The sequence below is a fragment of the Rhodococcus sp. NPDC076796 genome (assembly GCF_040702765.1).
Lineage (GTDB): Bacteria > Actinomycetota > Actinomycetes > Mycobacteriales > Mycobacteriaceae > Rhodococcoides.
In genome coordinates this window covers 1-57026 of record NZ_JBFBMS010000014.1, presented here as the reverse complement: position 1 = coordinate 57026, position 57026 = coordinate 1, and the positions used below count along the sequence as shown (strand labels likewise).

The 57026-nt window shown below is 64.1% G+C and carries 56 protein-coding genes and 2 pseudogenes; 27 read left to right on the top strand and 31 right to left on the bottom strand.

From position 1 onward, the window contains the following. The first annotated feature begins 40 nt into the window (after window positions 1-40). The 4 genes from AB0366_RS25150 (at window position 41) to AB0366_RS25135 (ending at window position 2654) form a co-directional block, all read left to right on the top strand. A complete protein-coding gene (locus AB0366_RS25150; protein ID WP_366246399.1) occupies window positions 41-205 on the top strand; it encodes a hypothetical protein in 165 nt (54 codons plus the stop codon). A 555-nt stretch (window positions 206-760) separates the two neighbouring features. Then, on the top strand, window positions 761-931 hold the full coding sequence (locus AB0366_RS25145) for a hypothetical protein (RefSeq protein WP_366246397.1): 171 nt from the start codon (window positions 761-763) through the stop codon (window positions 929-931). 512 nt (window positions 932-1443) lie between these two features. Continuing rightward, on the top strand, window positions 1444-1584 hold the full coding sequence (locus AB0366_RS25140; protein WP_366246396.1) for a hypothetical protein: 141 nt from the start codon (window positions 1444-1446) through the stop codon (window positions 1582-1584). 50 nt (window positions 1585-1634) lie between these two features. Further along, entirely contained in the window at window positions 1635-2654 is a 1020-nt protein-coding gene (locus AB0366_RS25135) for a DUF4192 domain-containing protein (protein ID WP_366246395.1), read from the top strand. A gap of 182 nt (window positions 2655-2836) precedes the next feature. Here the strand turns inward: AB0366_RS25135 and AB0366_RS25130 are convergent, their stop codons facing one another. Next, window positions 2837-3007, bottom strand: coding sequence for a hypothetical protein (locus tag AB0366_RS25130; protein WP_366246393.1), 171 nt, complete (start codon window positions 3005-3007; stop codon window positions 2837-2839). Window positions 3008-3492: 485 nt separating this feature from the next. Here AB0366_RS25130 and AB0366_RS25125 point away from each other — a divergent pair, with 485 nt between their 5' ends. The 3 genes from AB0366_RS25125 to AB0366_RS25115 all read left to right on the top strand — a co-directional run bounded on the left by AB0366_RS25125 (window position 3493) and on the right by AB0366_RS25115 (window position 4602). Then, entirely contained in the window at window positions 3493-3726 is a 234-nt protein-coding gene (locus AB0366_RS25125; protein ID WP_366246392.1) for a glutaredoxin family protein, read from the top strand. Between the two features lie 29 nt (window positions 3727-3755). After that, window positions 3756-3887 (top strand): hypothetical protein, encoded by a 132-nt coding sequence (locus AB0366_RS25120; protein WP_366246391.1) that lies wholly within the window; start codon window positions 3756-3758, stop codon window positions 3885-3887. Window positions 3888-3996: 109 nt separating this feature from the next. Then, window positions 3997-4602 (top strand): DnaB-like helicase N-terminal domain-containing protein, encoded by a 606-nt coding sequence (locus AB0366_RS25115; protein WP_366246390.1) that lies wholly within the window; start codon window positions 3997-3999, stop codon window positions 4600-4602. Between the two features lie 30 nt (window positions 4603-4632). On the opposite strand, the gene AB0366_RS25110 is transcribed toward AB0366_RS25115, so the two are convergent. From AB0366_RS25110 to AB0366_RS25080, 7 genes are all read right to left on the bottom strand, one after another. Further along, window positions 4633-4839, bottom strand: coding sequence for a hypothetical protein (locus tag AB0366_RS25110; protein ID WP_366246388.1), 207 nt, complete (start codon window positions 4837-4839; stop codon window positions 4633-4635). A 193-nt stretch (window positions 4840-5032) separates the two neighbouring features. Next, window positions 5033-5494, bottom strand: a complete 462-nt coding sequence (locus AB0366_RS25105) for a hypothetical protein (RefSeq protein WP_366246387.1) — start codon at window positions 5492-5494, stop codon at window positions 5033-5035. 23 nt (window positions 5495-5517) lie between these two features. Continuing rightward, a complete protein-coding gene (locus tag AB0366_RS25100; RefSeq protein ID WP_032391709.1) occupies window positions 5518-5913 on the bottom strand; it encodes a hypothetical protein in 396 nt (131 codons plus the stop codon). Continuing rightward, window positions 5910-6245 carry a hypothetical protein gene (locus AB0366_RS25095; RefSeq protein ID WP_366246385.1) on the bottom strand — a complete coding sequence of 112 codons (336 nt, stop codon included), beginning with the start codon at window positions 6243-6245 and terminating at the stop codon, window positions 5910-5912. The genes AB0366_RS25100 and AB0366_RS25095 overlap by 4 nt, the downstream gene beginning before the upstream one ends. Continuing rightward, window positions 6242-6760 (bottom strand): hypothetical protein, encoded by a 519-nt coding sequence (locus tag AB0366_RS25090; protein WP_366246383.1) that lies wholly within the window; start codon window positions 6758-6760, stop codon window positions 6242-6244. The genes AB0366_RS25095 and AB0366_RS25090 overlap by 4 nt, the downstream gene beginning before the upstream one ends. 122 nt (window positions 6761-6882) lie before the next feature. After that, window positions 6883-7581 carry a hypothetical protein gene (locus AB0366_RS25085; protein WP_366246382.1) on the bottom strand — a complete coding sequence of 233 codons (699 nt, stop codon included), beginning with the start codon at window positions 7579-7581 and terminating at the stop codon, window positions 6883-6885. Window positions 7582-7860: 279 nt separating this feature from the next. Then, complete coding sequence (locus AB0366_RS25080) at window positions 7861-8163, bottom strand: hypothetical protein (RefSeq protein ID WP_032391705.1); 303 nt, start codon at window positions 8161-8163, stop codon at window positions 7861-7863. A 213-nt stretch (window positions 8164-8376) separates the two neighbouring features. On the opposite strand from AB0366_RS25080, the gene mobF reads away from it, so the two are divergent. Continuing rightward, window positions 8377-12924 carry a MobF family relaxase gene (mobF, locus tag AB0366_RS25075; RefSeq protein WP_366246380.1) on the top strand — a complete coding sequence of 1516 codons (4548 nt, stop codon included), beginning with the start codon at window positions 8377-8379 and terminating at the stop codon, window positions 12922-12924. A gap of 57 nt (window positions 12925-12981) precedes the next feature. Then, a complete protein-coding gene (locus AB0366_RS25070) occupies window positions 12982-13953 on the top strand; it encodes a hypothetical protein (RefSeq protein WP_366246378.1) in 972 nt (323 codons plus the stop codon). Between the two features lie 31 nt (window positions 13954-13984). On the opposite strand, the gene AB0366_RS25065 is transcribed toward AB0366_RS25070, so the two are convergent. Then, on the bottom strand, window positions 13985-14605 hold the full coding sequence (locus AB0366_RS25065; RefSeq protein ID WP_366246376.1) for a M48 family metalloprotease: 621 nt from the start codon (window positions 14603-14605) through the stop codon (window positions 13985-13987). 148 nt (window positions 14606-14753) lie between these two features. Here AB0366_RS25065 and AB0366_RS25060 point away from each other — a divergent pair, with 148 nt between their 5' ends. Next, a complete protein-coding gene (locus tag AB0366_RS25060) occupies window positions 14754-15353 on the top strand; it encodes a hypothetical protein (RefSeq protein WP_366246375.1) in 600 nt (199 codons plus the stop codon). Between the two features lies 1 nt (window position 15354). Here the strand turns inward: AB0366_RS25060 and AB0366_RS25055 are convergent, their stop codons facing one another. The 3 genes and pseudogenes from AB0366_RS25055 to AB0366_RS25045 form a co-directional block, all read right to left on the bottom strand. Next, window positions 15355-16191, bottom strand: coding sequence for a hypothetical protein (locus AB0366_RS25055; protein WP_366246374.1), 837 nt, complete (start codon window positions 16189-16191; stop codon window positions 15355-15357). A gap of 369 nt (window positions 16192-16560) precedes the next feature. Then, complete coding sequence (locus AB0366_RS25050; protein ID WP_366246429.1) at window positions 16561-17502, bottom strand: hypothetical protein; 942 nt, start codon at window positions 17500-17502, stop codon at window positions 16561-16563. 93 nt (window positions 17503-17595) lie between these two features. Continuing rightward, window positions 17596-17748 (bottom strand): annotated as a pseudogene (locus AB0366_RS25045) (LacI family transcriptional regulator); the annotation flags it as partial. 164 nt (window positions 17749-17912) lie between these two features. Between AB0366_RS25045 and AB0366_RS25040 the strand changes: the two are divergent. After that, window positions 17913-18347, top strand: a complete 435-nt coding sequence (locus tag AB0366_RS25040; protein WP_366246372.1) for a hypothetical protein — start codon at window positions 17913-17915, stop codon at window positions 18345-18347. Window positions 18348-18475: 128 nt separating this feature from the next. On the opposite strand, the gene AB0366_RS25035 is transcribed toward AB0366_RS25040, so the two are convergent. From AB0366_RS25035 to AB0366_RS24955, 17 genes are all read right to left on the bottom strand, one after another. Further along, the gene (locus AB0366_RS25035) at window positions 18476-19096 is read right to left on the bottom strand and encodes a hypothetical protein (protein WP_366246370.1); all 621 of its coding nucleotides are present in this window, start codon (window positions 19094-19096) and stop codon (window positions 18476-18478) included. A 37-nt stretch (window positions 19097-19133) separates the two neighbouring features. Then, window positions 19134-20906: a TraM recognition domain-containing protein gene (locus tag AB0366_RS25030; RefSeq protein ID WP_366246369.1), complete on the bottom strand. Its 1773-nt coding sequence runs from the start codon at window positions 20904-20906 to the stop codon at window positions 19134-19136. Next, window positions 20903-21190, bottom strand: coding sequence for a hypothetical protein (locus tag AB0366_RS25025; RefSeq protein WP_366246368.1), 288 nt, complete (start codon window positions 21188-21190; stop codon window positions 20903-20905). The genes AB0366_RS25030 and AB0366_RS25025 overlap by 4 nt, the downstream gene beginning before the upstream one ends. 6 nt (window positions 21191-21196) lie before the next feature. Further along, a complete protein-coding gene (locus tag AB0366_RS25020) occupies window positions 21197-22030 on the bottom strand; it encodes a hypothetical protein (protein ID WP_366246366.1) in 834 nt (277 codons plus the stop codon). Continuing rightward, complete coding sequence (locus AB0366_RS25015; RefSeq protein WP_366246365.1) at window positions 22027-22266, bottom strand: hypothetical protein; 240 nt, start codon at window positions 22264-22266, stop codon at window positions 22027-22029. The genes AB0366_RS25020 and AB0366_RS25015 overlap by 4 nt, the downstream gene beginning before the upstream one ends. Next, a complete protein-coding gene (locus tag AB0366_RS25010; RefSeq protein WP_094653611.1) occupies window positions 22263-23777 on the bottom strand; it encodes an ATP/GTP-binding protein in 1515 nt (504 codons plus the stop codon). Before AB0366_RS25010 ends, AB0366_RS25015 begins: the two co-directional genes overlap by 4 nt. A gap of 31 nt (window positions 23778-23808) precedes the next feature. Next, entirely contained in the window at window positions 23809-25383 is a 1575-nt protein-coding gene (locus AB0366_RS25005; protein ID WP_032391689.1) for an SCO6880 family protein, read from the bottom strand. Between the two features lie 28 nt (window positions 25384-25411). After that, window positions 25412-27688, bottom strand: a complete 2277-nt coding sequence (locus AB0366_RS25000) for a hypothetical protein (protein ID WP_366246362.1) — start codon at window positions 27686-27688, stop codon at window positions 25412-25414. Window positions 27689-27705: 17 nt separating this feature from the next. After that, window positions 27706-28446 (bottom strand): hypothetical protein, encoded by a 741-nt coding sequence (locus AB0366_RS24995; RefSeq protein ID WP_032391687.1) that lies wholly within the window; start codon window positions 28444-28446, stop codon window positions 27706-27708. A 66-nt stretch (window positions 28447-28512) separates the two neighbouring features. Continuing rightward, the gene (locus tag AB0366_RS24990) at window positions 28513-28926 is read right to left on the bottom strand and encodes a hypothetical protein (RefSeq protein ID WP_052053388.1); all 414 of its coding nucleotides are present in this window, start codon (window positions 28924-28926) and stop codon (window positions 28513-28515) included. 46 nt (window positions 28927-28972) lie between these two features. Then, window positions 28973-30370 carry a ParA family protein gene (locus AB0366_RS24985; RefSeq protein WP_366246361.1) on the bottom strand — a complete coding sequence of 466 codons (1398 nt, stop codon included), beginning with the start codon at window positions 30368-30370 and terminating at the stop codon, window positions 28973-28975. A gap of 50 nt (window positions 30371-30420) precedes the next feature. Next, window positions 30421-31095, bottom strand: coding sequence for a hypothetical protein (locus AB0366_RS24980; protein ID WP_366246360.1), 675 nt, complete (start codon window positions 31093-31095; stop codon window positions 30421-30423). A 55-nt stretch (window positions 31096-31150) separates the two neighbouring features. After that, the gene (locus tag AB0366_RS24975) at window positions 31151-31816 is read right to left on the bottom strand and encodes a hypothetical protein (protein ID WP_052053386.1); all 666 of its coding nucleotides are present in this window, start codon (window positions 31814-31816) and stop codon (window positions 31151-31153) included. Beyond that, window positions 31813-33444: a M23 family metallopeptidase gene (locus tag AB0366_RS24970; RefSeq protein ID WP_155291220.1), complete on the bottom strand. Its 1632-nt coding sequence runs from the start codon at window positions 33442-33444 to the stop codon at window positions 31813-31815. The genes AB0366_RS24975 and AB0366_RS24970 overlap by 4 nt, the downstream gene beginning before the upstream one ends. A gap of 93 nt (window positions 33445-33537) precedes the next feature. Then, window positions 33538-35661 carry a cutinase family protein gene (locus AB0366_RS24965; RefSeq protein WP_366246359.1) on the bottom strand — a complete coding sequence of 708 codons (2124 nt, stop codon included), beginning with the start codon at window positions 35659-35661 and terminating at the stop codon, window positions 33538-33540. A gap of 3 nt (window positions 35662-35664) precedes the next feature. Continuing rightward, entirely contained in the window at window positions 35665-36333 is a 669-nt protein-coding gene (locus AB0366_RS24960) for a hypothetical protein (protein WP_230598239.1), read from the bottom strand. Window positions 36334-36380: 47 nt separating this feature from the next. Then, window positions 36381-37562, bottom strand: a complete 1182-nt coding sequence (locus AB0366_RS24955) for a hypothetical protein (RefSeq protein WP_206497647.1) — start codon at window positions 37560-37562, stop codon at window positions 36381-36383. 1026 nt (window positions 37563-38588) lie between these two features. Between AB0366_RS24955 and AB0366_RS24950 the strand changes: the two genes are divergently transcribed. The 5 genes from AB0366_RS24950 to AB0366_RS24930 all read left to right on the top strand — a co-directional run bounded on the left by AB0366_RS24950 (window position 38589) and on the right by AB0366_RS24930 (window position 42195). After that, entirely contained in the window at window positions 38589-39032 is a 444-nt protein-coding gene (locus AB0366_RS24950) for a helix-turn-helix transcriptional regulator (RefSeq protein ID WP_080729902.1), read from the top strand. A gap of 453 nt (window positions 39033-39485) precedes the next feature. After that, entirely contained in the window at window positions 39486-40013 is a 528-nt protein-coding gene (locus AB0366_RS24945) for a hypothetical protein (protein WP_094653620.1), read from the top strand. Between the two features lie 17 nt (window positions 40014-40030). Next, window positions 40031-40474: a hypothetical protein gene (locus tag AB0366_RS24940; RefSeq protein WP_363799345.1), complete on the top strand. Its 444-nt coding sequence runs from the start codon at window positions 40031-40033 to the stop codon at window positions 40472-40474. A 48-nt stretch (window positions 40475-40522) separates the two neighbouring features. Further along, entirely contained in the window at window positions 40523-41038 is a 516-nt protein-coding gene (locus AB0366_RS24935) for a hypothetical protein (protein ID WP_141216890.1), read from the top strand. After that, window positions 41035-42195: an MAB_1171c family putative transporter gene (locus tag AB0366_RS24930; protein ID WP_366246358.1), complete on the top strand. Its 1161-nt coding sequence runs from the start codon at window positions 41035-41037 to the stop codon at window positions 42193-42195. The genes AB0366_RS24935 and AB0366_RS24930 overlap by 4 nt, the downstream gene beginning before the upstream one ends. Before the next feature lie 10 nt (window positions 42196-42205). Here AB0366_RS24930 and AB0366_RS24925 read toward each other — a convergent pair whose 3' ends face one another. Next, complete coding sequence (locus tag AB0366_RS24925) at window positions 42206-42934, bottom strand: class I SAM-dependent methyltransferase (protein WP_052053383.1); 729 nt, start codon at window positions 42932-42934, stop codon at window positions 42206-42208. 795 nt (window positions 42935-43729) lie between these two features. Here AB0366_RS24925 and AB0366_RS24920 point away from each other — a divergent pair. From AB0366_RS24920 to AB0366_RS24895, 6 genes are all read left to right on the top strand, one after another. Continuing rightward, window positions 43730-45592, top strand: a complete 1863-nt coding sequence (locus AB0366_RS24920) for a hypothetical protein (RefSeq protein WP_366246357.1) — start codon at window positions 43730-43732, stop codon at window positions 45590-45592. A gap of 428 nt (window positions 45593-46020) precedes the next feature. After that, window positions 46021-46791: a ParA family protein gene (locus tag AB0366_RS24915; protein WP_366246356.1), complete on the top strand. Its 771-nt coding sequence runs from the start codon at window positions 46021-46023 to the stop codon at window positions 46789-46791. A 463-nt stretch (window positions 46792-47254) separates the two neighbouring features. Beyond that, window positions 47255-48145 carry a DUF2637 domain-containing protein gene (locus AB0366_RS24910; protein ID WP_366246354.1) on the top strand — a complete coding sequence of 297 codons (891 nt, stop codon included), beginning with the start codon at window positions 47255-47257 and terminating at the stop codon, window positions 48143-48145. A 307-nt stretch (window positions 48146-48452) separates the two neighbouring features. Further along, window positions 48453-48986, top strand: a complete 534-nt coding sequence (locus tag AB0366_RS24905; RefSeq protein WP_366246353.1) for a hypothetical protein — start codon at window positions 48453-48455, stop codon at window positions 48984-48986. Window positions 48987-49246: 260 nt separating this feature from the next. Then, complete coding sequence (locus tag AB0366_RS24900; protein WP_366246351.1) at window positions 49247-50413, top strand: site-specific integrase; 1167 nt, start codon at window positions 49247-49249, stop codon at window positions 50411-50413. Window positions 50414-50769: 356 nt separating this feature from the next. Further along, window positions 50770-51516, top strand: a complete 747-nt coding sequence (locus AB0366_RS24895; RefSeq protein WP_366246350.1) for a recombinase — start codon at window positions 50770-50772, stop codon at window positions 51514-51516. Window positions 51517-51651: 135 nt separating this feature from the next. Here AB0366_RS24895 and AB0366_RS24890 read toward each other — a convergent pair whose 3' ends face one another. Then, the gene (locus AB0366_RS24890; RefSeq protein ID WP_366246349.1) at window positions 51652-52680 is read right to left on the bottom strand and encodes a helix-turn-helix domain-containing protein; all 1029 of its coding nucleotides are present in this window, start codon (window positions 52678-52680) and stop codon (window positions 51652-51654) included. A 109-nt stretch (window positions 52681-52789) separates the two neighbouring features. Here AB0366_RS24890 and AB0366_RS24885 point away from each other — a divergent pair, with 109 nt between their 5' ends. From AB0366_RS24885 to AB0366_RS24865, 5 genes and pseudogenes are all read left to right on the top strand, one after another. Then, entirely contained in the window at window positions 52790-53110 is a 321-nt protein-coding gene (locus AB0366_RS24885; protein ID WP_149406695.1) for a 2Fe-2S iron-sulfur cluster-binding protein, read from the top strand. Between the two features lie 24 nt (window positions 53111-53134). Continuing rightward, on the top strand, window positions 53135-54523 hold the full coding sequence (locus tag AB0366_RS24880) for a cytochrome P450 (protein WP_366246348.1): 1389 nt from the start codon (window positions 53135-53137) through the stop codon (window positions 54521-54523). After that, entirely contained in the window at window positions 54520-55728 is a 1209-nt protein-coding gene (locus tag AB0366_RS24875) for an FAD-dependent oxidoreductase (RefSeq protein ID WP_149406696.1), read from the top strand. Before AB0366_RS24880 ends, AB0366_RS24875 begins: the two co-directional genes overlap by 4 nt. A 69-nt stretch (window positions 55729-55797) precedes the next feature. Next, window positions 55798-56538 carry a transglutaminase family protein gene (locus AB0366_RS24870; protein WP_149406747.1) on the top strand — a complete coding sequence of 247 codons (741 nt, stop codon included), beginning with the start codon at window positions 55798-55800 and terminating at the stop codon, window positions 56536-56538. Window positions 56539-56926: 388 nt separating this feature from the next. After that, window positions 56927-57026: pseudogene (locus AB0366_RS24865) on the top strand (short-chain dehydrogenase); the annotation flags it as partial.

Below are 57026 nucleotides of genomic sequence, written 5' to 3'. Positions count from 1 at the left end.
GACAATCAACACACACCACCACAGCAGCACAGGAGAAACCGTGAACATCGGCGACCGCTACCACCTCGCACCCGGCGCACCCGGCATCGTCGTCATCCGCGAAATCCAAGACGGAGGCCTCGTCCTCGTCGAAAACGACACACCAGGCCCCGGCGTCTACCCCTACCTCGTCAAACCCGACACCCTCGTACCCGCCACCACCTGACCGCTCAGCAGACCTCACCTGGTGGTTCTTCGGCCGCGTCAACTAGGCCACACTCAAAGCTCCGTCGAACCGGACTCACGCTTGAGGGCACGCCTCGCAGCCGCAACACCTCGCTTCTGCAGAAACGCACTCAACGCAACGCCCTCGGCCGCCGCCGCGCGCGACACCTCTCCGTGCTCGGACTCGGTAAAACGCACCGGCACAACCCGATCCCGAATCGGATCCGCCGACTTCGGCCTACCGCGCAGTCCCATACAACCGATATTACCAACTACGCAAAAAGGTTGCCCCAGCACAATTAACCGACTACGTTAAATCTGTACGGAAGATGCTCGACGTCACCACGTCGGACGAAGAATGTCAGACGCATCTGAAAGCATCGAGGCAGTACGAAACGACAATCGGGGGAGAACAACAGTGAACAGAACCAAGCGAATCCAGTTCGTCGCGCTATCAACCATCGGGTTCGTAGCAGTACTCGGACTACTTATCCTGCTCATATGGCCCGGCTCCTCAAGTGATGACAACCCCGCCGGGCCCGGAATCGAACCCCAGATGCCCGTCAGTCTCACCACCTTCCTGCTCGCGATCGCAGCAATAGTCGTCGTCGGCGGCACCGCAGTCCTTGTCTGGGTCGAGGTCATCTCACCCCGACGCGCGCTGGCAGCCATGGACAAACGCAGAGACAACCGCGACGAGGGCACACCCAACAACACCGACCGATGAGCGCCGAAAGCAACCACTGACCCACCATCAACACCAGCGCTACCGCGACACCGAGCCCGGTCACCCTCCGTCGCTCCCGCACAATCACCTTCACAGCCGTACCCCACATGACGCCGCCGTAGAGCAAACGCTCCGGCGGCGTCGTGCGTCCCACCACCAGAAACCGGGCCGACTCCCAAGCAGGCCCTGGCGGGCCACACGCACCCCTACGGGCCGCACCGAATCGAACTCCGCTGCGCTCCGCACTCAAAAGAGCCAAAAGAATCAATTTCTTTGTGACGTAGGTGGCTTCTCCGAGCATTCATCACCCGTGACCTCCGCATCAACCGCCGGCGTCGCAGGCTCCGGCCCACGGGCTCCGAAAACTTTTCAACGACGCCTTCGGCTGAAAACTTTCCGGCCCGACCCTTGACACTCCGGCCTCGTGCGTTGACTTCTCTCCCCAGCCACCACGGCACAAAGAAGTTGGCAGGGCAGCAGGTCCGGCCGCAAGTCGAGAGGAACAGGTCACCATGCGAGCAAAACACGCAACCACCGCCGACGAGATCGACATCATCGTCCACCGCCAGGGCAAGCCGAAGATGCGCCGGGTCGTCAAACGTGCCAGCGCACGCCGCGACCGACGCACCGCCCGCCGCCAGCTCCGCCACTGAAAACCGCTCCACCCCAACCCAACCCGAACACACTCCCGGAAGGCATCACCATGACCCAACGCAGCGTCTCCCTCACCACCGCCGCCGACACCCTCGCCGCGATCCCCGCCATGCTCGGCCACACCCCCGACAGCTCCGTCGTCGTCATTGCCCTGGCCGACAACGGGCAAGGCGCACACCTCATCGCCGCCATCGGCCGCGTCGACGCCGACCAGGCCGAGGCAGCCGCCGTGCAGACCGCGGACGGCCTCGCGCGCCAGAGCGTCGACGGCGCACCCGTCACCGCCGTCATCCTCGCCGCTATCGCAGACGCCACCCATGCAGGAGCAGCCCTGATCGGCCTCGACGCCATCCGCGACGCGTTCACCGCACACGGCATCACCACCACCCGCGCACTGCACACCTACAGCCTCACCGCTGGAACGGCTTTCACCGACCTCGACAACTTCACAGACGGCACCGTGCCCGATCCCGCGTCCACCACCCTCGCGACCGCCCGCACCGTAAACGGCCGCGTCATCGCCGGATCACGCGCCGACATCGAAGCCCGATTCACCCCCACCGCAGAGATCCCCGAATCCCTCGCGCTCGCCGCTGCAACCACGATGGCCACCGACTTCCTGCCCGTCACGTTCGACGAGCTCGCAGCCGTCATCCACGCCCGCGAGATCCCCAGCGCAGACCTCACCGCCCGTATCGGGCTGGTACTGGCGACCGGCCACGCCGAAGTCCGAGACGCCTTCCTCTCGATGGCCGTGCACGGCGACGCAGACGCCGCCGACGCCTTCACCCGAATCGCCGCCCCGCTACGCGGCACAGCCCGCGCTCAGGCCCTCACGATCGCCGCGTACTTCCTGTACTGCACCGGCGACGGCGCAGCCGCCAACATCGCACTCGACGCAGCCGAGCGCACCGCAGAACGCGCCAACATCACCCTCCCCAGCTTCACCACACTGCTCAGGCGTGCAGTACGAGCCGGCATGCCCCCAGCCGAGGTCAAGGGGATCAGCCACGCCATCACGCCCGACTACGTCGCAACCCACATCGGCAGGGTGCAGAGCTACATCTGAGACGCCGCCGAGCGTGGCCACCGGATCGAGGTGGCCACGCCCGGCAGCTCGGCTCGCGGGCGCGGGGCCGGTGCTTCGGGCATCGAGCCCTCACACCGACGAACGCCCAGCACCCACACCGGTGGCAGAGCAGCGGGCGGCCGGCAGTGAGGGCAGGGGAGTGGCAGAGAGCGAAACAGCGCTCAGAGGGACGTCGTCTCGGCCGGCCACACCACATCGACGTCGTTGGCCGGCGGGCGCGTGTCGTCGACCGCAATGCCCGACACGATCGCATCGAGCGCCATATCCGAGGGTGCAGGCGATCCCTTCACCACAGCTTTGGACAAGGCATGTTCGACCCGCGAGCGCTCCATACCTAAGAACACTACCGACCAGCATGAACAGCCAAACCCACACGTGAACGCAGTCCCGAAAGAGAGAACGGGGTTCTTTGTCGGTCCGTCTGGCTGCGCAACGAGAATGCGTCACCCGGGCTCTCCCGGATCAACCCCTGACTCCGGCCCACAGGGCCCCGCACGACTGTTCGCCCAACCCGCACTCGCTGCGCTCCCCGGCGAACACTCGCACCGGCCAGGCATTGACCGTCGAACACCGTCCACCGCCGTCTCTTCTTCGCGCCAACCGGAAGCGAAAAGAACGCAGGGTAAGGAAAGTACATAAAGGGGTCGATAACTATGACAATAGCCCGATTCGATGGAATTAAGATGCGCCAATAAACTGCGAAAAAGCAACTGCAACAACACAAATAACGGATATTGTGCGTCGAATAAGTCTGGCATAAGCGTCGCTATTGCCGTAGAATAGAAGCCAACAGAACAATTCTCGAAAGGAGATAGATATGTCCATCACCGTCTACACGAAACCGGAATGCGACCCCTGCAGCGCAACCAAAACAATGCTCGACAACAAGAAGGTGAACTATCGAACCGTCGACGTCACCGAGGATCTCGCCGCGTACCGCTTCATCACCGAAGAGCTCGGCTATCGACAGACTCCCGTCGTGTACGTCGACGAAGACACCCACTGGAGCGGGTTCCGGATCGACGCCCTGAAAAAGCTCACCGCAGCCTGACACCCACCGACACAGGAGAGAGACCACCCATGCACCTCGTACCCGTCTATACACCGGACCCCGACTACATCGACCGTCAGATCGACGCCGAACTCGCCGCAGAGTACGACTCCACGCACCCGGACCCCGAGCAGCGTGACGTCGAGCGGGCCGCGTCGTGACCGCAGCCGACGACACCCCAGCACCATCGAAGCGATACGCCACGTACTGGCGTTCACCCTCAGCCAGTACGACCTCTGACCCGACACCACACGAACCGAGGCATCCGCGATGAACGCACTCCGAGCAGTCCCCGCACCCGGCGACGACGCCACGCAGGCACGCGCGGACCTCGCGCCCGTCGAGGACCTCGAGGCCACCGTCGAACCTGGTTACGACCCGGCCACCGACCCCGAAGCGATGCTCCTGTGCGCCCTGATGGACGTGCGCAACCAGTCCACGGACGGAACGGACGTCGAGCGGATCACCAGCACGCTCACCCCGGCGGACTTCGAGGATCCCGCACACGCACGCATGTACGCCCACATCGTCGACCTCATTACCGCCCGGCAACCTCACGACTTCGCATCCGTCACCGGCGCACTGATCCGATCCGGAGCAGATGGAGCCAAAGACGCCCCCCTACGCAAACGCCTCATGGGCATTGTCACCGCGGGCGCACACTCCGTCGCGGCCGTGCACTACGCCGACAACGTCCTGTCCCAGTCCTACCGGCGCAGCTTCCACATCGCGGGCCAGCGGCTTACTCAGGCGGCCGAAGAGGCACCCGAAGCGGACCTGTTCGACTACATGGTTGAACTCGGTATCGCGCAACGCGCAGCGTTCGGCCGGCTCAACACCTTCCGTCGCGGCGCGACCGGAACCGAACACGCGTGACTACAGCCTGAGCAATGTGCCGCGCGATTCTCAGAACGTACTTCGAGCAGTGCTGAACAACGCACCGAGCGTGATCGCGAATACGAATACCGCCACGAATACCGCGATCCGGAATACACCGCCGGCGAGCATGCCCGTCGCGCGCAGCGGCGCGAACTTCCACGTGCCGTCCGCCCGCTGACCCGAACGCAACACCACATACGCCAGCACCGCAGCGGCCATGAGATACACAACCATCGAACCCACCCCCTCTTCTTATCGTGTCGTCCACTCGCGCAGGCGCTTCGGCATGTGCGACCAGTTGCCAGCCAGTACACACCCACCCACCGACACAGTCGGTGGTGCAACGGCCGCGCACCGTCCACGTGCGGGGTCAGAACAGCGTCGGTGCCGTCGAATCGAGCACCGCAGCACGCACCGCGTCCTCGTCTCACCCGCCGCGTACGGCCTCGCGCAGTCGCCGGGACCGCGCCGCCCTCGCGACCCGATCGGGCCCGTACCAAAGCCCCGGCTGTCGTCGGCCACCCCCGCGGCCCTTGGCTCCCATGTCGAGCAGGTTCTGCGACTGCGTCCCATCGACGACGTGACGCACCCCGACCCCGATCCCTGCAGCGTGCAGGTCGAGGGTGACCCGGACACAGATCGGGTTGTCGCACAGGTGCAATGCCGTCACATCGTCGGTCAACGGGACACCGAGAGCGCGGGCCAACGCATACCGGTGCGGGCGCACCACCCGTTGCCGGCCACCACGCATCAACCAGAACCGGCCGTACCCGTCGTCGGCGATCGCTCCGACCCACATCGCGCACGAGCCATCGTGCGGTCCGCGCACGATGTAGCTCTCGAACCGCGCGAGCTCGGACGCCCCACCGATACCTAACGGTTCCGGCACCGAACCGACCTACCGACCATCACCTAACGTTTCTCAGGCTCGACACCGGCGACTGCGCTCCCGTCGACGCCCGTCGCTGTCTCGGCGTCGTGGATCGTGTGGAGCGTCTGCACGGCAGTGAGTTTGAGAACCGGGTCCGACGTCGCGAACACTCCGAACTTCTCCAACCGCGATATGTCGACGGGGGAGCGGACGGCCGCGAACACTTCGGCGTCGACGGCGGCGATGAAGTCTGCGCCGGCGGCGAGACGGTTGATCATCCGCAACAGGTTCGCGAACCGCGGTGCGGTTTGCGCGGTGATGATCGAGGAGTAGGTCTCGAACGCTTCGTTCGCCTCCGGGCTCTGCAGCAGCGAGAGAATGTCGAGCTCAAGAACGTCGGTTTCGCTCAAGGCCGTCTCACGGTAGTCACCGGTCATCGTGCACCCGCCTGATCCATCAGCAATTCCCCGACGGCGTCGGAGATCTCCGTCGCCGTCCCGGCGGCCGTGAGCATTTCCAGTCCGGGGTCGATAGGGCCGCCGCGCACGATCGTTGCGGCGAGGTACTCGCGTTCCCGGGTGATCGCGAGCACCCAGGCCTGGGTGACGACGAACTGAGTTGCGTCGAGCAAGGTGAAGAACTCGCCGTAGGCGACTGCGTCGCCCGGGTCGCCGGCACTGTCGGCGTAGGCGATCGACGCTGCGAACGTCGACGGGTCCGGCCCGACCGTGTTCGAGACGACGACGCCGAGCGCGCCGAGGGCGTTCACTGTGCACCCTGACCGGCGTCAGCGAACTCCTGCGGCACGGACGGTGTCGCGGTGTTCGGTGCTGCATCGGTGTTCGGGGGAGTGGACTCGTCGGTGGACTCGCCCGCACCGGGCTTGTCTTCCGGTGTGGAGGTGCTGGCAACGCCGATGCGGACCGGTCGCTTCTTCTGGCTCGACCCGGACGATGCCGGCTTCGGGGACGCGATGATCGACGTCGGCACCGTCAACCCCATCTCCCTCAGCTGGTGCGCCGTCCAGCCGCCGTTGAGTGCGCCGCGCAACGCGGCAGTGACCGCGTCCTTGGCTTTCTGCACGGACTTGGCCGACGCGCGCTTGGCGGCCTGAGCTTCCTTGATCGCTGCATCGGCGGCCGCGCGCGCTTTCGCGTCGTCGGCTTCGGCCTCGACGACTTTCTGCTGCGCTTCGGCGATCGCGTCGACCTTCGCGATGCGATCGTTGATCGCCGCTTCGGCGGCCGCGCGGACCGCGTCCTTGTCCAACGGGGTGACAGTCATGGTGAGTGTGGGCCTTTCTCGTCGAACCGACCCCGCGCAGACGCGCGGCGAGTCGGTGAGGGTGCACGTGATCGACGTTCGGCGGAGGGCCCACACGGCACCGCTCGAACGCACTGCGAACTCTACCGCCCGAGCGCCGCAGACGACACCGGACGCACCAGATGAACCACCCGCACTCCGAGCATGTGCGGCATCCGAGCCGCCCACGGAACCCCCTGCGGTGCGACTTCCCGGAATCCGTGCGCGGTGTAGAGCTTCAACAATGCCGACGCCGATGTGGCCACCGCCGCATGCACCCGCAGACCCTCCGTCTCGGCGAAGGCCAACACTCGCTGCGCAGCCACATGTGGACGAGGCGACGATCCAGGCCGAGACGAATCGAGATACGCCCACCCCTCCATCATGAGGCACCCGTGGCCCACTCGTACGGCGACGGTCTCGGTGTCCTCGCCGACCGCGCAAAACCGCACTGGCACCCCTCCGAGCCGAGTGAGTACCGCTGCGCTGATCGCCAGGGCGACCCACACGAACGCAGTCAGTGCGACGACCACTGTCAGCTCTGCGAGTACGGGCGAGAGTGATTGAACCGCGGGCCGTCGCCATGTCCACCAACCGCACATCGCCACTACGACGACGCCGGCGGCAACGACAATGGCCCCTCGCACAGTCGGCCGTGGCAGCACTCGCCGCGCTCTGCGTCGCGCGGCCCATCCGGCCGCGTACGCCAGCTTCATGGCCGGCCACCCCGTCACTGCCGTCACCGTTGCATGCGGGGACGAGGCGGTCACAGCCGCGATCAATCGACTCTGCACATCGTTCATGGAGGGCACCGTATCGGCGGTACCGGACACCACGAACAGGTCGACCGACCGTGCATACACCCGAACAGGTAGGGGACGGGTGCGGTGCCCCCAACTGTGCACCGGCCTGCATCCTCATGTGGATGCCCGAGATTTCTGCCACCGCTCCGCTCGATCTCAGGCACCCACAATCGGGACCGGACACACAGATAGGGGACATCGCACCCACGCGGTGCTCTCGTGGGACCGGCGGGCGAGGGCTCGGCCGGTGCTCCTGTCGGGGATCCAGCAATGGACTGTTCACGATGACGTCGAGTCATCGCTTTCAGGAACAGGTCTGGCGACCCGGTGCGCAGACATCAGCCGCTCGGCCTCCGCGAGCTCAACGCCCACGAGCGCCGCCGCGCGGGGCAGAGATTCCTCCGCCGTTGCCAGCCGTCCCAACTCGGTGGCCATCGCCTGTTCGGCCGCGTCTCGCTGTGCCTGGGCAGCTGCGAATCGACGCGCCGCGGTTTCTCTCTCCCGTACCGCTGTACCCGCCGCGCGGGTGGCCTTCTGCCATCTCCGCTCACGGGCGGCTACCCGATCTCCTGTCGACCCCATGACCCCGCTGCCTCTCCATCTCTGACCCCATCGACCCCAGTTCCGACTGTCCCCAGCCTGTGACCTGGCTGAAGAGTCCTGAGGGCTGGGCCTTACCGCACAGGCTTCGCCTGTCAAAAGCCTAGATGATTTACACACCTCTTGCTGAATTTCAGACTTTGGGGGGTTCCGGCCTTCCGCCTGCCCGCCTGTGGCGTCTAGGGTGGCGGTGTGATGACGCTCCACGTACTGCACGCGGGCGATGGCTACGAGTACCTGACCAAGCAGGTGGCCACCGCTGACCGCGAACGGGAGCACGGCCAAGATCTGACCGATTACTACACCGCGCACGGCACACCGCCGGGTGTCTGGTTCGGTGCCGGCCTGGACAATCTCGAGCAGATGCAGGCCGGGATCGACCCGACTGCGGCCAGCTCGATCACCGGCGGTGGGCAGGTGTCCGAGCCGCAGATGAAAGCCCTGTTCGGTAGCGGGCTGCATCCGAACGCCTCGGCGTTGATCGAAGATTCAATTACCAAGGGCGCGAACGAGAAGGCCGCGCTCAAAGCGGCCCGACTCGGCCGTAAGTTCCCCGAATTCTCCAACGACATCGAACTGCTCCGCGAGCACAAGGCCGCCGTCGGGGAGTTCCGCACCGAGCACGGGCACGCGCCGTCGAAAGCGCAGTCGCAGCAGATCATGGACGAGGTCGGAAGCCGGTTGTTCACCGACGGCCACGGCCGCGCGCCGGAAGATCAGCGCGAACTCCGCTCGTGGATCAGCGCGCAGAAGTCCCGCGTCCGCCAGCCCGTCGCCGGCTACGACTTGGTGTTCACCCCACCCAAGAGTGTGTCGGTGATGTGGGCGCTCGCCGACGACGGCACCCGCCGAGAAATCGAGCGCATCCACAAAGAGACCGTCACCGACGCCCTCGGCTGGATCGAGAAGGAAGCGTGCTTCACCCGCACCGGCAACACCAGCCAGGAAGTGCAGGACACCACCGGTCTGGTCGCGACCCTCTACGACCACTACGACTCGCGCGCCGGGGATCCGAACCTGCACACCCACGCCGTGGTCTCGATCAAGGTGTGCACCGAATCCGACGGCAGATGGCGCGCCCTCGACGGTTCTGTCCTACACCGGTATGCGGTGCCGGCCTCGCAGCGCTACAACGCCGCGATCATGTCCAAGCTGCACACCGAATTGGGCTTCTCTCTCGCTGCCCGCTCCACCGGGCGCGGCCGCCAGGACGTCGTCGAGATCGAGCAGGTCCCGCGTGAGCTGTGCGAAATGTTCTCCTCCCGCCGCAGTCAGATCGAAACTCGCAGGGACCAGCTCGTCGCCGAGTACCGCGCCGAACACGGCCGGATGCCGTCGCCGAAAGCGATGTACTCGCTCTACCAACAGGCCAACCTCGACACGCGCGCCGGCAAGCAAGAACCCCAGACGCTGCGCGAGATGCAGAACGCGTGGCTCACCCGTTCCGCACAGATCCTCGGAACACCCGCGGGCGTCGACGCACTCGCCGCTCAGTGGCAGCAGATCCAGTACGCGCACGCCTCCGGCATCCGCGGAGTGGGCGAGCACATGCGCTCGCTCGACTCGCTCGACGTCGAAGCCGCCCGCGTGGTCGAAAGGTTGGAGAACGCGCGATCGAACTGGGCGGTCACCCACATTCACTCCGCCGTCGACGCGAACTTCGCCGCCGTCGCATTCGCCGACGACGCCGCCCGACGTGCAGCGACAGTCGCAGTCGTCGACCGCGTCGTTGCATCCTCGGTGCACATGCCGCTCCCCGAGCTGCCCGACGCGCCACTCGCGCTGCGCCGCCGCGACGGAGAGTTCATCCTCACCCGCCCCGGCACCGCCCTGCACACATCCAACGGGGTTCTCGCTGCAGAACGATCACTGCTCGACGCGACACAGACCCCGGTCGCCTACATCGCTCCGCAGGCCTCCCTCGACAAGGTCGTCACCGCCGCCGCGAAAGGCAAGGACGGGCGCACGCTCAACGCCGGACAACGCGAACTCGCCGAACACTTCGTCGGGAGCGGCACCCTCGTTGCAGTCGGTATCGGACCCGCCGGTACCGGCAAGACAACCGCCATGAAGGCCGTTGCCGACACCTGGCAGAAGGCCGGGTACCAGGTCATCGCACTCGCACCGTCGGCCGTGGCCGCGGAAACCCTCGGTGAGGAAATCGGTGTCACCGCACACACACTCGCCACCTTGACCTACCCGTGGCGCGGAGTCGACGGCGGCGAGGCACAATCTCTGCCCGAGCACATCGACATCAGACCCGGTGCGATGCTGCTCGTCGACGAAGCGTCCCTCGCCTCGACCAAAGACCTCGCCGCCATCACCGAGATCGCCGCAGCCAAGGGCGCAGTCGTGCGCCTGCTCGGAGATCCGAACCAGCTCGACGCCGTCGAGACCGGAGGCACTCTGCGGCTGCTCGCCGAAGAAACCCGCGCCCCCGAACTGACCACCGTCGTACGGTTCGGCGACGACACCGAGCAAGCCGAGAACTCACTCGACCTACGACACGGCGACCCGGTGAGTCTCAGAATGTTCTACGACCGCGGTTGGGTCCACGACGGCACCGCGGCAGAGATGAAAGACGCGGCAGCATCTGCGTATCTCGCAGACGTCGGGGCAGGCAAGTCCTCGATCGTCATGCTCTCCACCCGCGACGACGTGCGAGAAGTCAACCTCGCGATCCAGGCCCACTTCCGCGGTCAGGGCAACGCCGACGCCGCCCGCACGACCATGCTTTCGGACGAGCTCGACGCCGGAGTCGGTGACACCATCCTGACCCGCCGCAACACCCGCGCCCTTCGCACCAAAGGCGGTCGGCGTCGGAACATGTTCGTCCGCAACGGCGACCTGTGGACCGTGACAGCTGTGAACAAGGACGGCTCGCTCACCGTCCGCAGCAAGACCCACGACGGCACGATCACCCTCCCGGCCGACTACGTGCGCAGCAAGACCGAACTCGGCTACGCCGCCACCGTGCACCGCAGCCAAGGCATCACCGTCGACACCTCCCACACCGCCGTGAGCGCGACCACCAACCGCGCCGGGCTCTACGTCGCACTGACCCGCGGGCGCACCAACAACGAGCTGTACGTGCCCGTCGAACCCGGCGTCACCCTCGACACCGAAGGAATGCACCTCTCGGAGATCGAGACCCCGAACTCCCGCGAGGTCTTCACCCGCATCCTCGCCAACGACAACGGACACAAAGCCGCCATCACCGCGATACGCGATGCCGCCGAACACGCTCACAGCCCCGAACGGCTCCGCGAGGCGTACCACGCTGCGCACACCCGACTACGCGACCACTGGCTCGAACACGTGCTCGACAGGTCGCTCCCCGCCGCCCTGTACGCCACCGCGCAGGCCGAACACCCCGGAAGCCTCGCCGCACTTCGCGCCACACTCGGCGAGATCCACGACCGCGGCGACAGCGCCCGCCGCGTACTTGGCGACGCCCTCGCCGCCGGCGAACTCCACACCGCACGCGACGTCGCCAAGGTCCTGAACTCGCGCATCATGGATGCCCGCAGCTCCACCGCATCGGCGGATGCTCCCGCCGGCCCCGTCGAGAGGCGCGAGCACGACCTGCCGCCGCTACCGCCGCGCACCCCGGGCACCGACAAGGAGCTCGACGACTACGCACGCCTCGTCGCTGACCGGTACACCGTCGCTCGTCCGGCACCGGTCGAGACAGACGGCATCGGCAGACGAATCCGCCACTACGACCATGCCCGCGCAGGACTCGACACCGCACGAGTGCAGCGGCCCATCCAAGCCGCATTCGACCGATCCACGGCAGAACGGCTGATCGCCGAACCTGGCGTGCACCGACTCGGACGGCATCTGCGTACCGCCGCACTGGTCGGCATCGCACCAGACGCAGTACTCGCCTGGCACGCCGAACAACTCACCACCCGCGGAGATACTGTCACCGCCGCAGCTCTGCTCCGCGATATAGCGCCCGCCATCACTGCCGCGACCGAGAGCGCGAACACCCGGTGGGCGAACACTCACGCGGACACACTCCGCGAACACTTCCCGATAGCCGCACGGCTGGCGGAACGTACCGAAGATCCACGCTGGACTGCTGCGATCGGGCGGATGCGTGAGCTGACCGACCACGGCGGCTACGACCTCGAGCAACTCTGCGCGGCGATCACCGCAGCGACACACTCAACAGCCCACATCACCGGCATCACCGCGGCACTCGACGACATCGCCGCGCCGCAGAGCGCTCGCACCGACCACGACGCCCCGCACTGGGTAGCAGCCCCACCCCTCGACGCACGCCTCGTGGACGCCGAACTGGCCGAGCAGCTCCACACGGACTACACCGCGATCGCCGGCGACCACAGTGCTGCTGTCGAGCGGATCGCCGCGTCGAACGACCCCGCTGCCCTGCCGGAACTCGCGTTCGCCTCCCACCTCGACGCGCGGCCCACCGATGACGACGCCCTGACAGCCGAATGGAACCGCGCCGCCGCCGAGATCGCCGCCTACCGAGACCGCTACGAGGTCACCGACACCACGTCGATCGCCGGAGACCGCCCGGAGAACCGAGCCGATCGAGCACCGTTCAACACCGTCCACCACGACATCGACAGCCTCGCCGACCACATCGCCGAACACCACCAAGAGCAACAGCGGATTGCACGTGAGCAGGAGCAGCTCGAGCACCACCGCACCATCGATCAACATGTAGTCGCCGATCACGAGATGCACCGCAGAGGACCGCGCATGTAGCAGTGAGGCCGGGGTGACGCCTGGCCGCGCGTCGGCGCGGCGACCTACTGTGGAGCGATGCACAAGCAGCCTTACGGAGTGGTGCTGAACGATCTGCGGCTTCCCCTCGACAGTTCGCACAGCCTGGGCGAAGGGTGGGAACTGCGCAGAGCTAGCGCTGAGCAGATAGCCCAAATCCGCCCTGTAATTGCGGGCCTGTACAACGCGTGCATGCTGAGCGAGACGCCGACTCCTCCGCCTCAGGAGTACCTGATCACCGGGACGGCCGCGGCCTGTCGATTTGATCCGCTGCCTCCCGAACAGTGGCGTTACTGGACCGTCCACCGCGGCGAAGGCCCGGGTCTACATACGGTGGGTTTCGTAGAAGCATTGGCTCTCTCGGACGCTGAACTGTTCGTCGACTACTGGCCCAACGGCGAACCCGACAACGCCATTCCTGGACGACACAAACGGATTGCGCGTCCCACAGCCATGACGACTTTTGTTCATGATTCTTTGGCGTGGGAAGGACCTCCCCCGACAGTGGACCTGGACGAGATTCGCGAACTCGTAAGCCTGCGAACGGGTCTGTACGAAAAAGCACAGCCTGAGATATGGCGCATGCTTCAACTGTTCACCGAGACATCAGATTTGCCGGAGAGGTCAAAGCAGAAGTTCCTCGCCTATCTGGCAATCATCGAAGGCCTCCTGACCCATCAGCCCGCACCGGGCGATCGCGTCGACTCGATCGGCAAACAACTCCGGCGGAACATCACCCTTCTCGACAATCGTCTCCCGCCACACAGGAAGCTCGAGCTCGACAAGTTCGGTGGTACCAATCCCAACAAAGTAATCGACAAGCTTTACAACTACCGAAGCGCGATCGCACACGGAGGCAACCCCGAAGATGTCCTCGACGTTATTTTCGAGAAGAGATGGCCGCAGCCTCTAACCGTGCTCGAACTGCACCGATTTGCACGCCGCATCACCAAGCGGTTACTCATCGCGGCGCTACGTGAGCCCATCCTCGTCAGGGATCTCAAAGGGTGACGCCGTGGGGAGAGGGTGGCCGCGTGACTCCTCACACTCGGGCAGTCCGTGCGTGGGCCACGCGTCTAGCGGGACTTGGATGCGTGGGGCTAGGGAATCGACTGCCCAGTGACCCGAGAAGTTCTACGACGGCTTCTGAGCCGACGGCGCGGACTGCGAACTGGTCAGCGTAGAACTCGGACCCCCAAGAGGCCCAGGGCGTCAGGACGCACATTACGAACGTCAGTATCGCGAACATGGACAGAGCGACACCGAGGGCCGAGAACACAATCGAGAACATGACGGCAAGGCCGAGCGGTACGGTCAGCGCCAGGGCAGTTCCACCCAGCCGGCAAGCGCGAACGAGGTCGGGGTCCGCCCAGTGGCCGAGCTCGTGGCCGATCAAGGCTCTGATTTCGTCGTCCGTCCTCGACGGCTCTCCGAGGTACTTTTCACCGATCTCTATTCGGTTCGCTTTCCATCGGTAGTAACCACCTCGGCGTTCGGTGAAGTGCAGAGCCGGTGTGGGCCGGGGATTTTGAGCTGGTCCTCCGCCATCCGTTGAGGCGACAGTGCGTGCGCAGATGTCACGGATCGTGTTCTCGCAAAGAGTTTTTCGCCGCGTTAGTTCCGCAGGCTGGGCTGTGGCGTTGCCACCGCTTCTCAATCCCATGGTTCGTTCTCCTGCTCTCGTTGCCTCACCGTAGCGGGTGCCTGTGACTAAGAATCTCGGTCGCTACCGGGCGACCGGCGCGCCGGTCGCCAGATTGGTGTCTGTCGAACCGGCGGCGCGTGCGTAGATGGGGTTCTAGGCTTTCTTGATGACACTGCAGCAACCCGACGAGAGTGGCTTTATCAGTCTGCAGTCGTGGCAGAACATGCATGATCGGACCGCGGCCGAGCATGCACCGATCGACCTTCCCCGGCTCACGTTGTGGAACTATCGGCACAAGCTATCGCCGGAAGACATGCGAGGTGCGATCGGTGATATTTGGATGTTCGTCAACGACGGCCTCGCGGCCCTCCCTGACTTGCCCGAACGTTGCACTGTCGAGCGACTGACACACGACGAGTGGGTCGAGCTGTTCGGCTATGCCGGATACATCCTGCTCGAAGACCCCGAGCTCGAGAGTGCCGGCGTCACCTGCAAGATCCCCACCACCCTCTACCGCTATGCCGAGGAGACCGGAAAAACCGGGTTGTCCTGGACGACCAGCATCGACGAGGCGCTCGCGTACGACGGGCGATTCGGGGACGAGCCTCGCAACGGCTGCGTCTGGAGTGTGACCGGCGTCGATCCAGGCCAAGTTCTGGCCCACTTCCATCAGAAGATAGGCGAGGACGAATATGTTTTCGACCCGCGCGGCTCGCAGATTGCCCACGCGCAGTCCGGCCGCGGGTGCACGTGCGAGCAGAGCTGACTCACAGCTGCAGTGATCCGGAAACCGGACGATATTCCGGTGGTGTCTCGGTCTCGCTGGTGGTTTGCGTTCCGCCGCCGAAGACGACCTTGGCAGGCGGAGCGAAATGACGGTCCAGGGTGAGGATCCGTCGTGGAAACGTTCGGTTCTCCGTTCCGCCCGAGTTGTCGATCACGCGTTCTTTCACACTGATGACGCCCTGCGTGTACAGGTCGGTGATTCCGTCCAATCGAGTTCCGTCCGACAGCCCGTGATGTTCGTGAAAGTAGCTAGGTGAAAGCCACATCCCCGGTCGGTCACGGCGGTGATAGTACAGCATTACCAAGTACATCGCCAAGCCCGGTCCGCTGAGAGTGCCGATGACTCCACTGGTCCAGAGGGTTTCCGGAATTCTGAAATAGCTCAGCCCGTCTTTGCCGTCAGGGCGGTTGTAGGGCCCCCGAGTGCCGAGCTCGTCGAGCAGCGTCACCGTCGGAGGGGCCGTCGAGTGATCCACGGTGATGAATCCACGGTCGGCGAGCGTCTTGAAATTCGCGGCCACCACCCGGGCTCCGCGTTGAGGATCGGTGATGCCGATCATCTCTGCCCACCACCTCGCCGGCCGCGCGCTGGCGTGGCTATCACCGGCACTGACCCAGATCAGAGTCAACAGCAGAGCCAACCGTGTTCGGCCGCCGCGGCCGCCGCCGCTTCCGCCAGCCTTGGAGCTGAGCAGTCTTTCCAGGGGCGTGCGGGCCGGACCGATGTCTCGACTGAGGAATGCGCGCCGTAGAGGTGCGCCCCTGTGGTGACCACGATTCGCGAACGCCTGAGCGGTACGTGCAACGTGTTCGGGCATTCGACCGTCCTCTCAAGAAGCGCCGCAGGTGATGGAGTAATTACATAGTACGGTACGCAAAGGTGACGTATGCCAATACGCTAGCGACACGAGTGTTTTCAATGACTCGACACGCCTGGATTCTCGAGCTACTCTCAACCACAGGTGCAGGGTGCGAATCGGAAACTGGGCAGGTGAACGGTTCCGGACATCAAACCCCGCTCCGGCCGGGCCCCTCATTACGGGCATGCAGTGATGGTCGTTGCGCCAAAAATGCACCAGCAAGTACCCCTGAGGGTTCGCCCTCGGGGGTACTTGTGTGTTCGGCCGCCGGCCAGGAGCCGTATCTATCAGGGCTTACGCAACTCTGTCGATCGCCGCAACTTCAATTCACTCGATTTCGGTGACGGTGTCGTGTCCGGTCCCGGGCGCGCCAACCAGGCTTGGTGGAACGAGTACAGCGGTCTGGCGTAGAGGCCCTACTCGTGAATCGGACAGAAGGTCTACGACAGCTCGCATGCGCTGCGATTGATTGCCGCGCATGGTCATCCACTGCTGGCTGGTTGGTACCTGCGCCCGATGTGCCGAATCGTCATTGCCCGCCAGCAGTATGGTTCTTCTGTTCGGCAAACCCAGCAGGGCGGGATCTTGCTCGACGCTACGGTCAGCTTCAAGGGCCGCACGATGGGCTATGTAGGCAATCGCGTCGCTGTCACAGACCACAGCGTCCAGTTGCTCGTTGTCTGCGATCCAACGAGTGACCTGGTCCAGTTGAGCCCTCTGCGGTCGCAGTGAATTTTCGTAGTGAATCGAGGTGTAGGGCGCATCTGGGCCTAGTTTCGCTGTGACCGCGTCTCGTCGCGACCCAGGGACATTGCTTCCGTCGTCTTCAAAACCGATATGACCGATATGGACGCATCCTGCTTTCCTCAGTCGATCGATCATCGCGTGAATTCCACGTACGTTGTCGGTCTCTACATGGGGGTACGCCTCGGGGGTGTGATCTGGGGTGAAGCGTGGCTCGCCGAGGGCGACAAAGGGCACGCCCTCTTGTTGCAGCCCATGCAGTCGTTCGTCGTTCTCCAACAGGTCGTTGACCACAAAGGCCTGGACGCCGCGGGCCTTCATCATGTCGTGATACGTCGACAACGCCAGGGCTCGCGCGTACTCGCGGTGCCAACCCCCAAGGCCCAGGCGAGGATCTGCTCGCTCCGAAGCCGTACCGCCGACCACGTCGTCTATTCCGGACACTTCTGGTTGCACCACGAACGGTACGACGACCCCACCTGAATTCTGGACTGCAGCAACCAGAGAGGACAGCTGCTGGCCCATGACTGGGTTCGGTCCGCCCCAGATTCTCGGCAGTTCGTAACCTACGCTGACGCCGCTCAGAGCTCCGTGCGTCTTCCGAGCCGGGCGGTATCCGACTTGCGCTACTGCGGTAGCCACACGTTGCCTCGTCTCTGGCGACAGCAAGCCGGGGCGGTTGAAAAAGTTGCTCACCGTATCGCGCTTCACGTCCGCGAGCTCACACACCCTCGCGATCTGATGCTCTGTCGTCGGCCTGCCAGCAGGCATGATCCTCCTAAATATTTCCACGTAAGTAGTTGCGTAATCCCTCTGCCGAGCCTACGCTTCCGACAGCGACTTACGTGAAAATACACGCGAAAATGAGAGGTAGTTCGAAATCGGTCGCCGATCACGGTCTGTCCTGACATGCAACGCCATCGGAAGGCACGCTCATGAAACGAAGGTTGAAGATCGCAATTCTCGCTGCTGGATTCAGTACGTCGCTGGCGTTCATCTCGCCCGCGGCAGCCGACGCAGCACCTCAAGAAGCGTGGACAAATTGCGGTGACTACATCTGCACCACGTACTTCACCAAGGCGCAGACCAAGGCCTACGCGAACTATTTCAACGGTGTAGCCGGAACCACCGGTCGCATCGCTGAGGGCGCGTTCTGCGGGTTCGCGCTAGCTCCAGTGAACAAAGTCCTCGCCATCATCGGTGCTACGAGTTGCCCGGAACTGACCGCTGACTACAACGTCAGTGCCTGGAAGTCCGCCAGCAATGATGCAGTGCAGGCGGGCGGTTGCCTACAGGCTGAGAAGTCGAGGAACGGCAATCCGGTGCTCAAGCCCGGCTACACGACCCACCCGTCGTACTGCCGAGGCTGACAACCGCGTTCACACGAAAGATGCGCCGGTCGAGCAGAACTCGACCGGCGCATCTTTCGTGTGCAACACCAAGACCAGCAGAAGAAACGTTCAGCGCTCAAGGTTGCACGATGCAACATGTCATCCAGTCATGGAGTCTCGTGGGCCTGGCGGTACTGCTCGGCGTCGTCGTCGTACTCCCAACGAGCTCCGAGAATCTCGACGGCGCTGAAATCGTCGGCAGGATCTTCGGCGACCGCTGTACCGCGATCGATCATCTCGATCACTTCGTCCATCGTCAGCGTCGACGGAGACTCACCGGTTGTATCGGCGGCCGAGTCGTCGACGGGTGCGTGGTGCGGTCGGGCGTCGACGTCGGCGGCGATGAACTCCGCCAGATCGCTGTCCGTCGGTGCGGGGGAGGGCAGATAACTGCATACCCCGCTTCGGCAGTCGTTGAAGCTGGTTACGGTGCCCAGTCTCGCTACCAGGGGCCACAGCACCTGGTAGTGCCAGGCGGACAGACCGCCGTGGTAGAGGTTCTTCTTCTGGAGTTGGTAGACCTCGCGGTGCGCGTACATCGCGGCGGTCAGCTCCTCGACCAGCGCAGGATGCCTGAACCAGCAACCGAGAATGTGCCGACTTCCCAGGTCGTATCGGGCGCGCATCCACTGCACCCACGGAGCCAGTTCAGACCACAGCTCGGTTGCGCCGGCCTGATCGAGGTATCGCCAGTCCGCAGGCCCAGGTGTGTACTTCGGCAGGGTCACCGGACTTCACCGCAGCCGGTCAGCGTTCTGCACCGGATCATCGGATCGACTCCTTGCCCTCACAGAAAGCATCGAACGCTGCCTGGTTTGCTCGCACCCGCTGTGCGAGCGCAGGTACATCCCACACGGCGGGAACGTGCAGTTTGATCGGTTTGGCGTGCCGGTAGATCATCAACGCTTGATCGTCGGGCATTTGCGCAATCTCATTGCCCGCCATCACCGGAACCGAACGAGGACCCGACATCCGCGACGCGCTCATGTACTCGTCGCGGGTCCCCAGAGCCCGCGAAATGGTGGCCAACTCGTCGCCGTCGCCGAGACCGGGCAGGTAGATCCGCGCCGGCGAATCCGTGGACAGTCGGCGGCCACCTATTCGGCCCCACCGATCCTCGTTCTGCAACGCCGAATGCACCCCGGCCCAGATCTGGATTCCGCGGCCGCCGGAGTCGGTGATCAGCGAAGGCATGTTCGGAATGGCGGCGACGTTGTTCATCTCGTCGAGCACCATCCGCAGGGGCGGGTCGATCTTGTCGTCGGGCTGAGTGAGGCCGTGCGTCTTGGCGACGTGGTAGAGCTCCGCGGACAGAACGGTGGTGATCGCGGCCGCCGATGCGCTCCCGCCTTCCGAGATCAGGTAGACGGTGTTACGGCCCTCGGTCAGGAGCGCGTGCAGGTCCGCTGACTCGCTGCGCGGCACGTTGACTGCCCGCATCAGCTTCGGTGAGGCGAGAGGCTCGAGCAACCGGGTGCACGCACTGATCACGTCGTCGGACGAGTCGGACTTCGAGTCGAGAGCTTGGCTGAGGTCGGCATCCCAGTCCGGAAGATCGGCCGCCAGCACGTCGCGCACCGCTCGCACGTCGCGAGAGGAGGCCCACATCCGCAGTGTCACCAGATCCTTGTCCAGTACGGCAGCGGCGTAGAGGTAGCCGCGCATCAGCATTGCCGCTTTTCCGTTCCAGTAGCCGGAGTTGCTGGTTCCGTCCATCGGCATCGCCTGCACCAAGGCCTCGGCGCGGCGCATCGCGACCTCGGGATCGTCGCAGCCATCGAGGATCGACCAGCGCATCTTGTTCGGATACACCGTGAGATTCTCCGGATCGAAGACCTCCACGTCTCCGAGTTCGCTGCGTTCGGCCCATGTTGCCCGAAGGAGGTCACCGCGGGTGGACGTGGCCACCACAGGGCCGGTCGCGTCGACAACGGCCCGCCAGAACATGCGCCACGTCTTACCGGCGCCGGTTGGACCCTCGACGAGCACACCGTCGCGATACTGCAGGAACACCCCTTGTTTCTTGTTGTCGTACAGGCTGCCGATTCGAGTGGTCTCGGACGCGGCATCGATGCGGCGCAGTGGGACGTCGGCGAGGCCGAGCCGCGTCTTCTTCGCTTTCGCCGCTGCGCTCTTCTCGTCGACGCCGGCGCGGCCGAGTTCCTTCACGTCGGCGAATCCACTCGCTCGTACTCGTCGAGACACTTTGCGGGCCATGTTTTTCGACGAGATGATCGCGCCGAGAACGATGCAGGCGGCCGCGACGACAGCGATGCACAGCCATGTCAGGGTTGGGCCGCCCGGGCGAGATCCGGCCGGCCACGCCGATGCGGGGTCGCCGGGACTTCCGAACAGACCGGTCACCACCGGGATCACCCCGTAAACGCCGGCGGGCAGAGCCGGGCCGGTTCCGGCGACGAGACCTGAGAGGTAGCCGCCGCCGACCACGGAGACGAGCGCACCGGCGACGAATCCGACGACGGGGCCGGTGCCGTACGGCAGAACCGGGGGAGTGGGGCGAGGCTCTGGTGTAGTCATCGGAGGTCCCGATCCTGTTCTGCGAGTGCCTGTAGGGCTGATTCGTGCAGCGCGGCCCAATCCTCGTTCTCGAGGAGCGTGGAGGTGCCACGTCGCCCGATCTCGACGACGGTGGCGGTCAGGGCCCGGTTCGCTTTCTCGGCGAGTTCGGTACCGACTGGACTGTCCATCAGCTGCGCGAAAGTGACCACGCGATCTTGGTTGAACAGCCGCAGCTCGAGGTCATCGTCGCTGAGGCGAGATAGATCGTCGGCGTCGGGTGTGCTGGTGGGGGGTGTGTTCATGGCGGGTCAGTCCTTCGCAGTATCGAGCAGTGCGGGTGGTGTGTTGAGAAATCTGCGGACTAGATCGGTGCCGGAAATTAGGGCGGGCGACGGCGTCGACCGACGCTGCATCGTGACCGCGTTCAGGGCGTTCAGGGCGTCCAGCTCGTCGGTGAGGCGAGCCGTCGTCTCGGCGTCGCGCAGCGGATCGAGCGCGCTGATGTTGGCGCGTAGCTCGGTAATGCGGGTGTACCGCTCGATCGCGTCGCGGTCACCGTCGCCGAGATCGGCGGGGTGGTGGATCTGAATGCGGCCCTGTGATGGTGCCGGCGAGATCTCGCCGCCGAGCCGATAGGCAAGTACACCCGCAACCCGCTCGGCGTTGTCGGCTGAGTAGATACCCACCAGTGAACGCGAATCCGGCAAAGGAACCGGTCGCCTCGTGCACACGTGCACCTCCACTGCGCCGGCGTCGTTCTCCCGCGAGGGATGGACCGGCGAGGCCACAGCGGCCGCCAGCGTGGAGATCTCCGCCGACAGGGCCGCCGGCAAAGGGAACTGTGCGCGGCGGACACCGATCTCGTAGTCGGCGAGCGAAGCCAAGGCGCAGGCCAACTCGGCTACCGACCCTGTCACCGACACCTCGTCGATCGACTGGAACGAGTTCGCATCGGCCGAGGCCACCGCGAAGGCGGAGAAGTCGAGCGAGAACCACGCGTCGCCGCCTGCAGCGGCCCGTGTCAGAGCGAACGCTGCCGCGGTCGAACGGGAACGAAACAGTCGACGCGATGCTGTGCTGCCCGCCCCGTCGAGGGCAGTGAAGTCCAGTCCGACCAGCGACGGTGAGTGCAGAGTCATCATGACTTCCGTTCCGAAACTGTCAGTGAGGCATGGGTATCGACGTCACCGCGGTGTCGTTCGATCGCGGGGACCACGAGGAGGACGAGCAGAACGACGAACGCGACCGCTGCGACGGCCGTGAATATCAGTGGCCACCCGTGCGTCATCGCGGCAAGCCACTCCCAATCCGGTGTCGGGCCGCATACGCAGTTCAGCGCCCGGTCGCCGAGCGGTTCGATGACAGTTCGATCGATCATGCGGCTGCTCCCTTGATCACTTCGTCGGTGTCGGTGAGTTCGATCTCCAGATCCGAGCGCACGTGCTCCATCAGGATCGGATCGGCGTTGCCGTACTTGACCAGGCAGTGGCCCTTGGCGAGGGACATGATGATCTCGGTCGACCCGGGGGGAAGGTGATACATGCGGGCGGTTTCTTCGGCGTCCTCGACTCGGTCCTGCCCGTAGAGGAACACGATCCCGGCTTCTTTCATCAACGCTCGCGCCGGGGATTCAACCGGTAGGTCGGAGATGTGGTGGAACGCCGACACGGTCGACAGGCCGAGTCCGCGAGATAGTTTCATGTTCTCGCGGAACACTTTTCCGGTCGAGCCGTCGGCGACGTGCCAGCCTTCCTCGACGAGGAGCAAGGTCTGCATATGCCGGGCAGAGCGGGAGGCGAGCACGTTCGCGAGCCAGGTGTTGATCACCGTCATGATCACGCGCAACGCCGGTCCCTTGTTCGGCAGCGCGGACACGTCGAAGTGCACGAACGGATGGTCGAGTGCTTGGCGGACCTCCGGTGAGGTTGCGCCGTCGACGAGCCCTTTGAGGTCACCAAGGCAGAGTTCGCGCAGTGCCAGACCGGGATTGAGACCCCACCGGCGCGATTCCTCCGACCACAGCTGACCGAACGTCGCTCCCGCGCCCTCCGTAGGGTTGAGCAGCTCTTCGGCGAGCTCCATCAGGATCGGTTCACGGTCCTCGTGGGCGGCGCGAGCGTTGACCACTTGCAGAGCCAACCCGAGGGCCGCTTTCTCGGTCTCGATGAGCGTGCGACCCATGGTGTCCTCGATGACCGCGCCGACGAGCGCTTCCTGGCCGGCCGGGGCGACACCGTCGGTGCGCTCGACTCCGGTGGCGATTGCGGGGTCGAGCAGGTTGATGCGCATTCCTGTTGTCCCGGTGCGGAATCGGATGGACTGAGCGCCCATCGCGTCGGCGATGCCGCTGTATTCGCCTCCCTTGCTGCCCTGGCGCTTCTTGTCGATGACTACGACCTGTCGATTCGGGAGGGCGAGCTGGCGAACACACATCGCGGTTTTGATCAGGGAGGACTTCGCCTTGCCGATGTCGCCGATGATGGCGATGTTGATGTTCTCGATCTCCGAGCCGTAGAGGGCGAACGGGTCGGTGATCACTCCTGACTGACTGATCTTGTTCAGTCCCGTCAGCAGGCCCTCGTGACGCACGGAGCGGCGCATCGTCGCCAAGTTCAGCGCCTCACCTTGTCGGGTGGAGGTCCAGGCACCTTCGGTGCGTAGTTCGTACCAACCCCACCGGTCGAGCCACTTCTTCCGTGTCGGTGGGTGCCGGCGGGCGGTGATCAATCCGGCCGCTTCGGCTGCGCCGAGCGCAGCAGCGGTGTCGGCTTGCGCTTGCAGGTCCACTGCGGTGCGTTTGGCGCGCAGTGTCAGGTGGAACAGTCGCCGCTTGCGAGGGCTGGCGGCATGACCACGCCGCCGGTCCGTCTTGTGTTGAGTGCTGGTCATTTCTCTCGCCTCGATCGTCTCTGGGTCCGGCTCAGCGGACGCGGGTCCATTTGGTGGCTGCGAGTCCGCGGCCGAGGGGCAGGGTGACGAACGCGGCGACGTCGTGGCGGTTGTCCTGCCACTCGATCTCTCCGATGCCGCTGTCGTCGGCTGCTTGTGCGACGCGGGTGCAGGCGCGCAATGCGTCGTCTTCGTCGCGGCCGGTCACCGACACTGCGAGGGTGTAGATCATGCCGTGGTGCTGACTGCCGGGCTTGAGGTCTGCGCGGCGACGTCCGGATTCACTGAGCTCAACCTCAGAGGTGCCGTCGGTGGTCTTGCCTTTGCGCTCCTCCGCGATCTGCTTGGCTTCGTCCTGGGTGACGTCCTTCTTCGCGGCCTCGCGGGCCTTGGGGGCGTCGACGAAGTCCATTCGTGCGATCACGGTCCGGATCGTGGGTGCGGCGGGGATTTCGTCGTCGCCGGCGTCGGGTTCGACACCGGTGAGCAGTGTCGCCAGCCACAGGGGACCGAGTTCGACAGGTTCGATCGAGGACGGGGGGATGACTCCGACGCGGGTGTGCCATTGGCCGGCGATCTCCACCGAGTCGTCGCGCCCGATGTAGGAGGGCCAGCAGTTCTCCCACCGCACGCCCTTGTGCGCGTCGAGGGGGTAGCTGGGGTCCTGGAACGCCCGTAGAACCGCGCACGCGCGCTGTTCGCCGTAGACCTCCACCCGGCCCATTCCCGCGCGCTCCAGAGCGCTGACGGCCCGCGCGGTCTCGTCGCGGATGACCTGTGCGATCCCGCCGACCAGCGCGGCGTCCTTACGGCGTGCGATCCGGCCGGCTTCGGTGAGGAACGTGGTCGACTTCGGGAAGATCAGTACTGCGTAGGACCGGTGTTCCTCCGAGTAGGGGCTCATGCGGTCGATGAGTTGCCCGTAGGAGCGGACTGCGGGAATCAGGGCCAGGTCGGGGTCGCCGGCGGCGATCTGGTCGCTCACCCAGTTCTCGTGCGGCACCATGTCGGCCGGGACACTGCGGTGCAGCAGCTCCAGACCGCGGATGAACGACGAGCGTTTGGCGAAACCGGCGAGAACTCGCCCGAACGCGGACGAGGTCACTGCCCACGCGGCGTCCCCGCGCAGGCCTTCGGCGAGGCCTTGCATGGCGATGAGCACCGAGTAGTAGTTGTTGTCGCCCGGGGTGCGGTGTTCGACGATGAACATGTCGTCGAGTCCGGTCCCGGTTAGGTCGACCGGTTCGGCGCGGTAGAGCGGAACCGGGATCGTCCACCCTGGGTCATGATCGGGGTTGCCGTATCGCGGGTCGGTGGGCGAGACCCACACGTGTTCACCGGCTTTGCGGCGTCGACGGTTGCGAATGGTCTTGACCTTGCGTGCCGCGTAGGACTCGCGGAGGCCGAAATCGAGTGTCGCGCAGAGGACCGCGACGATCAGGACCACGTCGATCGCCAACGTCCACAGACTCTGGCCGACGACGAAGACCAGGAACAACGCCAGAATCAGCGTTGCCGTCCATGCCATCACCACCGGTTCGGGAAACGGAAGGATGCCCTTGCGGGCGAGCTGGCGGCCCAGTACTGCGGTGCGTTGCTCACTCATTTGCGGTCCTTGTCGTCGCGATAGGTCATCAGTTGTCGCTGTCTGCGTGCTCGGGGGCGCTCTGTGCGGCCGAGCCGGCCTTGTTCATCGCAGCGCCTGCCGCCGAGAGCGCGATCGGTGCAACGACAGTGGCCGCTCCTGCCGCTGCGCCCGCGGTCTTTCCCGCGGCCGCGAGCAATTTCGATTCCGATCCGCCGGCCTTCGCGCCGCCGTGCCCGCCGCCGCGGCCGCTGCTGATCCCTCCGGACCGCGACGCGGTCTGACCGCCTTGGCCGGCGTGCGTCGACGACGCCGAGGATCCGCGACCGGACCCGGTCCCTCCTGAACCGTGTGATCCGTCGCTGCCGGACGTACCGCCGGAATCTCTGCCCGGTGCCCCTGCTGCTCCGGCGTTCTTCGAGGCGACACTGCTTCCGCCTCCTGCTCGCTGCTGGTACATCCCGGCGCTCGACCCGATTGCCTGGCCGGTGGCAGATCCGCTCGACCCGAAATCGGCGGAGTCCGCGGACGTCGGCAGGATCGGGGAGTACTTGAGCAACGCGAACGGGGCCAACCCGATCATCACGAAGCACACGGCGATCAGACCGAGATCGCCCAACGATTCGAGTTCGCCGTCGTCGGCCACCGCCCCCGCGGCGGCGACGTTGATCACCGAGAAGATCGCGGCCAGGATGACGAACATCAGCGGCTTGGACAACACGATGCCCAGGAACATCATCACCGGCCGCAGCGCTTTCTTTCGCCACGTCGGGTGGACCCACATACCGAAGGCGATACCGCACACCACCGCCAGCACCGGAAGTGCTGCCGCGTGCATGAGGAACCCGAAGAACATCGCCAGCGCACCGAGGAACAGCAGCAGGAACCCGGCGATCGCCGCGATCGCCCCACCGACGAGTGTGGCATCGGTCAGCGGGCCTAGAACGGAAGAGACGTTGTCGATCACCTCGTCGGTGGTGGTGCCGAGGACCGCGATCAGCGACACCGACAATTCGTGGGCCAAGGAGATGATCAGCTGTGCCATCGATGGAGCGAAGAGCATCATCATGATTCCGGCCGGGGCGTAGCCGAACAGATCCTTGGCCAACTCGGTTCCGGGTCTGCTCCCATCCGATGATTTGTGGATGGCGAGCATCGTCATCAAGACGAGCACCAGAATGCCCAGACCGGTCGACATCGCGTACACAGCAACGAATTCCGGCTGTCCGGGGTCGAACTCTCCGATCCCGGCAAGTCCGTGCAGCACCGATGTGGTGATGGCGATCGCGGAACTCTTGAGCTTGTTCGCCCACGAGTCGATGACGTCGGACGGGTCCTTGACGAAGTCGACGATGTCCGAGACGGTGCCGACGGTGTTGTCCCAGACCCAGGAGAATCCGTCGACGTACATCTTCCCGACCTTGTACTGCGGGGTCGATTTGAACGCCGATTCGAGGGTCTCGCTCAGGCGGTCACTGAAGCTGGTGTTCTGGTCGATCCAGTTCATGGTGCCGCCGAACAACTTTCCGATGCGGACATTCCATTGACCGCACGTGATCTGGTCTTGTCCAGGTGTGGATTTGTCGCAGTTGACGTACATCGCGTGCATGCACAACGAGGCCGGCACGCCCTCGGCGCAGGCGTCGGTCCAGGCCTGGTCGGGAACCTGGTCGGCGTTCGGCTGCGCTTTCATCTCGGCGAGCGAGGCCGCATCGGGAGTCGAGGCCCAGTCGAAGCCCCACGTGCTCGAGGTCTTTGTCGTCCACCGCGCAAGGTCTTCGCTGCACGTCGGTGCCGGCGGCTGCATCGACGAGTCACCCGCCGGGTACACCGGCGGGTAGAACGCTTCGAGAATTGACTCGTCTGTGATCGACAGAGCAGCCGTACGGTTCTGCTCGACCCCCAGATCGATCCCGGTCGTGGCGGTACCGACGGCACCGGCGTCGACGAGAACGCCGATCAGGACGGGGTTTTTCTTGAACGACACTTCTGCCGCCCACCGCGTGAGCCGGTCGTTCTCGCTGGCCGTCCAATACAGCAAGCGGCCTTCCTCGTTCATCACCGCACCCACGTACTGGCCCATGTCGCCGCCCTTGTCCTTGCAAGGGCCGGTGAACCACGGCGCTGCTTTGAACTCATCGGTGCCGGCGATGTACTTGCGCAGATCCGCAGGAAACGTCTCGGGTAGCTTCTTGGCCGACGTCGTGGCAGGTGGGCCACCGGGACCTGGAGCCGGTACAGCGGTAGGTTCTGCAGCCGCGGGCCACGCGAGCCCCGCGGCCGCGATGACCACCACTGCGATCGTCAACAGAATCTTTCGCCACATCGAAGGCCAGCCCCTCATCAGTTCACGTAGAAGGTGTAGAAACCGTTCGCACCCGGCTTGGACAGCGGGGAGTCATCGGCGGGGAACTGAGCCTGGTCAGCTGACGGGCCAGTCTGGAACTTCCAGTCCTGCGCCTTCCAGTCGTCGTTTTCCCAGGACAGAGTCACGGTGCTGGTGGAGTAGACAGTCAGAATTCCGACCTTGTCACTCCCCTCACTGACCGGTGTCTGGCCCACTCCCATGCCCCATACCGACACCGTCGCCTTGTCTTCTGTGAAATCGGTGACCGTGACGATCAACGGGACATTGTTGACGGTGCCGCCTGTCTCTTCCCGGTTACTGGAGATCTCGATGACCTCGGTCAGAGCTGGGGTCGGCGTGGACGACACCGCCACTTCCTGCAACTTCTGAGCGTCGATCCGACCCGCGTAGGTCTGACCGTTGGCCTGGATGAAGTTCACGGCCGCGGTCTGCGCCCCCTCCTGATCGCGGGTGTAGCCGGCTGGGATGCCGTCGATGGTGGTTGTCGGTCCGTGCGCTGCGCGAATCGCATCCGACGACCCGTTACCGTCTGCGTCGTCGCCACCGGAGACCATCAGGCTCACGACGAAGGCGAGAACCAGCGCGACGCAGACAGCGATCAACGCCAGAACCCACTTCGGTAGACCGAACAGTCCCGATCCGGAGGATCCGGACGTCGATCCTGTGGCTCTGGTGGTGCCGCTGCTGGTGCCGACGGCGGAGAAATCTCGTGCCATGTCAATTCTTCTCTCTTGTATGGAATGCGTTGGTAGCAAGGGGTATTGGCCCTATGCCGGTGGTGATCAACCCTGACTGGTGACGAAGATGATCGCGCCGATGATCACAGTCACCGCAGACAAGGAAGCGAAGGCTATCCCGGACACTTTCGCCTCGCCCATCGCGTCGGTCATCTCCGCTGCGTAGCCACCTGCTTTGGCGGCACGCATCTTGTAGATCGCGACCATCAGTTTCACTGCGGTAGCGCCGAGCAGGACCGCCCAGATCGAGGCGATGACACGAGCCCAGACGTTGTTGAACGCAGGGCCGAGGAAGGTCAGCGACGGCGTGATTCCTTCGAGAGGGTTCCCGGTCTGCGCGGCGGCGGGTGCTGCGAGCACGATCGCCAACCCGAGCGTGCCCACGGTGACAGCGGCGGTCGTCGCCGCTCTCCGCAGAGCTGGCCGCGGTGGTGGTGTCGTGGGGGTGGATTCGGTCATGAGGTGGGTCCTTTCGTATGGGGGTCGAATTGCGATGGCGGAGTGCTCAGCCCGGGCGGCCGGATCGGGGTTGTACCGCCCGAGGTCGCCACTGCTCGTGTGGTTCCTGTGGAAGTCGAGGGGGGTATTGGTTGTCCGGTGCGTCGTCTTCCCACCCTCTCGGTGGGGCCACCGGCGGGCGTCGGTCCGGTCGCCGCGCTGCCTGCGATGGACGCGTGAACTCCTGCGGTGCATAGGTATCGGCGTATTGGGCGGTACGTTCGTAGGCCGCTGTGGCCAACGCGTCCGCGATCTCGGCCGCTACGTTGGTGTACGCCTCGACCGTCGCCGGGGCCAGCTCGCGGTACTTGATGCGCTGGCCGCTGGCGAACACCGGTTCGTACGGCACCCGCATGATGGTGGTGACACCCAATTGCCCGAACTCGGCGACGATGGCGTCCTCGAGTGCGGGGTCCGAACCCGGTGTCAGGACCGTCAGCACTACCGCGCTGCGCACGAGGTGCTCGTAACCTCGTGCTGCGATCCCGTCGAGCATGGCCAAGGCCTGAATGGCCATGTCGCGGCGAAGCGGTAGCGGGATCACCAACAAGTCCGAGTGTTGCACTGCCCATTGCCAATTGCTGGCTAGCGCATTGTTTCCGGTGTCGATGAAGATCAGGTCCCGGTGCCGACGCAGGACAGCCATCAATGCTGTGCATTCGTCCCAACCGATACCGCGCTCTCGGCTGGTGGATCCGTCGGCCGCGAGAACTTCATCGTGCGTGGGCTGCAGGCGTAGGTAGTGTCCCAGTGCTCCCGAGACCGCATCGGAGGAGGCGAGAGCGTGCGCGTTCTCCAGGATGTCCCACGGGCCGAGCTCTGGGTCGGTGGTGCGTTCGGCGCGGTGGCCGAGGGTGCCGGTCGACTCGTTCGCGTCCCACGCGACCACTCCGCGGCCGCGATGCAGACCGAAGGTGTTCGACAGGGCTGTGGTGGTGGAGGTTTTGCCCGCGTCACCTTTGAGGCTGACCACCGAGACGACCATGCAGCCGGGTAGGGGCTGCTGTACGCGGCGCACGGATTGGCGGAACCGGTCCTCCGCGGAGTCCGGTACCGGCGCTCTCTTGAGTCCGAGGGCGGCATTGATTCGCCCCCGTAGTCCCCATTCGGCGGGGCTGGAGTCGGTGTCGGTGTAGCCGGCATCGAAACCGCGACCCACGTACTCCGCCGGCACAGCGGTCAGTGGCTCTTCGTTCGCTGCCAGCGCATCCTGGCCCACTTCGTAGGGGTCGGCGAACAAGTTGTCGTTCTGGTTGTCGTCGTCGACGGAGGGAGCGCCGTCATCGATGGGGGCTGGGTCGAGTTCGGGAGGGCTTTGGCGGCGCAGTCGTTGCCTGCGAAGGTCGACGGTCTTTTCCGCGTCGTAGTTGTCGCGAGGCTCGCTGTAGGGGTCAGGAGTACTCATCGGAGTTCCTTTCGGGGAAGAGGTGTTTCCGGGGTCGTCATCGCGCTCTGTCATTGGTCGTCAGGTGCCTGGTCGTCGGTCTCCTCGTCGTCGACGAACAGATCGGAGAGCCGAATCGCCTGCCACGCTTGAAAACCGGGCTCCTCGCACCACTGTGCGGCGGGGTTGTCGTCGGTGATGTCGAGGTCGAGGGACACCCCGTGTTTGGCGGCGACGCCGGCCAGAGCGGTCCCGTCGATGTTCGGGTTGCTGATGTGCAGCAACAGTCGCACCGCCGGGACGTCTGCCTCCTCGCGTGCTTTGCCGGCCAGGAAGATGGCCTTACCGGCGGCCGAGTCGTCGGCGGAGTCCTGGTTACCTTTCTTGAACACCGCGTCGTTGCGGTGAAACGTTCCGTACCAGGCGGCGTCGTCGACGGGACTGACAACGGCGAAGCTGCCGCGTTCGTCACCTGCTGCGAACAGTTCGACCAGCGGTGCCGATGCGGCCGATGCGGCTATGGCGTCTCTGCGTTCGATGGCTTCGCGGTTCCGCAAACTGTCGTAGTCGAGGTCGAGTTGCTTGAGCAGTTCTCGTTTGACTTTCGGCCACATCGTTCGTGAGAGAAGGTCGTTCGTCTTCGCCCACGCCCGCAGTGCAGCGGAGTCGCTGGTGCGCAGATCTTCGGCGGCCCCGCGTACGGCTGCGGCTGCGGCTTCCCATTCGGTGGCGGCGGATGTGGTCATGGCGTGTCCTTTTCTCGGGCGGTGAAAAGCGGGTGGTGAACAGGGGCGAGGCGGGTCAGCGTTCGGAGATCTTCTCGACCTCCCACCGGTCGCCGGATGCGTTGCGCAGCTGTACGTTCGCCCCGACCTTGCGGGTGCCAACGACTTCGCCGTCGGGTGTGCGGGCGGTCTGGGTGATCTCGAAGACCCGGTAGGCCTCGCTAGGGGTTTCCTCGGGTACCGATGCTGTCGAGGGGTCGACTTCGACGGCGACCACCGCGCCCTCTGCGGCCCATTCGAGCCACTGGCCACCCGGCCCCGATACCGCTGAGGTGGCGGTGATCGAGTCGGCGAAACGATCCGTGAGCAGCGGGGTCGATCGCTGCGCCGCGTCGTTCGGTCCGGTGTCGGTGTTGGTGTTCCAGCCGAACCACACCGTCAGGGCGGCGCGGGCGACAGCGTCGGGACTGGTGAAGTCCACTCCCGCTGCTTCGGGCGGCAACGATGCCGCCGGCGGGCGAGACGACGTCGGAGCGGCCTGCGACGTCGTCGGGCTCTCGCCGGGGTTCCACTGTTGTGCTGGCGCTGCTGGCGTCGTCGACGTCGCTACGGCGCTCTCACCGGACGACCCGCATCCGGTGAGTACCAGGGCAGCGGCGGCGGCGACGACCAGTAGTGGTCCGCGGGCCGAGAGGGCATTGCGTCGAGAGTTCATGTCCTGGTTCTCCTGGTGGGTTCTCATGCGGCGACAGCGGTGTCGGCGGCGAAGGCGGATGCTGCTCGCTGGGGAATGTTGCGGACGTAGGCGAGGGTTTCTGCGTTCTGACAGACCTGGCCCTGGCCGAGCGTTGCGCCGGGCCCGCAGTTGTACATCGAGAGGTAGAGCTCGGTCAGGTCGCCGGTGAGCGCTCCGGATGCGAGTCCGTCTGCTGCGATCGCCGCGAGCTCGCAGTCGTAGGCGGCTTGGGTCATCACCGCATCGGGGATGCTGCGGGTGTCCTTGGTACCGTCTCCGTCTCCGTCGACCGCCTTCGCGGCCCATGTGCCGGGGATGAACTGAGTCGGTCCGTCCGCCCCGGAACCGGCGTTGTGGGCCTCGACGTCGAACTTGGACTCGTTCTCGATCTGTGCGGCGATGATCGGGGCGCTGACCTGTGGGCACGTCGCGGCGGCCTTGACGATCCACGGCTCGAACTCTGGTGGTGTCGAACCGGGTTTGAGTAGCCCTCCGCCCGATCCGGGGGCCGGAACTCCGGCGCAGGGACCGGACGGGGCCGCGGATGCTCCCGCGCCGCCGGGGGCTGGGCCGTAGAGCTGGCCGGGCACGGGGTATCCGTGTCCGATGGTGGTGACGTGGACGTGATCGAAATGGTTCTGGGTGGGAGATCCCCGGTCCTCCATCAGGTTGCCTTCGCCGGATGCGGGACGGTACTGCTGACGCCAGATGATGTATTCGACCTGGAAGAGGTCTTTGTTCGCCATGACGTAATCGGCGATACGGTCGCCCAACGCGATGCCCTCGGGTGAGTCGAAGGCCGGAATCATGATGTCGGCGGCGCGGCCGGACGGGTGATCGTCGTAGCTGTCGACTGGACGCCACCCACCGATGGTGTCGACCTCCGGGAAGGTCGCCGCGACGGCACGGGCGATGCGCACGGTGTCGACCTGCCAGTGCTCCTCCGAGCCCTTGTCGGCAGGTAGTGGGGCCATCTCGCCGCCCGCTGTCAGCGGCGTCGTTGCGGCCGCGAGCTGTACCGGCGCGGGGGGCGGTGTGGCGTCGCTGCCGGTGGCGGCCGCGCCGTGCTGATCGAGCCACGGGACCGGGTCGATCGCCTTACCGCCGGAGAGGCGACCGCCGGGGACGACCTCGAAATGCAGGTGTGCGCCGGTGGATTCGCCGGCGTTGCCAATGTTGCCGATGTGTTGGCCGGCGGTGACGGTGTCGCCTGTTTTGACTAACACGCCGTCGTCGAACATGTGGCCGTAGACGGTGGAGAGCTTGCTGCCGTCGATCTCGGTGTCGACGATGATCCAGTTGCCGAATCCGCTGGCCGGTCCAGCGGCGACGACCACGCCGTCCGTGGCCGCGAGTATCGGGGTGCCGACGGGCCCGGCGAAGTCGACGCCTTCATGCATGGTTCCCCACCGGGGACCGAAGCCGGACGTGAGCTGGTACTGCCCGGCAGGGACCGGCACCGTCACCGACCCGGTGGCGGCCGGGGTCTGCGAGCGGGTCGGGATGCAGTCGGCCGCAGTCGGTTTCGGGTTGTCGCTGCCCATCACCACTGCGCCGACCAGCATGACCAGGGCCGCGACAACTGCGGCCCCGGCCTTCATGCCGGTCTTGGTGGAGCTGGACTGCGTGCCCATTGCCGAATGTCCTTCATCTGGTGGTGAAAGTGCGAAGTACTTGCGGTGTTGTGTTCTGGCAGAACAGGTGTTGGTGCTGCGGCCCGTTCCCGGTCAGCCGCCGATGGCTTTGGTGTAGATCTCGACCATTTCCTGCAGGGCGGTGCTCTGGCCGTCGACGAGCCACTGTCCGTAGGACTCGTGCACCCGCGAACCCAGGAAGCTCGCCGCAGTGACACCCGCATCGACCAACTGGCCCAAGGCGGCCGCGTCCGGGGAGGTCACGGTGGCCAGAGCCGAATTGCCGAGCCCGACGAGGTCGCTGCTTTGGGCTTGGCTGCTCATCAGTGCGGTCATCGCGTCGGTGGGTGCGTCGAGCTGGTCGGCGGACATCTTCTGGCTCGGCATCAGGACACCGAGTGCGACGTTGGCGAGGTCGATTCCGATGGGTAGTAGTTGACCCAGGGCGAGCAGGTTTCCGGTCTCGACGACCTGCCATGCCACCTCTTGGAGCTGGCCGACGTCGCGGGCGAGCCGGATGACGTCGACGTTGGCGAGCAGACCGGCCACCATCGATGTGGCGGCTGCGGTGCCGGAGGGGTCCGGAATCAGGCTGATCAGTCGCGCGATCGACGACAGGTCCACCCCGGCGGCCATCTTCACCAGCGGGGAGAGCTGATTGTTGAGCTCACCCGAAACCCGGTGTGCCTCTTTGATGTTGCCGGAGAGCAGGAAACCGGGGAGGGCCTGGAGGTTCGCGGCGACGCCGTTGTAGTCGACCGATGTCACCCCTGTGACCACGCCGAGGACCTGGTTGATGATCGTGACCGGCTTGATCGCGGACAGAACCGATGTCGCTGTCGCGAGCTGATCGGCGGGAGTGCTCGCCAGCGGTGCCACGCCGGTGCTCAAGGTCTGCGCGGGACCGGACAGGGCCGCGAACGTGCTCGCGGCATCGGTGGGCGTCGATCCGGACGGTGCAATCGAGGTCGAGCCGGCCAGGGCCGACGCGCCGGACAGAACAGAGCTGGCCAGGTTCACCACCTGGTCGGCAGCGCCGACGATCTTCGGGATGTCGACCTGATCGAGCGCGTCGACGACGCTGCTGGTCGCAGCTTCCGGAGATCCTTCGGCGGCCGTACGCAGGCCGTCGCGGGCCGCGGGGTTCGCCGCCATCCACGACTGTGTCTGGGCGACCGGGGCGAACGTACCGGCCAGGAGCTTGGCCTGCTGACCGATCTCGGCGATGTCGAGGGCCGACGAGGTCGAGGTCGGCGCGCCGGCGTTCTGCAGCTTGTCCACCGATGCCGCCAGCGAGCTCGCGGCACCCGGGGCTGCGGAAAGATCAGCGAACCCGTAGTCGGAGGTGACTGCGTTCAGGAACGTCGATGTTGCATCGGTGCCGGTGCCAGACGTCGGCGGGGTAGGGGTGGTGCTTCCGGTCGTGCTCGAGGTGGGAAGCGTCGATGCTGCGGTGGACTGTCCAGTTGCGCTGGTGGTGGTCACGTCGGTGTCGGGTGTGGGGCCGGTGGCTCCTGCGGCGGTCTCGACCGTGCCCGGTGGGTTGGCGAGGATTCGGCCGAGCGAGGCCAGGAACGAGTTCGAGGACGTCTCGGTGTTGCAGTACTTGTCGTCGGGGTGGCAGATGTCGAAGACCTTCCCCGACAGGGCACCGAAGCCGCGGGCGTCGGGTCCGCCGATGCCTTGACCTGCCAGTATGGGGCCGACTATCTTCGCTCCGGCGGTACCGCGCTTGGGGTTGGCCAGCAGGGCAACCGCGAGCACCGACGCCGGCGGCGTCGGACCTGACCCGGCTCCGATCTCGACAGCCACATCGTTGGCGATCTGCGCTCCCTGTGAGTAGCCACCGAGGACGAACTTCGATCCGGGGCAGCGGGAGATCGCGTCGACCGTCGCCCGATCGCCTTCGGTCTTCGACGTCGCGTACGTCATGCCGGACTGGAGGAACGCCTGGGCGGGGTACGAAGGGTAGACGACCTGGATCTGAGATCCGTACCGGCGCTGCAACTCCTGCCCGACTTGGCCCAGCATCCCGGCGGGTTTGGTGGGGTCTGCGTCGGCTCGGGTTTCGGTGGTTCCCGGTGCCAGGACCGCCACGAATCGCGCGCACGGTGACCCGGCAGCGGGTGCCGCCGAGGCGACCGGGGCCGCGAGGGACAGTGCGGTGGCCACGGCGGCGGTCAGGGCGGCGAGTCGGACGGAGTCGGCACTGCGCATGATCTATTCCCCTACTTCGGTGATCGATTCGATGAGATGACGCCCGTCGACCACGGAGGTGGTGACGCGCTGGGTGCGGTACTTCGGGCCGGGTGTCCCGTCGGGTTGGACGAGACTGACGGTGAGGGTGAAGAGCCCGGGCAGAACCGGGTCGAGGTCGAGGCAGTATTTCGACCCGACCGGGGTCTCGGCGATACCGATATCGAGGTTCTCGACAGTGGTGAACGGCGGGGCGGCGGGGGAGATGAGCTCGAACGCGGCAGCGCCGGACCGTTCGACGTACAGGCGGTGCTCGAATGCCCTGATGGCGTTCTCGCCGCTGTCCTGCCCACCTGCGGGCATCGAGCAATCACCCTGCGCTGATTCGGCAGGAGCAGGTGACGGTGAGCTTTCGGAAGGAGGTGAGGTGTCGGTGGACGTCGACGGCGCGGTCGTTGTCAGTGCATCGGCCGGCAGTGGGCCCTTCGCGGGTGCCGAGTCGTCACCGGTGGCCACGATGACGCCGGTAACGACCGCAGCGACCGTGACCGCTGCGCCGCCGAACAGCAGGGCTGCTCGGCGACGACTGCGGTCACGGGATCCGGACGCGGCGCTGGCCGGTTGTGGTCGTCTCGGCGATCGGCTCGGGCCGGTTGCGCTGACTATCGACGAACCTTGCTGGCTTCGCACCATGATCGATGAATCCTTTCTGGCACAGATGAATCCGGGGGAAGTGAGGATCAAGCGGGGACGAGTGCCGCCTGCAGGCCTGCCAGGGCTGCGTTGGCCTGGTCGACGATCGGAGCAGCGGCGTTGTTGACCGCGGCGACTGTCTCGGCCACTGCGGGCTGTTCGAGTGCGGTCGAGGTGAATCCCTGTACGGCCTCGTACGCGGGCTCGGTCCACACCTGCGCATCGGTCACTGCCTGATCGACGGCCTTCTGGACACTGGGGGCATCGATGGTCAGCGGCGCGGCAGGCGGTGCCGGCACGCTCTCGGGTGCCGGGAGCGGTGCAGGCTCTTCGATGATCTGCTGCTCGCCGCCGAGGACGGTTGCACCGAGGACGCCGCCGAGGACTGCTCCGGCACCGGTCAGGCCCAGCACGATCGGTGCCGACAGCGCCGCGCCGACCCCGGCACCTGCGAGAGCTGCTGCACCGGGGATGAACACCCAGCCGACCGGTCCGCCCCAGACGATCGCACCGGTGCCGGTGGTAGCGGCGACACCGAGTCCGCCGCCGATGGCAGCGGCGGTGCCGGTGATGACTGCGGCCGGGACCATCGATGCCGCGAGGCCGACAGCGCCACCGGTGATGACACCGGTCGCGGTACCCGCTGCGATACGGTCGGCGCGGGGAGCATCGGCGAATCCGTTGCCCACCAGCCAGTTTCCGCCATCGGCTTGTATTGCCTGGGTGGTGTTGTTGAACTGCTCGACGAAATTGCGGTCCACGATGTTCGGGTCGTACGGCACGAGTTCACCGCCGACGAGGAAGTAACCATCAGGTGCGTCGATCGGAGCAATGACGGTGCGCTGCACCGTCGGGACCGGCGGTGGGGGCGGCGGAGTCGCCTGCAGAGCCGGGGGCGCTTCGCTCGGGGCAGCCTGCGGAGCAGGGGCTTCGTAATAGGTGTTCTGGTAGTACGTGGACTGCTGATTGCCCGCCAGGTAGTCGTCGTAACTGCGTGACGGGGTTTGCTGGACCTGGGGTGAGGGCTGGTAACCGGGTAGGTACTGACGTTCTTCCGGCGCGGCCGGCGGCGGGGCGACCGGCGCCGTCTTCGGTGCGCCCGTGACGCCCGGCTGCGATTCCTGCGGGGCGATGACCCCCGGCTGCGACGGAGCGGCCTGAGCGGGAGCGGCCTGCATGGTCAGGCCTGCGATCGTCACCGCAGCCATAGCGGGCAACGATTTGATCACCCGCCCTCGTGTCTTGGATGAGCGGTGCTGTCCGGAGCCCGATGTTGCTGGCATTGTGTGTCGATCCCTTCCTGGTGCGACCCGGCGTTCGGGTCGTTCTGGTGAATGCGATTGCAGAGCAACCGTTCTGGCGACAATTGGTTCTAGATCAAGTGAAAGAAGTGGATGGGTGCGTGCGATCCGTAGGTTGTGGGCCAGTCGCACGCACCCATCACGTGCTAGTGCCTCAGAACCAGCCGAAGACCGTCTGCCAGAACCAAGGCTGAGTGAAAATCCACATCGGGTATCGAAATCCTCTCTGTGAGAACGGGTATGAGTTCGCGGTTGATGTCCCGGCGGGGTCGCGCAGCACCGAACATGATGAAATGCGCTTACTGCACGACCCTCGCGCCGGTCCACCGGTCGAGCTACAGGGCGTCGGGGAGCTCCTGTAGCTCACGACTGGGCGTCAAAACGGTGACCCCAGCCGAGACTGGGAGGGTCAGGCCACCTGGTTGAACTGGATGTCGCGGCGAGGTTCGTTGGCGGGACGGCGGAACGCCTTGTCCACGTCGGTCCATTCCCCGATCAATTCGCCGGTCTCTTCACACCGAAGTTGGTGTGTGGAATGCGGAGTTGAGGGCAGTGAGCACACAGCGAGACCGTGGACTCGGTCGTTCACGGCGCTGCACTGATTCGAGTGCGAGGACGCGGCTGCTGGTGTTTGCAGGGTCTGTGAATGACTGGACAGCACAGTTGCGTTCCGTTCCGGGGCGCTACGTGCATCGACGTCCGTTAGGCTGAGAATGCCCATGTAGACGCGACGTAGTCGCACCCCTGTCTGCTGGGTCGGCCCTCGTGGATGCGCTTTGCGGACGCCAATCAGCTACGCGCACCACGGGGGTTCTTCTTTGTTCGGGTTCTGTGCTAAACCTTACTTCGACAGTCCGGTTTAAACAACCCGTGATAACCAATCTGTTTTACGACTACATTATGTGCTACCAGGAATAGGCGGGTGACATTGTGACTCACCGTGGAGTACCAGCGATGAAGCGCCGCCTCCGTGGTTTCGATCCGAGCCGCTTGCGAGACGCCCGAGCCAGGGCTGGTCTCAGTGGCGCGGAGGTTGCTCGACGGGGCGGTATCGGAGCGTCGACCTACTCGCAGTGGGAGCAGGGAAAGGCGGATCCGGGTATCGCCGCACTTGCCCGCTGCCTCGCTGTACTGCAAGTGCGTGTGACCGATGTGGTGATCGTGGATCCTAGTGATGAGCACCTTGGAGACTTGCGGGTAGCTCGCGGCCTTACTCAGGGTGATCTTGCTGGCAAAGTTGAGGTGAGCCCTCAGCACATCGGCGCACTCGAACGCGGTCATGTAAAGCTGTCGGACGCAATGGCCCGAAAGATTGCCAGCGCCCTTGGTTTCGAGGTGTCGCGTGTAGTTGCCTCCTTCGATCGCGTACGAAACCGACCGTTGGACGTACTTCCCTGAGGACGTTGACGGCAGCACGGGGTTCTGGTCGCAAGTAGTCCGGTCCAGTGGCAGCTGAACCGAACCGTCTCGGTCGGTCGTAAGTGGGCCGACCATCCTTCGTTGGACGTCCCGTGGATCCAGTCTTCTAGATTCACGAAACTCAACGCGCGATCTAATTGCGCCGTGTTTCGTCATCACGAGCGGAACACTATGGTCCCTCTGAGCGATGGGCAAGTAGAAGTCAATTTCGAATGGATCACACGCCCCTGACCGGGGGTTTGCGATCTGACACGTTTATTGACCCCACTCAGTTTATTGACCATATATTGACCTCGGCTCTAGGATGGATCTGTGACGCAAACGGGACACCCACTATGGTTTGCCACCTGCGTCAGCTCTCGCAGAAAGCAACGGAACCTCACCATCACGGGATTGCGCGAGGCGGGTGGGCCTACAAAGCCCGTCGTCCTGATGGCCGAACGCGGCGAGCTCAACAACCCGAGACCGAGCACCTTGCAAAAGTTCGATACCGGCCTGAGTTGGAAGCCCGGAAGCGCCGCGAATGTCTATTGGGAAAGCGCGCAGCCGGTTGTGTTGGGGAGAGCACCGTACAAGGCCGGCACGGGGAACATCACGGTCGGGCTGGACCCACTGACTAAACTGCTCGCGGCCCAGAGGGACATGCACAGAGAGATCGATGGCCTGGAAGACCGCACCTCAGGGGTCGATGATCTGCGGGTAGCACTCCAGAAACTGGATGTTGCAGTTTCGGCCATCGCCGGGTCCTTCGTCACCGAGACGCTCGAAAGGAATCATGGGCAGCACCACAAGGCGATCGATTCCGCAATCGCGGCGCTCCTGGAGCTTCCTGTCGATTACGACGATCCAGAACGTGAAGAAAAGCTTTACCGCCGTTGGCTTTACGGCAGTCCCATCGAAATCGATCAAGCAACAGCCCATCGGTTCGCTCGCCGTCTGAAAGACAGTCGACGCCGCTAAAAAAGAACGGAACGAACATGGCTAAGGCAACGCCTCCCTTGCACGTGAGAATCAACAAACTCTTCGAGACGAACCACACCGCCGACAACCCGGAAGTCAGCAATGCCGTCGTCGCCGAGTCGATCTCCAGTCTCTTGGGACGGCCTGTTATCGAGACGGAAATAGCAGAGTTACGTGCTGAGGCCGGTCTGAGATTTGCCGACAGCGACATGGTCCACGCTCTCGCTGAGTACTTCGAGGCCCCGGCCTCCTTTCTCGCGAACAAGTGGGACAGCACCGCGGAGAGCTACGACCGGGAATTGTCGGTGCTGACCCAGCTACGCGATTCCGGCGTTCAGTTGCTTGCGATGCGGGACGGAGGTGCGATGAGCGCCGACGACCTCATGAACATCCTCGAACAGCTTCCTGACCAGCCGGAAGGCAAGACATCCGATGCAGGCGGTACCAGGAGTAACGTGTAGCGCCGTTCATTGTTTTCGGTTAAAAAAGGTCGGAGGGAGTCGGGACCCGTGAGCCAAGAGAGTCAGATTCGGTCGGCTGTGCGACGCATCGCAGCGAACATGCCGTCGGATGAGCCATGGTCGCGTCAGAAGTTCATCGACCTGATCGCAGAGGAGCGCGACCGACCGATCGTCCTATGGCCCGTCGAGTCGGCACTGCTGAGCCGTGTGGGCCTGACAGGCACTCTGTGTGGGTTGTGGGTTGCCCGCAAGCAAGACGACTTCATCGTGTACGGATCCGACGTCGCCGAGTATCAAGCAGACCAAGTCATCGGTCACGAGGTAGGTCATATGGTTCTTTCGCATACCGGCCTTCCCGAGTCCGACCACAGTAGGGCCATGCTCAAGGTGTTGTTGCCTCACGTCTCGGAGCGAACAATCGAAAATGTGTTGGGTCGTGACAGCTTCGAAGATGACCAGGAAGCCGCCGCCGAGTCCTTCGCCGACCACATCATGGTCGAGGCGATGGTCAACCGAAATCGACGCCAGTCGCCCCTCCGCTCGACATTTTTCAGGGCGAAATGACCTCCCCCGTCCCAGCGTGGATCTCGTGGCCAATCATCGTACTGATGGCACTGACGTTGGTGGTTCGCGTCGCGTGGCTCAACTCGTCGATCATCGATAGGTTGACTACACGCTCGCTGGTCATCGGATGGTTCGCCTTAGTTCTCCGTGAAAATGCGGTTCAAGACGCAATCAGGCATCTACCGAAACCGCTAGGCGACGTCGCTCTGTTTCAGCAGCTCACGTTCTGTTGCATCGTCATGGTTGTCATGGCCATCTACGGCATGTCGCGGTTATGGGTGGGGGCCGACCCTTCGGCTGTGTGGAAGCGCCAGCGGGTCTACGACGCGATTGGACTTGCTCTCAGTGCCGTCATCCTCATTTCCGGGACACCTTCCCGGAAGGCCGGTGAGTTAGTCGATCAATACTTGGGTTGGCCGGCAGTCGTCTTGTGGACCGCCTTCTATGCCCCGATTCTGTTCGTCGCAGTTGCTGTCATGAGGATCTTCGTACGTGAAGCTCGACATCCCGACACCGCGGTCCGTGAGAAAGCGCTCTATGGCTTGGCGATTGCAATTGCGGTCGGTCTCGCACTTGTTGCGGTGAGCACGCCTATTCTCACTTTTCAGGAGGTCTTGACAGGCTCTGGGTCGGCGGATCCAGAGATGCATGTGAAGGCCCTAACTTTCTTCCTAGCGGTTGCTGGATCGCTGATCATGGGTGCGGTTCCGGTTCTCGCAGTACTGCGGGCAAAGCTAGGACAGGACCGAATCAGCAAGAACTTGAAGGAAATCGAGCTTCTGTGGCAAGACATGACCGATCAGTTCCCCGAGGTCAGGACAGCCGACAGTCGACAGTCCCAGTCCGATCCTGCGATGAAGCTTCACAGAAAGATCATCGAAATTCACGATGCAGCACGCAGGCTCAGCAAGTGGAACGCATCCACGTTGTCCACTGAATCGGACGCGCTTCAATTAAATGCGGAGAGTATCGCAGCAGAACTGGCTCAGGCCTATGCCGCTAAAACCGCTGGTCAGATGCCTCCGGAACGCTACGAGCTCCTGACGGTGCTGGCGCAGCGCTCCGGGGCCTACGACCTCACCGCCACGAGCGATGACTTGGTCGACGTTGCCAGGGCCTGGCGCAAACTACGCCATCAGCAGAAAGTACGGACGTAGTCGACCGCCCCTATTGCCTGTGGTGCTCAGCTTCATGCGCTTCAATCTGCGCGCTGTGCCGCGATGAGGCCGACCGTGGTGTGGCTCGCGGGCCCTTGGCGACGAAGAGAGCGACGTTCCCCACCATGTTGATCTCCACCTGCTCGAACCTGCTGTTCAGCGCGTTCTGCAGACCCGGCAGATCGTCGTGCCAGTTCCCGAACGCACCGATCTTGTTGTACGCCGTCATCAATGCCTTGCCGAACAGGGTATACCGCTGGTCGACACCAATCACGGTGGAACCGAACAGCACTCCCTTTGGCTTTAACAGCGCGGCGAGGTTATCGAACGCCGCATCTTTGGTCGACCAATCGCCGGGTAGGCAGTGCAAGACGTAGTTGAGAGATATCGAGTCGAACTTTTCGATGTTCTCGGCGAAGGGTTCGAGTACGTCTTGCTCGATCAGAGTGGTGGGTACCCGGAGTCGAGATGCTGTGTGCTTCAGCGAGTTCGGGCTGAGATCCGAAAGCGTGAGATCGAGGTCAGCTGGTAAGTCTGCGTTGGCGAGTAGCCAACCTGATCCGGGCCCGACCTCAAGGTGTCTCTGTCCGATGCGACCGTTATAGAGGTCAAGGAAGTTCTGTCGGTTGCAGCGCCAGGCGTAGCTGTTCGACAGCCGCATGACCCAGAGATCGTAGACATTCAAAAACAGATTGCTGCTGTACGGAGCCGCCCCCGCTTGCGTCGTATCAGATGTCATCGAGTCGATATTCCTCTCGGTGTGTGTGAGCCAGTCCCCCGCGTAGCTACCACGCGATCTAAGAGTCTGCCCTATCAGTGCGGTTGGGGGCAGAGGTGCGCCCTGGGTGGATCTGGCTAAGCCGTGGGCTGGAGCTCGTCGACGACCCGCCGTAACCAACGCCGACGTTCGCAGGACGTCGCCTCAAGGGCGACTTGGCGAATCTTGTTACAGCTTCACGGCGTGTCTAACCGGCACCATCCGCAATCTGTTACAGAATCTTGTGATGGATTGGCGTCCGGGAAAGGTGTCAGCGATGGCCATGCAGAGCAAGGGGTCGAGGCGTATGTACGCAACTCGTATCCCTGTGGAGGTTGGTGACCTGATCGAACGGCGAGCACTTGAGGCGGGCTGCACGTCTACGTCGCAGTACCTTGCGGATCTGCTCGCTGTGGTTCACGGACGCCCCGATCTAGTACGCGAATTGAACCAAGAGGTGATGCCGCTAACCGCATAGACGGACAAGAATGCGGCGTGCTTGAGGACGGTTAGCCTCGGCCCCCGCTCGCACACTACGTGCAGACCGAAAAGAGTCGAGCCCCCGACTGGCAGGTCGAGGGCTCGAGGTGAAACGGAGAGCCAATCTTCGTTTCGGTGCTGCATTCCCCTGGAAGGGACAGACTATTGCTGGTCTCGTCTCAGGGTACCTCGCGCCCTGATGAAGGTTCAAGATCTAACGTTCGTGTCGTCACGGCGATGTCGACACCCGACAACATATGGAGACGTCTGTCTCCGTTGGTGGCCGCGCGTCGGTCCATGCGTGTCTGGAGTGCCGCTAGCGGCAAGTTCGATACCGCGCGGAGTCTGACGAAGCACCTACCGTCCGTGCCGGCCGCGGTGCCGATCTATGCGCGCGGCCGTACGAGCCTGCTAGCGCTGGACTTCGACGCCAAACACCACACGCCGGAGCAGGTCGACGTCGATGTCGAACGTGCCTTGGGATGGCTCCACGAATGCGGTGCACGCACAATCACCGATCGTTCGACGAGCGGCGGCCGCCACGTCCTGGTGCCGATGGCCACCGACATCGCTCTGCGCGTCGACGACATCAAAATGGTGATGCAGCTCCTGTCGGCCCGCCTGGTCACCCTGGACGCCACTCCGATGCTCAACGCGGACTGGGGTTGCATCACTCCCCCGGGCTCACCGTGCCGCGAGGGTGGCTACCGCATCCTCGACGGCACTGTCGACGAGGCAATCGACGCCTTCACCGTTCGGTCCGACCGCGGTATCGTCCCCCGCCTCATCGCTCTCCTGGGCGGTGCGACCACTCCCCGGCACCGAACCCCTGTAGCCGCTGTCGCTGCCTCCCTCACCCAAGACGAACGCCTCGTCGGTGTCGGCAGGGACCGACGCTTGGACCCGCGTTTCCACCGCACTACAGCCGTCCCAGAGGCCGTCGAGGCGTACGCGGCGACGGGCAAGTTCACCAAAACAGCCAGAGCCCTCTGGGACTCCCCCTCAGAGGCGAGGCAGGCCGTCATCAGCCACGCCGTCCTGCGCGGTGCCAGCACCGCGGACATCGAGAAGGCGATCGCAACCAAGGCGTGGTCGGGAGTCCGCAACTCGTACGTCGACAAGTACGGCAAGCACTCCGCCGCAGCCCTGCAACGAGACGTGGCCAACGCCCTGAGCTGGGCCGCAAGGATCGTCCGCCCATTCCACCAACTCACGCACAAGGACAGACACACAGGGGGTAGTAGTTCGTTCCTCAAAGATCGAATTCGTAGACAGTGGCTGGCGCACGCACAGCTGTGGATCGACTCTGAGTTTCTCGGTACCCGACAACGTCCTGTCCTACTCGCAGTGGTCCAAGCGCTGGCCTACACATCGGCTCTGGCCGGCGAATTGGTCGAGGGCGTCCCTGTGGTGGCAGTGGGTGGACGGAGCCTGTCGCATTCGGCCGGGTTGATGTCGGAATCGACCGTCTGGAGTGCGTTGCGGGTGCTCAGAGAGACTCCAGGGTCTCCCTTGCTGCTCGTGTCCCGCGGTGCTGGTCGGGAGGCCGATCGTTACGCCCTGACCACACCGGCGACCACACGGGGCCCAGGACGAGCGCGGGTCGAGCGCGCACGTGTGGAGCCGGTACATCCGGCATGGAGCGTGCTCGGTCTGCGTGGGCGGTCGGTGTACGAGCTGGTTGTTGCGGGTCTGGCTACGAGCGTCGACGACGTCTTCGCCGGCGCGATGCTGCGGCCATCGAACGGTTACGCCATTGTCGCGGCTCTGACGGCCGCTGGGCTCATCGAACGCGACGGGGCGACATTGGGTCCCGGAAGCCGCACTTTGGACGACGTGGCGGACGCTCACGGCCTCGAGACCGTCGCGGCCGACCGTATCGTTCGCCATCGAGCCGAACGGCTTTTGTGGCAGGTGTGGCTTGAGAACCGCTTCTACGGCCCGGCCATCGCGTCGGCCATGCAAGATCCAGCTGCCGACGTTCCGATCTACGGCGCTCCCCCACCGCGCGGGGAAGAGTCGGAAACGCTGTGGGCGGCGATGCTTGCTGCGGGGCCACCCCCAGAGCCTGATCCTTTGCTGGAAGCGATGGAGCTCCTCAGTGACCGACTCGGCGCAGTGATCGTGCCTGTCGTGCAATCCAAGGCCGCCCACGACTAGGGCACTGTTTCACCCGTGCAGTCACAGACGTGACGCTTGTGAGGTCTTGTCGCCCGTGCGGGTGCGGAATGCTCTGAATCTGGCTGACGGTGGAGAGCAGGGTTGACCCGCTCCACGAGACTTGGAAGGGGGGCAGGATGGACGCGACGCCGGTCGGTCTAGGTGGGGCCGCTACTTACCTTGCGCACCGGTAGAGGGCGCATTTGAGTGCGTTCCCTTCGCGTTACCCTCGCAGTTATGCCAGGTCAGAAGGTTCTCTAATTAGTGCATGCGTTAATTAATTAGTGCGTGCAGTAACGCGTGCGTTCGTTACCGAATGCTTTCACTCACGCCTGCAAGCGCGCACTAACTAACGCGTTGCTTCACTCGTGCGTTATTTCATTCATTAGTTAGTGCCCGCATGCGTGAGTGAGTGCTAGAGTGCGTGCATGAACGTAATCATGGTGTACAGCGAGGCTGGGGGCGTCACCAAAACCACGACAGCAGTATCGCTGGCGATGGTGTCGGCGGCGGCTGGAACCCCAACCACCCTGATCGACCTCGACCCGAGAGGTGCGGCCACAAAGTGGGTCGGGAGCTACCCGGACGAGCCGTGGAAGCACGTCGGTGCCGTACTCGCAGACGCGAACCCGGAGGGGTGGGCCGAGGATCTCGCGATTCCCACGGAATGGTCCGACAACCTACGAATCCTTCCGTCCGCCAGATCACTCTCGAACCGCGAGAAGGACTACGAGGACCACGCGGAACTGCGACTTGCTGCCGCCCTCGAAGGACACACCTCCGAGGTCGTCATCATCGACTGCCCGAACCGTCAAGGCGGGCTCTTGACGCAGAACGCGCTGGCCGCCTCCAGCCTCGTTGTCTACGCGGCGACAGCCAACCAAGACGGGTTGGACGGAGTCGAAGGAGCTCGGGAAAGCGTCCAGAAGTTCCGCGCGAGCCGGGAACGAATCGGCGCGACCTTGAACCTCCAGGAAGCCGGCGTCGTCGTCGGTGCAGTCAAAGAGACTGTAATGACCAAGGTTTCCACTAAGGCGCTGGAACTTCTCCAAGAGACGGGCCTGCAGCTCAGCCCGATCATCCCGAACCGAACAATCGTCGACCAGTCGCGGATGACAGGCGAGTGGTACGGCAAGTTCGACAAAGGCGCACCCGTACTGTCCGCCTACCAGCAGATATTTACATCAATCATTAATTAATGCATGCATGCATGCATGCATGCATGCACGAACGCATGACTGCGCCGCACGGAAGGCTTCACCATGAGCAGCGAACCGGACCTGAACGTCACCCGCAGGGGCCCTCGACCAGCGGCCGATGAAACGGTTGACTCCGCCGAAGTCCCGCAGTCGACTAAGGTCTCTCCCCGGCCAGTAGGACGCCCCCGTCGAGAGAAGGCCGAGCCGGTCATTCAGTTCTCGACACGTCTCGGACTGAGCTACCGAGAGGCCATCGACGCAGTCGAAGCCCACTCTGGGGACACCATCCGCGAAATCATCGAGCACGCAATCAGAGTCGCCTACCCCGAGCACTACAAACCAAAGCCGACGAAGCAACGGTAGAACGTTCGATCGAACCGCCACCAGACCAACGCAGGGGCCCCGGCAGTGCGGGAACACCACCGGGGCCATCGGCCACAGACAACAAAGGGAGCTGTGACCTATGAACCACCGTAACGCCGACCTAGAGGTCGAAGAACTAGACGGCGCGCTGCCGACATCGCAACATGCAGTCGAGATCCACCCGGCTGTAATCAAATGGGCCCTGATCATCGGTCTGATTGTCGCTATCGCCGTCACCGCGTCAAGCTTCAACCTCAGCTTTCAAACCCTCCATGACCTTGCCACCATGGCCAACATGGGTGACTCCGCCTGGGTTATCCCAGTCGTCCTCGACGGTCCCATCCTCGCGGCCGGCATCTTCCGGATCGCTCTGTCCCAGCACACCGACCGGGCCACAGTGATCGGCCGACGTTTCATCATCGCCGTGTACACACTCGCCGGACTGGGCAGCATGGCAGGCAACGCCTACCACGCCGTTCTCACCGTCACCGACCTCAATGCGGGAGTCGCTGCCGTCCTCGGCGCACTCGCGCCCCTGATGGTGATGACCATGAGCGAGATGATTTCGATCGTTATCAGCGCACCTCGACGGCGTATCAGCACGCCCGCGCAACCCGTCTCGGTCACCACAGCCGCATCCGGAGACCTCGAAACGGCAGAGCCGGCAACAGTGGGCGACGGCACCAACGACCTCATCGCCCTGCTCGATCAGCACGGAACCCTCGAACCTGAAATCTGGCAAACCGCCGACCTCTACCAAAATGACCCAGAAACGAAAGGAAACTTCGCGGCCGTCAGCCGTCGCCTCGGAGTAACTCCGCCCACGGTCGCACGGCGATACGACAGATACTCCGCACTGGTAAACAAAGTCACTGCGATGAAGGCAGCCGAACATCTACACCCGCCGGCCGAACTGGAAACAGAAGGCGATGACAGAGACAGAAACTACGCACTGACCACTGCAGCTCCCGAATACACAAACGCGAGCTGACAACCGCGCGTCGGTTCGGATGCCCCAGAAACGACCGTTTCTGGGGCACGGAGCTGTGAGACACAGGCGCGGCCCGAACGAACGGCGCGATCGCACACTGTCGGTCCGAACCCGAACAGGGCCAGGAGCCGTCTAGGTCCCGACGGATCTGTCAGGTTCAGAAGACGGCTGCACGGTGCTGAGCAGCTGCCTTGAACACCGTTGTCGACTCGAACCCTGTTCTGCTTTCCCTGGTCATGCGATCTTCTGGGATCAGGTCCGGTTCGGCTCGGACGAACAGGTCTCGCCCGTTCCGGTTCCCACAGCGGTGACGGACCTCGATCGGCGCACTACCGAGGCTCTGACAACGGGATGGGTGGAACTCGGCCCGGGCCGAGTACATGCCGCAGTCTGGTTCAGACTGCTGCGCACCGTCGTCGACGAAGTGTCCACATCTCTGGTTCGCACCGGACGGTGGGCGACGAGGCTCGTTGCGATCTGGAGGGCCGCCGGTCGTTCTCGCCCGTTGCGGACCGCGTGGGTTCCGTTCGAGGACCTGCACTGGGACGAGCAGGCGAAAGTTCTCGAGGCCGCAGCGATCGGCATTGCGTTGGTCGAGAGCGGTGAGATCGATGCCGGCGGTGCGCACGCATCTCTGCTGAGCCCACGACCCTACGAGCCGGTGGATCCCGGGACAGCTCCGACGCGCTCGTCTTATCCCGCAGCCGAGCGCGATCTGTGGGCTGACGCGCACGCTGCGGTCGAGGCCGCCATCGCGGCGGCGCGCGGCGATCCCGCATCCGCCAGGTCGTTGTACAACTTCCTACGCATGGGGGTGCCGCACCGCGGCGGAGCTGGATGAGACGGTGCAACTGTTCCTCGACCACGGGATCCCGCTGCAACATCCGCCGACATAGCTATCGCCCGATGGAGGGGGGTCGTCCGCGATGCACGCGCGGCGACAGCCGAGAAGCCCGCTTTCGCGCCGGGGTCATAGTCACCAACGTTATTTGTGCGGTGACCAACGAGAATTTTCCTTCCCGCACCATCATCGCGAAAAGGCCTGCTCAGCGTGTTTTCGGCTTGAGAAGTCTGTCGGAGGTGCTCGCTACAGTGCTTGTCATGGCAGATCGGCAGCTCGGTAAGGTCGGGGACGCGGATTCACTCGTCTCGGTGAGTGGTGTGGCATTGTTCCCGGACCTACCGGTCGAGGTCGCTGCTCGGATAGAACAGTCGATCGCAGCTTCTCGTTCGGCCGGAACACGCCGTGCTTATGCCTCGGCGTGGAGGCGATTCGAGAACTGGTGCATCGTCCTCGGGCACCAGGCTTTGCCGGCGCATCCCGCAACGGTGGCGGCGTACCTCGTCGGCGCCGCCGACACGCTCACCGTCGACGGGACGCGGGCGTATGCGCCGTCGACGTTCGACAAATGGATCGCGGCGGTCGCGGACCGCCACCGCGCTACTGGACACGACAACCCGTGCGGGCACGAGATGGTCCGCGCCACCCTCTCGGGTATCCGGCGGGATTACGCGTCTGCGGGGGAGCGGCCCCGCAGGCCCCGTGCCCCGCTCCTCACCGCTGACATCACTACGATCGTCGACCACGCCCGACGCACTGCAGCGGGCTGGGCGTCGGAGGTCCTCGAACGCCGCGACACCGCGCTACTGCTGATGGGCTACACCGGCGCATTTCGCCGCAGTGAACTCGTCGCTCTCGAATGCCGCGATGTCCGCCGCGACCGTCTCGATGGTGCGCACGTACGTATCCGGAAGTCGAAGACCGACCAGGACGGCACCGGAGCAGTGAAGGCGTTACCGTTCACCGACCGCCACGAGTCATGTCCGGTCTGCGCGTGGGTGCGATGGCTGCAGATCGTCGCAGCGTTCGACACCGGTGGCAGAGTTGCTGTCATCCGAATGCTCTCCCGCGCAGTGGAATTCGACTCCCATATCTGCCGCGGCACCCTTCCTGCGGTCGAGAAACGGTCCCCTCTGTTTCGGTCCGTCCGCAAGAACGGCAACCTCTCCGACACGGCCCTGTCCGGAGCCGCGGTGCACGCGGCGATCCGCCGCCGCGCTACTCGAGCTGGATACGACCCCGGCACCGTCGCTCAGCTCGGTGGGCATTCCCTCCGTTCCGGCTTCGTCACGCAAGCCTTCCGCAACGGAGCTGACGCGCATGCGATCATGCGCCAAACCGGGCACACCACACCCGCAATGGTCGAAACATACGCTCACGAGAATGCGCCACTGGTCGGCAACGCCGTCACCGAGCTCGGCCTATGACCGAGCCCGTGACCGGCGACGGGACGACCGGGGCAGATGCTGACCACGACGACCGCCCTTTTCCGATACGACCGGCGGACATCACGAACACGTCGATACCGAGGCGGGATCGGCACACGTGGTCACTGTTCGAGGACTGGTGCACCGCCCATGGCGAACCTTCACTGGCGGCCTCTCCGGAGTCACTTGCTCGGTTCCTCCACGCGCACCCCGCCGCGCCGACGACCCAACGCCGTCGGATCGCGGTGATCGATACCGCTCATCATCGGCATCTGTTACCTTCTCCCGGGTGCGCTGAGACCGTCCGGGCTGCGCTGGATGGTGCCCGCACGTCGCGCCTGCAGGAGGTGGCAGCCGTGATCGGCGGAATCATCGCGCGGCTTCCCGAATACGGTTGGCCGTCAGCGTTGTTCGCACGCAGAGACGCACTGATCCTCACGCTCGCTACGACAGGTCTGCCGTACACGCACATCGCGGCCCTGCGGGCATGCGATGTCACCGCCGATGCGGGTCTCGACGCCCTTCGCGTCGAGACAGGCCGCGGCGTTCATACCCTCACCTCCCTCGCGCTGGCGGGGACGGGCATCTCGCCGCGGATGGTGTACCAGCGCTGGTGTGAGGTGCTCGGCCATCGGACCCGGTATCCGAGCACCCGAATGCTCGCCGACGCTCTCGATGCCGTGGACGGCGACGCCGGGCTCGGCGGATACGACCGGTATTTCGACCCGGCCGGGAAACAGTCGCTGTCGACTCCTATCGACCGGTGGGGCCACACCCCGTTGGCTGCGACCCCGTTGACCGCCCGTGCGGTCGCGGGCATCGTGCGAATGCACCTGGACGGACGGGCACCCACCCACCTGCAGCCCATTGCGCGGTCACAACATCCGGAGCAGATCTCGGCACCGGATCCAGTACCGCGGGTTCTACTCGACCCCGGCTACTACGAACGCGGAACGCTTGCGCGTAGACACGCCCACGGGCTTCTCGACGACGTGGACTCCGTCCTGGCCGATGTCGAAACGCGCGCGGACAGCCTGTTGGAAGCACTCGTCGACTTTCTCGAATCGGAGACTGCACGCGTACCGGCCGACACCGTCGAGTGACAAGTGGTTCGTACTCGGGTCTGCACACACTCTTCTTCTCACGGCAGGGAGGCGGTGACGTCTCCGAAATCTCCGAGATGAAGATCGACCAGGCCGCGAACGAACGAGGCATCGATCTGACCCCGTCTGTGTGGTCTACGTCGAATCCGGGTCGTCCGAGAGTCGTGGGTTTCGGAAATCTTTCGGAGAGCGCCCGGTCCAGCGTTTGAAGGCATGAGAGAAGTTGGCGAGGTCGCTGTATCCGAGTTCGGAAGCGATCTCGCTGACCGAAACCGAGCGATCGAGGAGCCGTAGCATCGCGCGTTCGTACAGCAGCGATTGGCGCACCTTGCTATAGGTGGTTCCTTCTTCGGCAAGCCGCCGTTTCAACGTGCTGCTCGACATCGACAATGCTTGTGCAACATCATGGTTGGTTCGCTGTCCGAGGTCCTTTTCCAACAGTTGCCTCACCTTCTCGGCGGATGACATGGACCCACTCCGATGGGCGAGTGTCCGCTGCAGATCAGCGATAGCGAGACGATATGCGAGAGGGTCCGAGAACCGACAAGCCTTGTTTAGTGTGTCCTCGGGTACGTGGACGAAGGAAATCGGAGCGTCGAAGAACCGGCGATTCGCCCCCGGACCTTTGTCGTGGCTCACCTCGGCCGGCTCCGGCCAGCTCAGATGGAGTGTCACCGGCGATATGTCACCGGCGAGCATGTCCAGCAGTCGTAACAACGCCGACCCGCCGTAGGTGATGACCAAGCAGTCCAGTGCGGAATCGCCTGTGTGCGCAGTGAGCCCGACGATCAGACCGTAGTCGCCAGTGTGGAACTGCGATTTCAACGCCGTGGAGATCAATGGCAGGTATGTCAGGAGATCGACGATCTCGGCGACCGAACCAGCGCTGATCAAAGGTGAACTCAGGGGCCCGAACGATGTCAACTGGGCCTGCTCGGCAAACGCCAATCCGAGTCGAGTGGCGTGGGCGATATCGAGTTCGGGATAGACCTCCCGAAACCACCGTATCGGTGCCTGGACGTCATGCTGAATGAGCGTCGCTTCGCTGGTTCCTTCGCGGTGCATGATCGCGCGAAGGCGCGCGGCGGCGTCAGGGTCGAGTGCGCGGCGTTCGAGCAGCTGCACGAACGCAAGCGGTGGCACGCCCTCATCGCTCAGCTTCACGGTGATTCCTTTGACCCGAATTCACAAGTTTATGACTCCACCGAACATAGCCGTCACCCGCGTTTGCGACGACACTTTCGTCAATCACGCCGGAAAACGAGGAGTTGACATGGCAGCTGTAACTTTCGTCGCCCACGATGGTGAGAAGCACGAGGCGGCTCTGGTCGAAGGTCGATCGCTGATGCAGATTGCAACCGACAATGCTGTGCCGGGGATCGATGGAGACTGTGGGGGCGAAACGGCCTGTGGCACCTGCCATGTGATCGTCGACCCGCAGTGGTCAGGAGAGGTGGGTCTGTCCGGCGTCGACGAGGAGGAGATGCTGGCGATGAACCCCGAGCGTGAACCCACGTCTCGGTTGTCGTGCCAGATGGTGGCCTCGGAAGCGTGGGATGGCCTGATCGTTCGAACACCTGAATTCCAATTGTGATGTGTGAAAGGCAGGCACGACAGCATGAAAGTTTCTGAGTCGATCACCGACAAGGTCCAGTCGACCATCCCGATAGGGCTGCAGATCCAGGGCGCTCATCTGTACGACAAGACCCGACGGTGGGTGACTGGCACGAATGGCAAGAAGATTTTCGTCGAAAGTCCCATTCCACCGGTCGAGGATGTCGGGCTCGCCGACATCGACCTCAGTAACCCCTTTCTTTACAGACAAGGGCGGTGGCAGTCGTACTTCGAGCGCGTGCGGAACGAGGCACCGGTTCACTACCAACCCAACAGTCCGTTCGGCCCGTTCTGGTCGGTCACGCGCCATGCCGATATCGTGGCCGTCGACAAGAATCACGCTGTGTTCTCGGCCGAACCGTTCATCGTGATCGGCGTCCCGCCCCGGTTTCTCGATATCGAGATGTTCATCGCGATGGACCCGCCACGCCACGACAAGCAGCGCGCTGCCGTCCAGGGGGTTGTCGCACCGAAAAACCTCCGGGAGATGGAGGGACTGATCCGATCGCGGGTACGGGAGGTGCTGGACGACCTCCCCTTGAACGAGCCGTTCGACTGGGTGCAGAATGTCTCGATCGAGTTGACAGCTCGGATGCTCGCAACTCTTCTGGATTTCCCTTACGAACAACGCCGCAAACTCGTCTACTGGTCCGATTTGGCAACCTCGATGGAGCAAGCCAACGGTGGGCCCTCGGACAACGACGAGGTGTTCGAGGGCATGCGTGACATGGCCCGTGGTCTCAGCGCTCTCTGGCATGACAAAGCGGCCAGGAGGTCTGCAGGGGAAGAGTCCGGTTTCGATCTGATCACCATGTTGCAGAGCAACGAGGACACCAAGGATCTGATCGATCGTCCGATGGAATTTCTGGGCAACCTCGTCCTGCTGATCGTCGGTGGGAACGACACGACGCGTAACTCGATGAGCGGTGGCGTTCTTGCGTTGAACCAATTCCCCGACCAGTTCGAGAAATTGAAGGCCAATCCCGATTTGATCCCCAACATGAACTCGGAAATTATCCGATGGCAAACACCCTTGGCGTACATGCGCCGAATTGCCAAAGCCGACACCGTTCTGAACGGACAATTCATCCGCAAGGGTGACAAATTGGTGATGTGGTACGCCTCGGGTAACCGCGACGAACGCGTTTTCGAGAATCCTGATGATTTCATCATCGATCGTGCCAATGCGCGCAATCACATCGCGTTCGGATTCGGTGTACACCGGTGTATGGGCAATCGGCTGGCCGAAATGCAGCTGCGGATTCTGTGGGAGGAGTTGCTTCCCCGCTTCGAGAACATCGAGGTCGTCGGCGACCCCGAGTACGTTCAGTCGAATTTCGTGCGGGGCATCAGCAAGATGATGGTGCGCCTGACGCCTACTTCCAGCGCATGACATCGCAACGGGCGATCATCGTCGGCGCCAGCCATGCTGGGGCACAACTGGCAGCTAGTTTGCGCCAAGAAGGTTGGACAGGCGAGATCGTCCTCATCGGTAACGAGTCTGCCACTCCCTATCAACGCCCCCCGCTGTCGAAGGCATACCTGGCGGGCAAATGCGTCCTCGACGATATCGCCATTCGCAGCACGGACTTCTACTCCAAGCAAGGTATTCAGCTCCTGAACGCGCAGGTGGAGGCCATCGTTCGGTCGGAGGGCGACGTCGTTCTCGACACCGGGGAGAAGCTGGCCTACGACAAGCTCGCGCTGTGCACGGGAGCCCGTCCTCGTCGGCTCACCGTTCCCGGGGCCGATCTCCACGGGGTCTACTACCTGCGCACCGCAGCGGACGTCGAGAGGATCCGTATGGCCACCGGCCCTGGCCGGCGGGTGGTGATCGTCGGAGGCGGCTACATCGGACTCGAGACAGCGGCATCGCTGCGCGCACTGGGCGTGCAGGTCACAGTCCTCGAGGCAACTGGGCGTGTGCTCGAGCGGGTCACTGCTCCCGAGGTATCGACGTTCTTCGAGCGGATACATCGCGAGCAGGGAGTCGACATCAGAACGAACGCGATGGTCGAAGGCCTGTCCGGTGACCGTGAGGTTCGTGAAGTCAGTTTGGCCAGCGGGGAATCGATCCTCGCAGATCTGGTCATCGTCGGTGTCGGCGTCGAGCCGAACACCGACCTCGCCGCCGATGCGGGTCTTGTCATCGACAACGGCATCGTGATCGACGATCACACTCGGACCAACGACCCCGACATCATGGCGGCGGGGGACTGCGCGAGCCACGACATGGCCCGTTACGGCCGTCGACTACGGTTGGAGTCCGTCTCGAGCGCAGGAGAGCAGGCCAAAGTCGCTGCCTCGACCGCCTGCGGGAAGTCCAGAAAAATCGAAGCGTTGCCGTGGTTCTGGTCAGATCAGTATCACTTCAAGCTGCAGATCGCCGGCCTCAACACTGGATACGACGAAGTGGTTCTCAGTGGTGACCCCAGCCGCGACAGTGATTTCAGTTGCTTCTATCTCCAGGCCGGTGAGCTCATTGCCGCCGACTGCATAGGTCGCCCGCGCGAGTTCATGTACAGCAAACGGGTGATCGCCCAGCGACTCCCCGTCCAACGCGAAGACCTGATGCTCGGCGGACTCGCGCGCAACTGACCGATCCTTCGGTCGGTGTGCACACAACAGCAACCGGTTTGCTCAGAAAAGGGAACATCAGCGATGACCATGACAGACCGCCCGCCCGGGGCACATACGACGCAGCCACCACACGCGTACCTGGGAGCAACGGACTTCCTCGACATCGAGCACGAATCCGTGCGGGCGTTCACCGCCGCGGCAATCGGGGATGCGAGCAGCGACCGTGACAAGGCCAGACGCCTCTTCGCCGCCGTCCGCGACCGGATCTGGTACGACCCGTACACCGTGTCGGACGATCCTGCCCACTATCGGGCGAGCTTCGTCCTCGAGACCGGGCGCGCTTATTGCGTCCCGAAGGCGGTGCTGTTGACCGCGGTGTGCCGGGCGGCGGGTATCCCGGCACTGCTCGGCTTCGCCGACGTCCGAAATCACCTGCAGACCGAGACGTTGCGCGCGCTGATGGGCGGCACCGACCTGTTCGTCTACCACGGCTACAGTCGCCTCTACATCGAGGGCCGGTGGTTGAAGGCCACGCCGGCATTCAATGTCGAGTTGTGCGCTCGTTTCGGCGTGCCGCCAGTGGAATTCGACGGCGATCGTGATGCTCTCATGCATGCCTTCACCGCAGACGGAGCTCAGCACATGGAGTATGTCCGCGAGCGAGGAGTCTTCGACGACCTACCCTTGAACGCGATCTTGACGGTGCTTCGGCACGCCTACGGCCCCACGATCTTCACGGGCGCTCACCCACTCGATGATGTTTTCACCGGCCGCACCCGGCCGGACGAAACTCCCGGGGATCGAAACTCGCCGCGGGAGTCTCGATGAACACAAGCGGTGAGAACATACGCGCCGAACCCCGTATCGCGGCCGACTGCCGATCGGTCGGAGCTCTCTCCGCGAACAATCACGATCGTGAACACTCGGACCGCCTCGGACACCTTCGAATCGGGTGAGCCGACACCTGCTGGCAGAGCTGTGCCACATGACTGTCTCGTCGGCGCGGCCGTGTTGAGGCCGACACCGGAAGTTGCACCGAACAGACGAGACCCGTTCTGCCGCTGGGGTTGCGGCCGATGAACGACCGATCCGAACGCCTCCCCGGGCACGAGACGCCGCGCGATACCCATATCCCTCTCCTGTGTGCGCAGCCGCTACCGCGAGAGCGGCCCGAACGGCGTCTACCGATGTCTCTTATCTATGCAAGGAGCGCAGCATGATGAACAACGCACCTCACACCCCCGCCAGGACCGTGGCGATCACAGGTGGAGCTCGCGGCATCGGCTATCAGACAGCGAAGGAGTTGATTCGACGAG

Coding starts and splice junctions, on each gene's coding strand:
- AB0366_RS25145 (WP_366246397.1), top strand. CDS start 761: ATGCCCGTCAGTCTCACCACCTTCCTGCTCGCGATCGCAGCAATAGTC.
- AB0366_RS25140 (WP_366246396.1), top strand. CDS start 1,444: ATGCGAGCAAAACACGCAACCACCGCCGACGAGATCGACATCATCGTC.
- AB0366_RS25135 (WP_366246395.1), top strand. CDS start 1,635: ATGACCCAACGCAGCGTCTCCCTCACCACCGCCGCCGACACCCTCGCC.
- AB0366_RS25130 (WP_366246393.1), bottom strand. CDS start 3,007: ATGGAGCGCTCGCGGGTCGAACATGCCTTGTCCAAAGCTGTGGTGAAG.
- AB0366_RS25125 (WP_366246392.1), top strand. CDS start 3,493: ATGTCCATCACCGTCTACACGAAACCGGAATGCGACCCCTGCAGCGCA.
- AB0366_RS25120 (WP_366246391.1), top strand. CDS start 3,756: ATGCACCTCGTACCCGTCTATACACCGGACCCCGACTACATCGACCGT.
- AB0366_RS25115 (WP_366246390.1), top strand. CDS start 3,997: ATGAACGCACTCCGAGCAGTCCCCGCACCCGGCGACGACGCCACGCAG.
- AB0366_RS25110 (WP_366246388.1), bottom strand. CDS start 4,839: ATGGTTGTGTATCTCATGGCCGCTGCGGTGCTGGCGTATGTGGTGTTG.
- AB0366_RS25100 (WP_032391709.1), bottom strand. CDS start 5,913: ATGACCGGTGACTACCGTGAGACGGCCTTGAGCGAAACCGACGTTCTT.
- AB0366_RS25090 (WP_366246383.1), bottom strand. CDS start 6,760: ATGACTGTCACCCCGTTGGACAAGGACGCGGTCCGCGCGGCCGCCGAA.
- AB0366_RS25085 (WP_366246382.1), bottom strand. CDS start 7,581: ATGAACGATGTGCAGAGTCGATTGATCGCGGCTGTGACCGCCTCGTCC.
- AB0366_RS25080 (WP_032391705.1), bottom strand. CDS start 8,163: ATGGGGTCGACAGGAGATCGGGTAGCCGCCCGTGAGCGGAGATGGCAG.
- mobF (WP_366246380.1), top strand. CDS start 8,377: ATGACGCTCCACGTACTGCACGCGGGCGATGGCTACGAGTACCTGACC.
- AB0366_RS25070 (WP_366246378.1), top strand. CDS start 12,982: ATGCACAAGCAGCCTTACGGAGTGGTGCTGAACGATCTGCGGCTTCCC.
- AB0366_RS25065 (WP_366246376.1), bottom strand. CDS start 14,605: ATGGGATTGAGAAGCGGTGGCAACGCCACAGCCCAGCCTGCGGAACTA.
- AB0366_RS25060 (WP_366246375.1), top strand. CDS start 14,754: ATGACACTGCAGCAACCCGACGAGAGTGGCTTTATCAGTCTGCAGTCG.
- AB0366_RS25055 (WP_366246374.1), bottom strand. CDS start 16,191: ATGCCCGAACACGTTGCACGTACCGCTCAGGCGTTCGCGAATCGTGGT.
- AB0366_RS25050 (WP_366246429.1), bottom strand. CDS start 17,502: ATGGGCCAGCAGCTGTCCTCTCTGGTTGCTGCAGTCCAGAATTCAGGT.
- AB0366_RS25040 (WP_366246372.1), top strand. CDS start 17,913: ATGAAACGAAGGTTGAAGATCGCAATTCTCGCTGCTGGATTCAGTACG.
- AB0366_RS25030 (WP_366246369.1), bottom strand. CDS start 20,906: ATGACTACACCAGAGCCTCGCCCCACTCCCCCGGTTCTGCCGTACGGC.
- AB0366_RS25025 (WP_366246368.1), bottom strand. CDS start 21,190: ATGAACACACCCCCCACCAGCACACCCGACGCCGACGATCTATCTCGC.
- AB0366_RS25020 (WP_366246366.1), bottom strand. CDS start 22,030: ATGATGACTCTGCACTCACCGTCGCTGGTCGGACTGGACTTCACTGCC.
- AB0366_RS25015 (WP_366246365.1), bottom strand. CDS start 22,266: ATGATCGATCGAACTGTCATCGAACCGCTCGGCGACCGGGCGCTGAAC.
- AB0366_RS25010 (WP_094653611.1), bottom strand. CDS start 23,777: ATGACCAGCACTCAACACAAGACGGACCGGCGGCGTGGTCATGCCGCC.
- AB0366_RS25005 (WP_032391689.1), bottom strand. CDS start 25,383: ATGAGTGAGCAACGCACCGCAGTACTGGGCCGCCAGCTCGCCCGCAAG.
- AB0366_RS25000 (WP_366246362.1), bottom strand. CDS start 27,688: ATGTGGCGAAAGATTCTGTTGACGATCGCAGTGGTGGTCATCGCGGCC.
- AB0366_RS24995 (WP_032391687.1), bottom strand. CDS start 28,446: ATGGCACGAGATTTCTCCGCCGTCGGCACCAGCAGCGGCACCACCAGA.
- AB0366_RS24990 (WP_052053388.1), bottom strand. CDS start 28,926: ATGACCGAATCCACCCCCACGACACCACCACCGCGGCCAGCTCTGCGG.
- AB0366_RS24985 (WP_366246361.1), bottom strand. CDS start 30,370: ATGAGTACTCCTGACCCCTACAGCGAGCCTCGCGACAACTACGACGCG.
- AB0366_RS24980 (WP_366246360.1), bottom strand. CDS start 31,095: ATGACCACATCCGCCGCCACCGAATGGGAAGCCGCAGCCGCAGCCGTA.
- AB0366_RS24975 (WP_052053386.1), bottom strand. CDS start 31,816: ATGAGAACCCACCAGGAGAACCAGGACATGAACTCTCGACGCAATGCC.
- AB0366_RS24970 (WP_155291220.1), bottom strand. CDS start 33,444: ATGGGCACGCAGTCCAGCTCCACCAAGACCGGCATGAAGGCCGGGGCC.
- AB0366_RS24965 (WP_366246359.1), bottom strand. CDS start 35,661: ATGCGCAGTGCCGACTCCGTCCGACTCGCCGCCCTGACCGCCGCCGTG.
- AB0366_RS24960 (WP_230598239.1), bottom strand. CDS start 36,333: ATGGTGCGAAGCCAGCAAGGTTCGTCGATAGTCAGCGCAACCGGCCCG.
- AB0366_RS24950 (WP_080729902.1), top strand. CDS start 38,589: ATGAAGCGCCGCCTCCGTGGTTTCGATCCGAGCCGCTTGCGAGACGCC.
- AB0366_RS24945 (WP_094653620.1), top strand. CDS start 39,486: ATGGCCGAACGCGGCGAGCTCAACAACCCGAGACCGAGCACCTTGCAA.
- AB0366_RS24940 (WP_363799345.1), top strand. CDS start 40,031: ATGGCTAAGGCAACGCCTCCCTTGCACGTGAGAATCAACAAACTCTTC.
- AB0366_RS24930 (WP_366246358.1), top strand. CDS start 41,035: ATGACCTCCCCCGTCCCAGCGTGGATCTCGTGGCCAATCATCGTACTG.
- AB0366_RS24925 (WP_052053383.1), bottom strand. CDS start 42,934: ATGACATCTGATACGACGCAAGCGGGGGCGGCTCCGTACAGCAGCAAT.
- AB0366_RS24920 (WP_366246357.1), top strand. CDS start 43,730: ATGCGTGTCTGGAGTGCCGCTAGCGGCAAGTTCGATACCGCGCGGAGT.
- AB0366_RS24915 (WP_366246356.1), top strand. CDS start 46,021: ATGAACGTAATCATGGTGTACAGCGAGGCTGGGGGCGTCACCAAAACC.
- AB0366_RS24910 (WP_366246354.1), top strand. CDS start 47,255: ATGAACCACCGTAACGCCGACCTAGAGGTCGAAGAACTAGACGGCGCG.
- AB0366_RS24900 (WP_366246351.1), top strand. CDS start 49,247: ATGGCAGATCGGCAGCTCGGTAAGGTCGGGGACGCGGATTCACTCGTC.
- AB0366_RS24885 (WP_149406695.1), top strand. CDS start 52,790: ATGGCAGCTGTAACTTTCGTCGCCCACGATGGTGAGAAGCACGAGGCG.
- AB0366_RS24880 (WP_366246348.1), top strand. CDS start 53,135: ATGAAAGTTTCTGAGTCGATCACCGACAAGGTCCAGTCGACCATCCCG.
- AB0366_RS24875 (WP_149406696.1), top strand. CDS start 54,520: ATGACATCGCAACGGGCGATCATCGTCGGCGCCAGCCATGCTGGGGCA.
- AB0366_RS24870 (WP_149406747.1), top strand. CDS start 55,798: ATGACAGACCGCCCGCCCGGGGCACATACGACGCAGCCACCACACGCG.